This is a genomic window from Microcoleus sp. A2-C3, assembly GCF_036706065.1.
GTDB lineage: Bacteria > Cyanobacteriota > Cyanobacteriia > Cyanobacteriales > Microcoleaceae > Microcoleus.
Genome location: NZ_JAUBVX010000042.1, coordinates 1 through 57,671 on the forward strand (window position 1 = coordinate 1; position 57,671 = coordinate 57,671).

A 57,671-nucleotide genomic window follows, 5' to 3' on the forward strand; every position below is an offset into this window, starting at 1 on the left:
AGTCATTAGTCATTAGTCATTAGTCATTAGTCATTAGTCATTAGTCATTAGTCATTAGTCATTAGTCATTAGTCATTGGTTATTAGTCATTGGTCATTGGTTATTACTAAAAATCACCAACTAATACCATTTAGAAAAAAGCTTGCTACACTAGAATAGTTGAGTTTGTTTAGCCCACCTAATGTGTAAGGTGCGTCGCACGAGATATCTGGCATGAAATCCGAGGAATTGTTCGTAGCGACGCACCCTACAGCTACTGTTGCAGGATTTTGGAAAAATGGTATAACCACTGACAACTGCTTTCCTACCAACTACCAACTGCTTTTCTACCAACTACCAACTACCAACTACCAACTATCAACTATCAACTGTCAACTGTCAACTGTCAACTGTCAACTGTCAACTGACACCTATCCCAATAAATTCGAGCCACCTTATCCCCCGGATTTTCGCGCAAACAATCCGCAAAAAGTCTCCCAGCTTCCCCAAAACTCTTCAAATTGTACAAAGACAAAGCCTCAGCAAACACTTCCAAAGTAGCCATTTTTTTCGCTTTAACCTCCGGCAAATCCGCATCAAAAACCTCATAAACAGTCACCCATTCAGACTTCCCCTTAACCTGAACTTTATCAATTACCCGAATTGCATAATCAGCAGGATTAGTCAAGCCATCGAAAGTCTGCTGAGTAATTAACAGCGACACCCCATAATTCTTCGTCAAACTTTCAATCCGAGCAGCCAAATTAACCGCATCGCCAATCACAGTACCGTCCATCCGGCTGTTTCCGCCAACAGTACCCAGCATCAAAGAACCAGTATTAATTCCCACCCCAATCTGAACCGGCACATCGCCCGCAGAAGTGCGCTGTCGATTGTATTCAGCAAGAGTATGCAGCATCGCAATACCCGCTTTCACCGCATCATCCGCACCCTCGCTAAACAAAGCCATAATTGCATCGCCAATATATTTATCAATAAACCCCTGATTTTCCACAATCAGCGGTTCCATATAACTTAAATATGAATTTATAAATTTAAAATTTTCTTGCGGTGTCATCTGTTCCGAAAGAGTAGTAAAATCGCGGATATCCGAAAATAAAATCGACATTTCCAACTCCACTGCGTCTCCCAATTTAACATCAACAATACTGTCACATCCCAAAAAAGCTAAAAACTGATTTGGTACAAAGCGACTTGTCGCTGCAACGATTTCTAATTCTGCATCCAGTGAAAGTTCCAAACTGCAATTAACCTCAAAGAGTTCCTCAATGAACTTTTTGCGCTCTTTTTCCGCTTTTTTGCGATCCGTAATATCTAAGAGAGTATTAATAGCATAGGTAACTTTTGCGTTGATATCATAAATGGGAGTTGCAGAAATTTCTACGGGAATAATTTGATCGCCGTTATGCACTTCTATATCGTCAGCGGTGGCATTTTCCCCCCTCAATGCCCGCACAATCGGCAAATCATCGGGAGGATATTCTTGATTAGTACCTGCTAAATAGGTTTGATAAACCTCTGAAAATTGCTCGGAATTCGTATCCGGCACAACTCCTTTACCAAATATTTCTTTTGCTTTCTGATTCACATAGTAAACTTTGCCATCAGCGTCCAAAACTCCCACCCCAATCGGCATTGCTTCCAAAAACTGCGTCAAGCGATTTTCATTTTCATGAAGTAGCGTAATCAGCAAGGCTTGCTCGCCGTTGAGATGCGCCAATTCCTCATTCATTTGCTGAAGTTGTACATTTTGTGCTGCCAGTAGTTTATTTTGAAGATAACTGTTTACTGCTTCTTTTACTGTTAAACTCAAGTCTTCTCGTTGCCAGGGTTTTGATATATAACGATATAAATTTGCATTTTTGATAGCATTTCCCACCGCTTCAATATCTGCTTGCCCTGTCAGCATGATTTTGATGGTTTTGGGCGAGATTAGATGGACTTGTTTTAATAGCTCATCTCCCTTCATCTCCGGCATGATATGATCGGAAATAATTAAGGGTACTTCATACCCATCTGACAGTAATTCTTCCAGCAACTCTAATGCTTCCTCCCCACCCTCGGCAATTTCGATCAGATAAGCATTGCCGACAGCTTCTTGGAGTTCTGTTTTGAGACTTTTGAGTACAGTATTGTCATCATCTACACAGATAATTACCTGTTGTTTCATATCTTCGACAAACCAGATTTAATGGTTTCCAGCAAATCGGCCTCTGACCAAGGTTTAGATAAGCAACTATGGAGGTTAGCCTGTTTTTTTGCTCGGTCAATTGCTACTTTATCAGCTTGACCTGTGAGCATAATTTTAATAGCCTGGGGGTAGTTTTGATGAATGCGAATCAGCAACTCATCTCCCTTAATACCGGGCATTAACCAATCAGAAATAATTACTATAACCCTGGCTTCTTCTTCGTCATAGAGTTCGCGGATTACATCTAAGGCTTCTTCACCATCTTCGGCTCCTTCATAGGTGTAGGCATCCCCAAATTCTGCTGCTAGCTGCGTCCTGAGACTGTCTAACACCATTCTTTCATCGTCAACGCACAAAATAACTGGTTTAGACATCTATTTGTTCTCCTTTTTAATTGTCCTTAGTAGCAAAACTCGCCAAAGTAGTAAAAGTGTATTAGTAGACTCGATCGCATTTTAAGATGCTAGTTGGCGATCGCCCGGAGGACAATCATCTTAGTTTTTCACCAAAATATTTGCTTGCAATCCTCTTGGGAGAGTTCAAAAACCCGATTTCTTTGTTCGGGTGCGATCGCCAACTAAATCCCACAAGCTGAGCGATCGCCAAATCCTCTCCCCTTCCCAGTCGCCGAAACCAAGCAATCTAGATGCGTAGCAGCTTAGCTGAGCATAACGCATCGTACTACGGTTTAACATCAATTTCCCGTACAATCCGAGTTATTTGCTTCAAAACGTTTTAACATTTGCCATCCTCCCAATGGGGTAGATTGCAGCTTAGCCCCAAGCCAGTAACACCCGACCTAATTTACTGCGTTATATTGTGCCGGAGATCCTTGACTTGCTCAAACAGCGCTCATTGGCAAGAAAATATGAAATGTAGTTTGGCCCGGAATTGATTCTACCTCTATTTTCCCCTGATGTTTCTCAACAATCTTCTTGACAATATCTAGTCCCAAACCGCTGCCTTCTCCAGCAGGCTTAGTCGTAAAAAACGGGTCAAATATTTTCCCTTTAATCTCTTCTGCTATCCCCTTACCGCTGTCGCTAATGCTAATCTTAGCTTGCCCGGATTGCTCCACCAACTCAATTTTTAGCGTACCTCGATAATCCATTGCTTGCAAAGCATTGTGAATTAAATTCGTCCAAACTTGATTCAGTTCGTCTGGATAGCACATTATTGGTGGGATATCGGCGTAGTTTCTTACTACCTGAACACCTTGTTTAAATTGATTTTGATAAAGGGTTAAAATTGTTTCAATGCCTTCTGTAATAAGGGCTGCTGTTTTTTCTCCAGACTGTTCGTAGTGAGCATAAGTTTTCAAGGCAAACACGACTTTCGATGCTCTGTCTGTGGCCGTGTTGATAGTAGCGATGCCTCTTTTTAACTCAGAAAGTTTGTAGGCGATTTCTAGTACGTGCAAGCTATTTGGTTGTTGCAGCAGCGGCACAAAACTATCGATTTCACTATACACTCCCATCATTACTAGGCGATCGGCTGCGATATCTGAATCTGCTATTCCTAATTCTTGCAGTTGGCTTCTCAAAGCTCTTTTCAATTTGCGTTCTTCTTTCGTTGATAAGTTTGTTTCTTGTTGCAGGGAACGCTGGAGTAAATTCAAAAAATTCTGCGCTTTTTCTGGGGAGAGAGATTGAAACAGTGCGGGAAACTGTTCTAGAGTTTGATTTAAGAACTTAGAAACATTGCCGGCAGAGGAGCGAATTGCACCGAGGGGAGTGTTAACTTCGTGGGCAACTCCGGCAACAAGTTGTCCTAAAGCGGCCATTTTTTCTGCTTGAATCAATCCTTCTTGGGTGGTTTCGAGTTGTTGCAGAGTATCGCTTAGTTCCTGATTTTTCTGGTGCAAGGCTGATTCAGCTTGTTTGCGATCGCCAATTTCTCGCCAAACTGTGTGTAGAATTTCTTTATCGTCTAAAGGAATTACTGTCAGCAATACTTCTACCCAAAAGTTTTCTCCGTCGGTGCGGCGGTACATCCATTCAAAGCGGTGACTTCCTCGCAAGAAAGCTGTGGCTGTCATTTCCTGAGCTTTCTCGAAAGACTCTCTACCGTCAGGTTGAATCTCTGGGGAAAGTTGAGCCGGATGTAGGGAAAGAAGCTGTTGTTTGTCTGTGCAACGCATCATGTTAACCGTTGCGGAGTTGCAATCGATAAAAGCGCCACCATCTAACAGCAGAATCGCATCGCCGGATTGCTCGTAAAGTTGTCGAAAACGAGCTTCTGACTGCTGTAATTCTTGGGTTCTTTCTGCAACTTTGGTTTCTAAGTTGGCATAGAGTTGGGCGTTTTCTATGGAGATGGCGGCTTGAGAGGCTAAAACTTGTAAGACTGCTAATCTGTCGGGAGTAAATGCACCTGTTGTCAGATTGTTTTCTAGGTAAAGAATGCCGATCGCCTTTCCTTGATGTTGAATTGGCAAACACAAAACTGACTTTGGTTGATGCTGGATGATATAAGAGTCAGCCGCAAAGGTAGCCTCAGTAGTCGCATCGTTTATTACCCAGGTTTCTTGGGTGCGCGAGACATAGTTAATAATTGCGATCGGAATTTCGTTAGAGTCAAGAACGTGAGTTGATTTTAGGTTGCACGATTTACCACTAACACATTGAGCAGCGATGAAAAATGAATCTCCTTCTATCAAAATCATAGAGCCTTTTTCGGCTCCCGCATTCTCCATCATCACTTGCATCAAAGTGAAGAGCAACTTATCGAGGTTAATTTCTCCTGACAGTGATTGAGATGCTTTGATTACTGTTGCCAAATCCAGAACTTCGGAAACACTGGAACTGCTAGGTGTAACAGTTTCAGTCATCATTTTGGCAATTGTCTCGCCTGTCTTTAAGCTCGTTTTCTGATTTAAAATAGGCGCAAGTAATTGGGGATAGCACTTTTCTAAATCCTCAATTTTTGCCTTAGATCCCCAGCTTGCATAGGCATAGTAAGCATGAGTTAAGTAGACTTGGGCAATTTTCTCTTTGCCCCAGGTTAGATAGAATTTTGCTGCCAGCTCATTACTCAGTGCTTCTTCTTGGATGTACTCGTTTTCTTTAGCTCCTTTTATGGCGCGATCGTATAAATTCATTGCTGCGACTGTGTTGCCCAAAACTCGTGCTTTCTCAGCTTCTACCAAGTCATATTTGTGCTGAAAATTCATGGGAGCAGATTGCGCCCATTTGCTAAGTTTTACTTGGTTTTTTTCTACTTTCAATAGTCCTAATTCTGGTTCTAAGTTAGCAATCGAAAGTTGCACTAAAGAATCGTAATAATAGAAGATTGGCTCATTCATGAGTCCCAAACAGCTACCTAGAAAAACTTCAGCGTTAGCTGCATTTTCCAAGGCTAGTTGGTGGCTATTAAATAGATAGCAAAGAATAGTTTGGTGAAGATAGATAAACTGCATCCCCGCTCTATCGTTAGCTTTTTCAAGAATAGGCAGTATTTCCGAATTGTTATATACTTCACCTATTAAAAATAGTGGATTTTCTGATTTGCCTAATAAATTTAGCACTGATTGCCACAATATCTTCAGCCAGGTTAACTGAGTTATTTGCCGATTTTTTGCAATTACATAACTGTAGTTTTTTATCTCCTTTTCAAGTCCTGCCAGTTCTTGTCCAGCAAAATAGCCATATTGGCATTTTATTATGGCACAAAAGCTGAGGCACGCTAAATCTCCATTTTCAAAACCGCTCTGATAACCTGCGGCAAAAAGTGGCTGAGTTAAGCGCAGATGCTGTCGCCCATGAACTGAATACATTGCTACTTTCAATAACACAGCAGTCTTGGCTTTTTTAGCATTTAAGTGGGCGATCAAATCAACAGCAAAACAGCCATAGCGATAAGCTGCATCTAAGTCTCCGAGTACAAAATTGACAGCCATAACATAATCTACAAAAGCATAGGGTGAGAAAACTGAATGACCATATTCAAGTAATAAATTCACTTCTTCGCACCCCATGTACGGCTTTAAAGGATGTGCAGTCTGAGACACAGCAGGAGTCAGAGTGCACATAATTTGTAAGGCAGCTAATTTGTAGGGATCTGTCATGGAAGGCAGGTTTAGTAGTTCCTCGTTACTTTTTCCCGCTAAAGCATCTGCTGTTGCTTTTACTGTTTGTTGAATTTCTGCATGAGTTGGTGATGCCGGCAAGTTTACTCCGAGTAGAGGCAACACTTGCAAACCAATTTTAATCGCTTCAAGTTGTTTGGTTGCTGCGATGCAGGCTAAAATTTTAACTTCATATACTTTGACTTTATCCAAAATGGTTTTTGCGTGTTGCAGCACAGTTGCAGCCAATTGCTCCATCTGTTCAAAGTCGGTGCTGAGGTAGGCAGCTTCAGTGGATTCTACATACAAAAAAAGCGTCAAGTCATAACTAATTTGCCAGCTATCTTTTGCCAGGAGTTTCCTACCCGCCGTCAAATATTTTATGGAAGCTGCATAAGCCGTTGAAGATTTCGCTTTACGTCCCGCAATTAAATTCAACTGAGCTAGTTCATCTCTTTCTATTTGATGGGTAATTAACTCCATCCCAATATTCAACTGGTTGACAATATCAAAAATCTTCTCTTCTTTTTCTGCTTCTGTAGGGGCGGTGCCCCCCTGCCCGCCCTTCCTCAACAACAGTTGTCCAATTTCGAGGTGGGTGGACTGTTTTTGGGATTCGGGAATCAGAAGATATGCGGCTTGCTGCACTCGGTCATGTAAAAATTTGTAGGGAACCGATAACTCCGACGCTTGTGCAATTTCAACTGATTCCGAGTCCTGAAAAAACTTGTAAACTTCAGTAATCGGCATAACTAACCCTTCTTGCAAAGCTTTCCACAAATCAGCCGCTGTCTCACTCTGAGATTTTTCGTGAACAATTGCCAGAGTTGCTAAGTCAAACTCGTTGCCAATACAAGCTGCAAGTTTCAGAACATTCTGGGTATTTATCGGCAACTTTTGCAACTGAATAGCCATAAACTCGACTACATCATCGGTAAAAGCTAGCGTCCTAACTTGGGCAATATCGCATTGCCAACCCCCCCTTGCCCCCCCATTACCAAGGGGGGGCAAGGGGGTAAAATCAAATGATATTAATCCATCTGCGTACAGAGATTTGAGAAATTGAGTAGCAAAAAAAGGATTGCCTTTAGTTTTGGTGAAAACCAGTTCTGTCAGAGGAATTGCCCTTTCTAGTGGACAAATCAGGGTATCAGCAATCAGGCGATTTAGGGAATGGTGATTTAGGGGTGCTAACGTAATTTGGTTTAGTGTTGCCGAGTCTTTACGAATCTCATCTAAGGTTAAAATTAATGGATGGGCCTGAAACACTTCATTGTCCCGATACGCTCCCATTAACAACAGATAGCGGGTATCTGTTTCACTCATCAACAACTGCATTAGCTTCAATGAAGCGGAGTCTGCCCACTGCAAATCATCCAAGAAAATCACTAACGGATGTTCTTTTGTGGCGAAGACTCTGATGAATTTTTGAAATAATAGATTGAAGCGATTTTGAGCAGCATTTCCCTCTAGTTCTGGCACTGATGGCTGCTTGCCAATTAGTCGTTCTAATTCGGGAATAACCTCAATAATGACTTGACTATTGTCGCCTAATGCTTCTAATATTTTAACTCGCCATTTCTGCACCTCAGCAGCATTTTCGGTGAGTAATTGCCGCATTAAATTCTGGAATGCTTGCACCCAGGAAGAGAAGGGTATATCACGCTTGAATTGGTCAAATTTTCCTTTAATGAAGTAACCCCGTTGGCGGACAATGGGTTTGTGAACTTCATTAACGACGGCGGTTTTGCCAATCCCGGAAAAGCCAGCAACTAGCATGATTTCGCAAGTGCCTTCGCTGACGCGATCGAATGCCTCTAATAGCGTCTTAACTTCAGTTTCTCTACCGTAGAGTTTTTCGGGAATCACGAAGCGATCGCAAATATCCCGATTCCCCAAGACGAACTCGCTAATAGTCCCATTCTCTTGCCATTGCTGCCAGCAATTTTCCAAGTCGTAGCGCAGTCCGCCAGCACTTTGATAGCGTGACTCTGGAGTTTTTGCCATCAATTTCATGATGATATTATTCACCATCACTGAGATAGCTGGAACCCAATAGATTGGGGGATTGGGAATCCTGGCAATATGACAGTGAACTAACTCCATTGGATCGGTAGAGTTAAAAGGTAATTGCCCTGTAAGTAGTTGGTAAAATGTGACTCCCAGCGAGTAAAAGTCGGTGCGGTAGTCGATACCCCGATTCATTCTTCCCGTCTGTTCGGGGGACATATAAGCTAGGGTTCCTTCTAAGACATTTGGATTTTGGATTTGCTGTTTTTCTCTGGGTAAAAGAGAGGAAATACTGAAGTCAATTAATTTAACTTCTTTAGTTTGAGGGTTAATGATAATATTCTGGGGCTTGATATCTTTGTGAATAATTCGGTTGTGATATAATCCTTCTATGGTTTGGACAATCTGAATCGCGATGGGCATAAATTCATCTAGCGGTAGGGGCGAAGTATGGGGGGAGGAAACCTCAGAATTACTTGATAGGATATTATCTAATTGCTCTGGATTAGCGGTATACTCAGCAAGGGAAACACCACCAACATCCTGCATTATCAGAACAAAAGCATTGCGGTAGTTTAAGAGTGCAATGGGTGTGACAATTCCTGGAAGGTCAAGATTTTTGGTAATTGTGTATTGATTCCGAAACTGCACGAGTTCGCTAAAAGTTGGATACTCGCTCAATAGCAGTTTGAGAATTACTTTTTGGTTTAACTCAGAAAGTCCTCGATAAACCTGTGTTCTAGAGCCATTGTAGATTTGCTCAATGATGCGATAGCCGGGAAGTGTTAACATATTATCAGTCATGGTGAAGAGGTTAAATAAAGATGCTATAGATGCTACCGCAGCGTGAAGCGGTAAGGTGCGGATTGTGCGCCCTATAGAATAGAGTTTATGCGCCCAGGACTATTAATGTGAAATTCTTGGTTTTTCAAATTTTATATATAGCCTTTCTCACTTTAGTGAAGTACAAATTTTGACCTTAAAAACTTGACTATGTAAGGGTTACAGCATACCTCAGCATACCTCATCTTTCTGAGAAAGGCTATAATGGCGCTGGAATTAGCTCGGTTTTCCAACGCTATTTTAAATTTTTTGACAGGGACTAAAGGATGTGCGATGAAAAACAGACACACCGTAACGTTCTAAAGCCAATTTATGTTTTTTTGTACCATATCCTTTGTTATTTGTCAAGTCATATTCGGGATACTTGAGGGCCATTCGCAGGATTAATTCATCGCGCCAAACTTTGGCGACTATGCTAGCAGCGGCAATCTGAATCGATCGCGAATCACCCTTAATCATCGTCTCTTGTGCGATCGCCAAATTAGGTATTCTTTGATTCCCGTCAACCAAACACAAATCCGGCGTGACATTCAACTTCAAAATCGCGCGCTTCATTGCCAACAAAGAAGCCTGCAAAATATTCAGGCGATCGATCTCCCGCACCGAAGCCGCACCAATTTGACAGTCAACCGCCACAGCCCGGATTTTGATAGCTAACCGACTCCGGGCTGTGGCACTCAACTGCTTGCTGTCGCGCACCCCGCAACTTACTAATTCATCGAGAACCTCGTCGGGCAAAATGCAGGCCGCAGCCACCACTGGCCCGAACAAAGCTCCTCTTCCGACTTCATCTACACCTGCAATTATTCGAGGGAGAGGGGAGGAGTGGGAGAGGGGGAGAGTGGGAGAGGGGGAGAGATGGAAAGATGGGAAGAGAGTAAAAATTTCTGCTTCTTCCCTCTTCCCTCTGCCTTCTGCCTTCTGCCTTCTGCCTTCTGCCTTCTGCCTTCCCTCTTCCTTCATATCACTCATCCAAAACGGCTGATGAGCGACGACGGCGGCGGCGGTTGATGGCAGGTTCCTCGGGTTCATTGAACTCGATCGGCTCATTGAACTCGATCGGCTCATCGAACTCGATCGGCTCATTGGACTCGATCGGCTCATCAAACTTGATCGGCTCATCGAACTCGATCGGCTCATCAAACTCGATCGGCTCATCGAACTCGATCGGCTCCTTTGAGAAAGCCATCACCTCGTCGGTTTCCTCCATCTCCTCAAAATCATCGGTTTCGTCGATCGAACTCTCGTCGTAAATATCCGCCTCATCATCCTCAAAAAATTCAGGCTCAACATTCTCAGTTACAGACATCTCTGCATAATAATCCTCTTCCTCAACATCCTCTGCTCCCGCCGACGGTTCAAATTCAAATTCGAGTTGCTCAAAAGGAGGCTGATTCGGGGGATTTCCGGGGAGTGTCACCGAAACGATCACATTCTTAGGATTTTTCGCGCTGCGATCCGTCAGCACCAAAGGAGAAACCCCCATCAGAGCATAAACATCCTGTTCCTCTGGCGTCATTTCCACCGAAATCACCTCAGGAGGCTCCACCATCGGCTTCAGCAGCTCAGACTTAGTTGGGCGCACGCGATCGAAATCCTCGCGCCTGCCAACAGTCGTCATATTCACCACCAACCCGAAGCCCTCCGAAGCTGCCCGGATGCCGGGGGGAGCCTGATACTCAGAGCGCGTATCCACGACGGGCGCACTCGAAGTATTCGGCAGCCGCAACTTGCTGCGCACCGGTTCCTCTTCCACCACCGGCACGGCAAAAGGCTCTTCGCCAATGCGGCGCCGCCGTCGCCGTCTGGTTCCGTTGCCCAAATCCTGATAGCTGGGATGGTTGAGCAAGTCTAAAGCCGAGGCGTTACCGCCAGTTTCAATAAAATCCAAACTTTCGCTCTGAGGTTCCCAAGCAGCCCGCTGTGGCTCTGGAGAACGTTCTTCTCTGACTGGTGCAGCAGTGGCAGCAGCCACAGGCGTTAAGCTGCGACGTTCCACTCCTTCTGGCAAGTTCAACATCACCCGGTTGGAGGTAGCCACAGTGCGATCGGCCGATTCTCGCACCGCTGGAGCCATGTCATCTTCGCCGGGGAGTTGCACCAGATGACCCAACCCGCTGCAAGTAGGGCAAGTGTGGCCGAATAACTCGTAAATATTTTGACCTTGGCGTTTGCGGGTGAGTTCTACCAGTCCCAATTCCGACAGTTGAGCGATTTGTGGCCGAGATTTGTCAGCTTTCAGGGCTTTATTGAAATGTTCCAGCACCTGCAACTGATCGCGGCGGGATTCCATGTCAATAAAGTCAACAATAATCACCCCGGCAATATTGCGTAACCGCAGTTGTCTAGCAATTTCCGTTGCTGCTTCGCAATTTGTCCAGAGTACCGTTTCGCGAGCTGTGGCCGATCGAGTAAACGAACCAGAGTTGACATCAATCACCGTCAAAGCTTCTGTGGGTTCGATAATCACATAACCGCCCGAAGGCAAGTCTACCCTTGGTCTGAGGGCTTCTCGAATCGCAGCGTTGACGCGGAAAAATTCTAAAATCGAGGCGCGCTCTCGGTGGTGGTCGATCAAAACTCCCGCAGGAAGTTTACCGCCATTCCAGCTCATCAACTGCTGCTTGACTCGCTTAATCCCATTTTGCGAGTCCACCACAATCCGATTCACGTCACCGCTGAACATATCCCGCAGCACCCGCTGGATAAAATCGTCATCGCGGTTGAGCAGTGCCGGTGCCCGCGTGGAACCACCTTCGAGTTGAACGGTTTCCCACTGCTTTTGCAGGACTTCCAAATCTTCCATGATGGCTTCTTCGGTCTGGCCTTCGGCTTCGGTGCGTACCAGCAGCCCCATCCCGGCTGGTTTCACCAAAATTGCTAGGGCTCGGAGGCGGTTGCGCTCGACTTCCGACTTGATTCTGCGGGACAGATTGACTCCTCTGCCGTAGGGCATCAGTACCAAATAGCGGCCCGGCAGGGTAATGTTGCCTGTCAGCCGCGGGCCTTTGCTGCCCGTCGGTTCTTTCATCACCTGTACCAGCACTTTTTGCTGCGGGGTGAGGAGTTCTGTAATTGCTCCTGCCGATCGCTTGAGCCGCAGTGGGCCAAGGTCTGTGACGTGCATAAACCCGTTGCGTTCTGGGTCGCCAATATTGACGAAGGCTGCATCTATCCCAGGGAGTACATTTTCAACAATTCCCAAGTAAATATCACTGACTTGGTGGCTGCCTGTGGCTACCACGAGTTCTTGGATTTGATCTTCTGAAAAGACGGCAGCAATGCGATGCTGCTCTGCTATAACTATCTGCTTTGTCATTCATTTTCCTCAAAAAACTGGCAGCAAGTTAGAGACACTAACGCTGAAAAGTGCCTCTGACTTTAACTGTAATTAGTAGTAGTTTGAAGAGTTATTAGCTGTGAGTTGGTGCAGGGTGGAAGGAAATTTAACTGTTAACTGTTCACTGTTAACTTAACTATTAACTGTTACAAATTAAGTACCTAAACCCGCCCTTACAGAGTTATGAGTTATGCTCAGCAGATAAATCTGAGAGATAGAAATAAGGAGGCTTTTATCGAGTTAGCAATATTGAGTTTTAAGTTGAGAATTGCTTTCCTCAATACTCAGAATTCAACACTTGCAACTCTTCCTTTGAACTCAGCGAATAAATTCAGTGACACTCCCACCAATTTCTTAACACACAACTCAACCCAAAAAACTGATAACTCCGCTTGTCTGGTGGTTGAGGGCTGGTTTTGAGCGAAAGTAAGTAGGAGTGAAAGCGCCTAGATTTTTGTTGAATTCTTGCGCGATCGCACTCAACAGACTCTACTCTTGGCATTCGACTGCAACCTCCGCCCCTGCCAACCCTAAAACCTTGTCAAAAACATCTATTGTTGAATACCCGCTCTGCGGCTTGAACCATAAGATTTTTGAATAAGCCGACGATCTACAACCAGTCGATCGATCGAAATTAATCAATCAATTTGGTTCATGCTCCGCTCCTGCGGGTTTAGCGCTAGATTTAGCCCGTGAATGTACAAAAAGGCTTGAAGTCTTGAACAGAAGCAGTTTGCACCCAGCCCGCGTTGCTGGTTGACTCTTAGCGACGAGCGACTAAAGCGCTCAAGCCGCTGCGGCTTCCATAACAAGCAATTATAGCTTGACACGACACATCCCGACGAAAGCCGAAGGTGAAATATTCCACCACGGCTTCCCTATTTTAACCATAACTCAGGATTAGCTGACTGCGCTGAACTTGCACAAGTTGAATTTCTTGCTGGCTGACTTGTTCCAACATGAACACAAGATGTTCTGGCTTCAGCAAATTACCATCGCTGCGACAACTGCCGGTATAGCGCAAGACGGCTATACTTTCAGATTTACCGCCATTCGCGCTAGTTTCTGGTTGCTGCTCTACAAGCTCTAGTTTATGCAGCCGATCGCGCAAATTCACATCCTGAGTCTTACCCGACTTAGTAGTGTGCACCCGCCAAAAAGCCTCTGTTTGGACGATCGTCCGAACCCAAGCTTCCCAATTCGCATCAGCAGCGACGCAGACAGGAGCAGAATTCTCACCTTCTAATTCAGGATTTTCTGCCAACGAGCCTGTTGCTGCGACAGTAATCATGTACTCAGCGGCTTCTAACAACTGACTAGCAGAAGGAGCTTTGAGATCGATCGACTCAACCCTGTAAATCGGGATATTTTCCGGCAGAGTCGCCGCCAATTTTTCCCGAAACACATCAAGATCGATCGACTCAGTGAGTTCAAAATCAGCAATTTCCCCAGTGCTCGTAACACCCAGAGGCAGGGCATTTGCCACAGAAATTCGAGGATTCGGGTGAAAGCCACCGGTAAACGAAATCGGCAAATCGGCCCTGCGGACAACTCGATCGAACAATCGGAGCAAATCCAAATGACCAACCAAAGCCATATCGCCCACCTTTCCAAACCAAACCCGAAAACGCTGTTTCCGTTCCGTATTCGGCACAAACTCCCCAGCAAACTCAGGAATTGGCAGCGCATCCACAACCACATTGTGTCCGAAATCCGTGCCACAAACCCCGCAGCGCGAACACCCTTCAAAGGAACAATCAGGAACCGTCGCGGCTTCTAAAGCCTTTTGCAAGTCAAGTTTGAGCCAGTTTTTATCAATTCCCGTGTCCAAGTGATCCCAAGGCAGAGGCTGATCGAGAGAGAGGGGGAGAGAGGGGGAGGGGGAGAGGGGGAGAGAGGGGGAGGGGGAAGAGGGGGAGAGGGGGAGAGGGAGGGAGGGGGAGAGGGAGGGGGAAGAGGGGGAGAGGGGGAGAGGGAGGGAGGGGGAAGAGGGGGAGAGGGAGGGATAAGAGGAGAGGGGGAGAGGGGGAGATGTGGGAAAATTTTCCTTCTCCCCTCTTCCTTCTTCCTTCTTCCTTCTTCCTTCTTCCTTCTCCTCTTCCTTCTCAAACAGATTCCACTCGCCGCTTTCAACTTGGCGGTATTTCCAAGTAAGGCCAGATTCATCGATCGCCTGAGTCCAAGCCTTGTAAGCTTTATCCAAACTTTCCCACCACGCATCCATACCAGCGCCAAGTTCCCAAGCGCGGTGGATTACAGCGCCCAAACGTCGATCGCCCCTACCGACAAAATCCTCCATCGCCGAAATCCGCACATCAGTATAATTCACCTTAAGATTTCTCATCCCGCGAAATTCACCCTTCAGCAATCTTTGCTTGCGAGAAAACTCAGTAGTAGAAACCGAGTGCCACTGAAAAGGAGTGTGAGGCTTCGGCGTAAAATTAGAAATCGTCAAGTTAAAATTCAGTGTCCGCCGGCCATCCAGCCTGCATTCCCTTTGCAGCCAGCGGACTGTTTCGGCGATTCCCAGCACATCAAAATCTGTTTCCCCAGGCAAGCCGATCATAAAATACAGCTTGATTTTATCCCAGCCGCGATCGACCGCAGTTTTGACACCCCGCAACAATTCCTCGTTTGTCAAACCTTTGTTAACAATGTCGCGCATCCGCTGAGTACCAGCTTCCGGCGCAAAAGTCAAACCGCTTTGCCGCGTACCACCGAGAATGTCAGCAATATTATCGTCAAATCTGTCAACCCGCTGGCTGGGTAGAGACAGAGAGATATTTTTGTCTTTCAGGCGGTTTTTGATTTCCATCCCGACTGCTGGGAGTGCCAGATAGTCGGAACAACTCAGGGAAAGCAGGGAAAACTCGCTGTGCCCGGTGGCTTTCATTCCTTGTTCGATCGCTTCTACGACTTGTTGCGGTTCCACATCGCGCGCGGGGCGAGTCAGCATTCCCGGCTGACAGAAGCGACAACCGCGGGTGCATCCCCGGCGGATTTCGACTGTTAATCTGTCGTGCACTGTCTGAACGTAGGGCACTAAGCCGATCGAATAAGCTGGTATGGGAGTCGCCACTCGACGTAGAATTCGATCGGGAACTTGCGGGCGGTTGGGATGAACAGAACCATCGGCCGCCATATCGTAGAATTGCGGGACATAAACGCCGGGAATTTGCGCTAAATCCAGCAGCAATGCTTCTCGGCTCAAATTATTAGCTTTGCCTTCTGCCAAAATCAAGCCAATTTCCGGCAGCAATTCTTCTCCATCTCCCATTGCGATGAAGTCAAAAAAGTCAGCGTAGGGTTCGGGATTGGAGGTGGCGGTTTGTCCGCCAGCAAAAATTAGCGGCAAATCTGCGCCATTTTGGGCATTTGTCGCTCTTTCTTGCCAAGTTAGGGGAATGCCGGCTAAATCCAGCATTTCCAGAATGTTTGTGGCTCCGAGTTCGTAGCTGAGGCTGAAGCCCAGAATATCAAATTCTGTGAGCGATCGCCTGGATTCTACGGCAAACAGGGGAGTTTTAGTCGATCGTAGTTTTGCTGCTAAGTCTGGTGCGGGCAAATAAGCTCGATCGCACAACTGTCTCGGCCCAGCATTCAAAATATTGTAAAGGATGATGTGTCCCAGATTGGAAGCACCAACTTCATACACTTCTGGATAAGTTAGCACCCAGCGTACAGACGCTGCATCCCAAGGCTTGCGCACAGCCCCTAACTCGTTTCCTAGATAACGAGCAGGCTGATTGATTTCTGCTGTAAGTAATTCTTCGACTTTTACTGCCACGGCTCGACTCGCTAAATACTTGCGACTCTTAAGCAGCCTACCTTAAAATCTGCCAACACGCCAACGGCAGTCTTCTCTCTTTGGGGGCGTTTAACTGAAATTGCTGTATTTTGTAACTTGTTTTCACCGTTGAGTACATTCTAGGAGTGCTTGTTTACACACGAATTGGTGGCTTCAAAGCTTTCGACATTTTCAAATATCTCAAAAACTCGATCGAGTTGGCTGAGTTCCAGAATCATTCTTATCCCGGCGGAAACTGAGCAAATACTAAACCGTCGCCGCATTTTTTTCGCCTGCTTGAGGCCGGAAATCAAGGCCATCAAACCTGCACTGTCAATTAATGTAACTGCGCCCAAATCCACGACTACTGCTACAACTCCGGGGGCTGCAATTGCTGTGGTTAGTTGCTGTCCGAATTTTTCGGCTGTGGCTGCATTCAGGTGGTCTAGGGGTCGAATCACCGTAATTGGTTCCTGGGCAAGAAGTGTCATATATCAAACCTATGGTTGCTACGTATTTTCTACTACCGTACTGGACGGGCATCAGCCTAAACCTACTTAACACTTACGAGCCTAACTTGCTCTGAGGAAAACCGACCAGTAGTTTTGAGTAGTTTACTGAATCTTTATTTATTTACTCTTTTTTATGAAACTTTCTGCAATATTTGGGGAGTAAAGGTAAGCTACTATACTATTTTTTATTTATGCCAGCAAGTTTAGTCTTGGCAATGGTCAAAATTGCGATCGACTTTGCCCTAGCTGTTAGGTTAAACTGAGGAATGTAATTGAAATCACTTGTTAGTTCTGATTTAGATCACGCGCCTGATCGACTGTTTAGATGATAATCAAACTGTACGGAGTTCTCCGAGCTAATATGCAAGCAACCTATGCTATTCGTCATCTTGTAGAAAAAGCCCTCTACATTAAGCAGTTGACGCCTGACATTGAAAACGAAATCAACTACGAGCTCACCCGTTTGGGCTACATCTCGGATATTGATTATGAGGCTTTAGAGTTATTAATGGATGAAATGGATGCTGGCCGGGTGCAATTGGTATCTAGTCGATAGTTGGAACCGGACGGCACAGGAAAAATTCAATAGCAAAACAAAATCCTGATCCTTGCACGGCAGGAAATAGAGGAGTGCCAAAAGCATTGGCTGCGGTACAGTATTTTTCCAAGGTCGCACTAATTTGCTGAACTTGATATTTGAGGAGCTGGTTTTTGCACCTCAGTATCAGAAACTACAAACTTTGACCTAAATTAAATCTATAACTTTAGGGGCTTGACAAATGAGCTGCGATCGTAATTTGTACTAAAAAAAACGTTTGTTGACCGTATTCTCCGATCGCCCAAATCCTATAACATTTAACATTCGTTCGTAGTTAGCGCATCCATCATCGCCGAGTCAATCAAAAATCGATCGCGCGTAGCGCCAAACTTGCCACCACCGCCACCAACTCAGCAGGATTGAGAGGCTTGGGTACGTGAATTTGAAAACCCTGCCGCAGCGCCCGTACCCGTTCCTCTACGCTACCGCTAGCCGTGAACGCCACCGCGGGAATTTCCTTCCCAACTTGCGATCGCACTTGCCACAGCAGAGCATCTCCATCAGGAGCCTGCATCCCAATATCGATCGCCAAAACATCTGGATTCAGCCTTGAAATCGCCTCCAAAGCTTCCTTTCCCGATGCAGCCGTCTCCACCACAGCCCCGCAATCTTCGAGCACTGTACGCACAAATTCCAGGGAATCCCCGTCGCGATCGACCACCAAAACTCGCACTCCCGAAAGGTTACTGCTGACAAAAGACTCATTTACAGGGGTTCGCGCCGGGGTTTCTCGAACCACAAACTCCCCAGTCCCGGCAATAGAAAATTCGCCCTCGCCCTGTCGTTGTTTAATTGGCAATCTCACCAAAAACGTCGATCCTTGTCCCTTCCCGGCCGATGTCGCTTGCACCGTCCCCCCGTGCATTTCCACAAAATGGCGCACTAGGGCCAAACCCAAACCTAATCCGTCGTGCGATCGCGTTGTAGAGCTGTCACCTTGGCTAAATCGCTCGAAAACGTGTGGCAAAAACTCCGCCGCAATCCCTTGTCCCGTGTCGCTAACCTCAATTTCCACACTAGGCAGTGACAAATTTTCAGAATAGGCGAATTGGGGTGTACTCGTCCTCTCCACCTTGCGTAGCGCCACCCTCACCTGTCCTCCGTCAGGAGTAAACTTAATCGCATTCGACAGTAAATTCCACGCCACCTGCTGCAATCGGCCGGAATCACCAAACATCCGCCCCGCAGTTTGGTCGAAATCCGTCACAATTTCAATATTTTTTGCCCCAATCGCGGCGGCGAGAGTTTCGATAGCACCTTCCACCGTCGAAATCAAATCCACCCACCGCAAATTCAGCGACAGTTGGCCAGTCATAATCTGCGACACGTCCAACAAATCTTCAATTAGCGTCCCCAGCGATCGCGTATTGCGATCGATCGTTTCCAGAGCCTTAAAAGTCGTTTTTTGATCAAACTTGCGGTGACGCAGCAGTTGCGCCCATCCCAGCATCGCATTCAACGGCGTCCGTAATTCGTGGGACAAAGTTCCCAAAAACTCGTCTTTAATCCGGTTTGCCCGCGCCAATTCCTCAGCTCGATCTTGCAGTTCTTTTTCCAATTCCTTGCGAACCGTCAAATCGAGAATAAAAGCCACTGATTCTTGTCGTTTTTCACCCAATAAAATATACCCCATCAACACCGGAATCCGGCTGCCATCGGGCCGAATGTATTCCTTTTCATAGGGAGTGCAAACACCCTCGGCTTTTGCCTCTGCGATGCCGATTTCGTCCAAAGGCAGGTACTCCGGCGGTGTAATATCAATCCAGCGGAGTTCCCCGTGCTGCAACTGTTCCCGCGTGTAGTCCACCATCCGCAAAAATTCGTCGTTAGCCTCACTAATACCACCGTCAACATCGCCGAACAGAATCCCGATCAAGTTAGATTCTGCCAACATTTTTAGCTTTTCTTGACTAGCTTTGAGTGCAGATTCTGCTTGCTTGCGATCGGTCACGTCTTGGATATAAGCAGACAAACCAGAATCGCAAGGATAACAACGCACCTTCAACCACTTATTCCATAACGGCACGAATTCTTCATACTCCACCGTTACCTTTTCTGCTAATGCTTGAGAAACCATTTTGTAAGACAGTAAATCGACAGCCCATGGATATATTTCCCAAACATTTTTACCTATCAGTTCGGCTTCTGACTTGCCTAAAATCTCAAGAGCTTTGTTGTTGACATAGGTGTAGTTACAATTTAAATCTACCGCGATAAAAGCGTCGGTAATGCTTTCGAGAATGTTAGTAGTTCGATCCTTCGCCGATTGCAGCGCTTTCGCTGTTTCTTCTGCTTGCTTGCGAGCTGCTTGTTCGTTTTTCAAAGCGGCAGCGCGTTCTTGTTCTGCCAGTTTGCGATCGCTAATGTCGATGCAAGAACCGATGTAACCGGCAAAAGTGCGATCGGGTCTGTACAGGGGTACGCCCGTACTTACAACCCAGCGATATTCCCCGTCATAGCGCCTCAAGCGGTACTCAATCCGGTACTCGCTGCGGGCGTCGAAGGCTCTCCGGTAAACATCCATATATTGTGGTAAGTCATCGGGGTGCAAGCTTTCCATCCAACCGATGCCGATTTCTTGCGCTAAAGTTCGATCGGTAAACTCCAGCCAAACTTTGTTAAAGTAATCACCAAGTCGATCGATATCCGACATCCAAATCATCACCGGCGCGGTATCTGCCATAATCCGAAATCTCGCTTCGCTCTCTAGCCGCTGTGCTTGAGCTGCTTTGCGATCGATCCGTTCTTGAACTTCCCGCAGAGCCCGTTCAATCGACGGCACCAACCGCGTCAAACGGCGTTTGAGAACGTAATCTGTAGCGCCACTTTTCAAAGTCTCAATTGCCACTTCCTCGCCCAAAGTAGCCGACACAAAAATAAACGGCACTTCCGGACAAGTAGCGCGGGCGATTTCCAGCGCTGCTATCCCATTAAAACAAGGCAGCATATAATCTGCCAGAATAATGTCATAACAATTATTTTCCAGCGCGGCGGCAAAATCTTCCCGAGTTTCCACGCACAGCAAAGAAAAGTCTAGAGCGCCATCCATGAGATATGCCTCAATCAGTTCGGCATCTAGGGGACTGTCCTCTACCAAAAGGATATTGAGCGTTTTCACAAAAATTCCTTAATATTTTTTACAGAAATATGTAATCAAAATTCCTTGAATATTTCCATTATTTACTCAATTCCCAGAGTAGATCTAAAGAAAACATAAAAAATTGCTCAGATCCCTGTTTCCAAGTCTGCCCCAGTTTGCCACTGCATCCCCAGCTCTGCTCAAAAAAAATATCTTTGTCAGTCCTGAACTCACAAAAACCCAGTCAAGAGTCAAAATCAGAGGTTGTGATACCAGTTTAAAAAAAGAATGCAACTTTACTTTAGGCAAGCTGCAAACCATACATAATCAATCATGCCCTATTCTCTATTCTCTATTCTCACATGGTATGAGCGATCGACCTTAACGCTGAAACCGGGTTTTTGACCCCATTTGTGACCCTGAATTTGTTTCAAATGTCGGACACACAGGTATCTATCCCAAGATATATCTTTGCGAACTTGCTCTAATTCAGAAACCTGGGTATTAAAAAAATCGGTGAAATGGGATTGGCCGTCACCACTGGTACGGGTGGTCAAACTAAATTTAACAGGACTCGCTTAGGACTGCCCAAAACGCACTGGCTCGATGCTGCGTGTGTAGGTAACGTTGAGACGCTCGAAGTCTTGACTTCAAAGCCGTTGATAATTATGGCAAAAGGACATGGAATGCGACAAATGTGCGGTACAAATAAGTATGGTTTTCCCATTCGGCACAAGTCAAGAGTGCAAATTCACCAAGGATTTGAGACTGGCGATATTGTCAGTGCAACCGTTACCGCCGGCAAAAAAGTGGGCTCTTATGTAGGGCGGGTTCTCTGTCGCGCTTCAGGTAGTTTTGACATCGTAGCTAAGTCTGGGAGAGTAGCAGGCATTAGTCATAAATATTGCAGTCCAATTCACAAGAAAGATGGGTATAGCTATGCGTTTTGAGAAAGAAATTTCAAGGCGACTGAAGTCGCTGCCGACTTCCTCCCCGTGTCTAAAGCCAGGGGCACGCCGGGCTCGTTTTTTGGTGATTTGGTCAAAAAAGTCGATCGCACTACCAGTCGCATCGGCAGCCAAATCGGGTGTTTGAGTTAAGTCGTAGTTGGCATTAAATAAAACATTGGTATCGCCTGCTGCATTTGGGCTCAATCGATTTAGGCGATCGAACTTACTGCCAAATAAGTCTGGCATTTCTGCTAAAACACTCGGCACATTTCCCTGAAGAGGCTTTGCTTCAAACAGTCCGGCTGTATTCAACATAAGCTATTTTTCGGGAGATTTCCACTATCGGATATCAATTTGACTATATTTTACGGTTGTTCAAAGATTAGTTAATCGATTTGAGATTGGAGATTGACTTGCAGGATTGAATTTGGGATTTGGAACTTTGTTCTAATTCTGTTGAATTTCCAATCATGAGTTTACCAGAAAGAATTGGTTTAAAGCCGGAACCCTTGTAGGGAGAAATTAACAAAAGACTATTCATTACTCCAATCCTCTTCCTTTCAGGTAAAGGTCACTGTCAACTGTCAACTGTCAACTGAAGTAGTACGGTATCCATTTTTAAGCGGAGTCAAATAGTTTAAGAAATAGCTTGAATTTGAGAAACATTTAATCTATGATGTCTCACCTTTCTCGATCGCACTTCTGTCAAGTTCTAAAAAAAATGATTGTTCGATGGGAGGGGGCGCGATCGCGGTACAATCACCAAAGGTCTTGCTCTAGCCAGCCCCATCCTCAAAATTCATCAGTTCTCGAAGCAGCCGAAAAGCCCTCAACAGAAAAGGCCCCGACTGTGATCGCCTCAACACTGCGAGCTGATTGGTTGATTCCGAGCCAAAATGTCTTAAAATATACAGTACGGTGAGCTGTCGCACAGCCCGCAAACATTAAAAGCAAGCGCCAAATAGCAATAATTCTTTAAAATATAGGTATAGTACCGCCGATCCCTAACTCTTCCGCGCTCGGAAAGGGCATGGTTTGGCAGCATAAAAGACGATCGTCCATAGTAACTTTCAGTAAAGCCCGTGCAGTTGCTTTATTCTCAAGTTTATTCAGGTTATTGCAGCCAGTTACGAGGAGATTTGACCCGCCGTGCTCCAACGCATCAAACAGGACTTAAAAAACGACCTGATCGCAGGTCTGTTGGTAGTGATCCCCTTAGCTACCACCATCTGGCTGACAATTACCATCGCCAGTTGGGTGATCAATTTTCTCACCAAAATTCCCAAGCAGATCAACCCTTTTGACGGACTCAACCCGATTTTGGTGAATCTGCTAAATCTCTTAGTAGGGCTAGCTGTGCCCCTGCTGAGCATTTTAGTCATCGGTTTAATGGCCCGCAACATCTTCGGTAAGTGGCTGCTAGACTTTGGTGAACAGCTATTGCAGGCAATTCCCCTAGCGGGTTCGGTTTACAAAACCCTGAAACAACTGCTGGGAACTATCCTCAAGTCTAATAACAAATTTCGGCGGGTGGTTTTGGTAGAGTATCCCCGGCGGGGAATCTGGACTTTGGCTTTTGTAACCGGTACGATCGAGAGTAACGACATTCCGTCTCATCTTTCCGGCGAAAGCCCGATCGGCATTTTCATCCCCACTACTCCCAACCCCACCACAGGATGGTACGCTATAGTCCCGGAAGCAGATGTAGTCAATTTGTCAATGTCGATCGAAGATGCCTTTAAAGTCATCATCTCCGGCGGCATCGTCAACCCCAACAACTCAATTGCAGTCACCGCCGACAACCCTCCTGGTAAAACACTCGAACCCTTGGTATCCGAATCAAGATACCAGCCTGTACCAGTCGAAGAAGATTAAACCAAGATCAGACGACGGTTGAAAGCGCGCCTAGACAAACGTAATTTCAACCGCCGAGTCTTCAACCCACGCACCATCTGGGTTTTGTTTGTGTAGATGCGGTTTCAACCGCCGAGTCTTGTTCAAAACCTGCCCACAAACAATCGTGACCGAGGGCAGGTTTTTTGCTAAGATAAGACGGCGGTTGAAACCGCGTCTAGACAAACGATGTCCGCCTCCGCGGACTAAAGAAAGATCAAGTAATGTCAACCTTCTGATCTTCAACCCGCGGAGGCGGGTTTTGTCTGTGTAGACGCGGTTTCAACCGCCCAGTCTTGTCCTTTCAACCAGCGCCTAACAATCTCAACAATTCCTAAATTCCTAAAGTCCCAAATTCTATCTAAAAACTATGAAAAAAGCACGCGAAACATCACGCGAACTCGCACTCCTTGGCATCAGCCAATTGCCGACAAATCCAGAACTCTTAGAAGCCAAGAAACTGCAAGATGTTCTTCTTGCCGCCATTCGCACCCTGACTACAGAAGTTCAAGAATCCCTGGAAGCAGCAGCATCGGAAATACAGCGAGGTAACGACAAACTGCTGGCTAGCGAAATCCGCGCCGCTGATATACAAAGTGCTAGAGCAATGGTGCGGGAAGCAGTCGAACTCACGCAAACCGCTATCAACCGTCTCGGTTCAGCAATGGAGTTTCCAGAACTGATCCAGCTAGCCAACCAGCAAGATGTCCGCACCTATGCTTTGCAAATCTTGACGAAAGTTAGCGCCAACCGCGTTCAAATTGACGAATTGCTCTCGGAAGCCCTCGTGGACTGGCAAATCGATCGCCTGCCTAGGATCGATCGAGATATCATGAGAATTGCGATCGCCGAAATCCTCTATCTTGGCTTACCCGAACAAGTCAGCGTCAACGAAGCCGTCCAACTCGCAAAACGCTACAGCGGCGACGAAGGACATCGGTTTATCAACGGAGTCCTCCGCCGAGTCGTCGATAAAATTAACGCAGAAGTTGTGAGTCAATAGTCGATAGTCTGTAGTCATTAGTCATCAGTCATTGGTCATTAGTGATTGGCAATCCGCAATCCGCTCTACACTAAGGACTTAGGACTAATGACTAATAACTACTCTCTATTCCCCATTTACTTCTATGGTTTTTAATTGGTTTCGTCGCCAGTACAGCGAAAGCGGATCTTCTGAATCAGAAACTCCCTCCGAACAAACCCCAGATGAGGCGGCACAATCCGCACCGGTTGAGCCTCAAACAGATGCAGCAGTAGAGGAAACCTCCCCCGCTGTAGCCGAAGATTATCTCAATTGGGCTAAAGCTGCTTACAAAAATATTCAAAAACAGCAACAAGCTGAAACAGAAGTTGCTCAAACAGCAGAAGCCGAGATTCCAGCAGCCGAAACAGAAGTTGCAGAAGTTGCAGAAATTGCAGAAGCACCCACCGCAGAAACTGTTGCAGACATTGCGGAAGTTGCAGCACCAGCACAGACAGCAGAAGCCGAGATTCCAGCAGCCGAAATAGAAGTAGCAGAATTTGCAGCAGCACCCACCGCAGAAACTGTTGCAGATATTGCGGAAGTTGCAGCACCAGCACAGGCTGAAACTAGCGATGTTGAAGAAGTTAATGCAGTCAGCTTAGTAGAGATTCCCGAACCTTCGCAACTAATAGCCGAGGCGATCGATTCTGTGCCTGCTACTCAACAATTAGAAGTTACAGCCGAAAATATAGAAATTGGCACACCTGCAAATGAGCTTGCAGACACAGAATCGATCGCATCTGAGGACTCCGCAGCCGAATCTTTGCCGTTTTGGGCCAGAGCTCAGGCCGATCGCCTGGAGCGCATCGAACGTCTCAAAGAAACCGCCCTTGAGGAACCAGAAGTCATCGCAGCCGCCGCCGAAAGAGCCGCAATTATCGAAGAAATTCCCGGTTTTGCCTTTGACGAAGGCTTCCTCTGGTCATCGGAAATCCTAGCCAGTCAAGGCCGCCGGCCCGATCAAGTATCCGTCGAAGAAATCAGTTGGCTGCAAAAACTGCGCAAAGGTTTAGAAAGAACTCGCCGCAGCTTAATTAATCGACTAAAGGCGATCGTCGGTCAAGGCCCGCTCAATGAAGACGCGGTAGCCGAAATTGAGACTTTGCTCCTACAAGCCGATGTCGGAGTCGCAGCCACCGACATCATTATCAACCGCCTCCAAGAAAGACTTAAACAAGAAGTTTTGCCGCCAGAACAGGCTTTAGCCTTCCTGAAAACCATCCTGCGCGACATTCTCGACGCTCCGACAGCCGAAACCGCCGCCGGCAATCCCGCCTACAGTCTGACTTTTGCCCCGGAAAAAGACACTTTCAACATTTGGTTGATTGTAGGAGTTAACGGTGCGGGCAAAACTACGACGATCGGCAAACTAGCCCACATAGCCCAAAAATCCGGCTACAAAACCCTAATTGCTGCCGCCGACACTTTCCGCGCCGCCGCCGTCGAACAGGTGAAAGTTTGGGGCTCCCGCAGCGGTGTCGAAATTATTGCTAACGAGGGGAAAAATACCGATCCGGCTGCTGTTGTGTTTGATGCGATCGCCGCTGCGGGCGCCAGAGACACAGAATTGTTGATCGTAGACACCGCCGGCCGCCTCCAAAACAAGAAAAATCTGATGGACGAATTAAGTAAAATCCGTCGCATTATAGACAAAAAAGCCCCCGGTGCTACCGTAGAATCTCTACTGGTTTTGGATGCCACGCTAGGTCAAAATGGTTTGCGACAGGCAGAAGTGTTCGCAGAATCTGCAAAATTAAGCGGAGTAGTATTGACAAAACTCGACGGTTCTGCTAAAGGTGGTGTTGCCCTAGCAGTAGTGCAGCAGCTAGGTCTGCCCATCCGCTTTATTGGAGTCGGAGAAAGCATCGAAGATTTGCGCCCGTTTTCTAGTTATGAATTTGTGGAAGCCCTACTCGATTTTAGATTTTAGATTTTAGATTTTAGATTGATGAGGTATCTGTAGCCGTCCCAATTTTTAGAGGCGGATACAGAGCTTCAAAATATCAAATTCTTAACCTTGAACTAGCATCGCAGGACTTGCGCCGACTGCCACGGGCGATCGAGTGAAAACTAAATATCTAGAAATAATACCTTCGTTCTGTTATTGCTTGCTTCGGATCAAAGCGTGATCCAAAGCGTGTCAAATTGAGCTACGGATGTAATATTAGTCTGCTGTCTGATTGCACAGTCTTCCCGATCCCCCCTAGCCCCCCTTAAGAAGGGGGGGACAAGAGCGCTCAAAGTCCCCCTTCTTAAGGAGGACAGAAAATGGTCAAAGTCCCCCTTCTTAAGGGGGACAGAAAATGGTCAAAGTCCCCCTTCTTAAGGGGGATTTAGGGGGATCGGGCCTCAGCTATAAACGAGATTTCTTAACGATTTCAGACTTAAGTTGATACAACTGTCCTAGTGCCCAACTTCCTTGGCGAGACCCAAACTACTTGCTCGATAAAAAACCGGATTTCTGTTCAGGTGCTGCGTAATTCCTCACTCAATCATCCTCCTTTTAAGATCGAAAATCACAAATTTAAAATGACTGCTGTGCCCTTGCCTCGCCCCTCACCTCAACCTGCTGACCGCCCTCCGGGTCGCAATTCCACCGACGCGACGCCAGTATTTGCCCTCAAAGAACTGGTGGCGCGCTTGTACCGATACCAGCACAACGTTCAAGATATGTTGGGCTCCCTGGGATTTGCCCTGCGCAGTTTTAACAATCTCAACCAATTTTTGGAGTTGGTGCCTTTGGTGGCAACTCGCGTTACCGACGCCGACGGGGGAGCTTTAGTGCTGTTCAAACCCAACGGTCAAGTCAGGTTCCAGCAGTTGCACTGTCAGGAAGGACGGCAGTGCCAAGATATGCGAAAAGCGCTAGAAATAGCCACCAGGCAAGCTACAGCAGGTGCGGGCGTGGCTGGTGCATCTTTTTGGGAAACCTCTGGGCAAACTTCCAGTCTCGACCTGCAAGTAAGTCGTTATTTGGGCCCGGATGTTCATCTGTTTGGGGCGCCAATTTTAGTCAAAAATTTGGAACGCGGACGGCTTTATGTTTTTAGCAGTGATCCGCAATATCTGTGGACTCCCAGCAGACAGAAATTAGTTCGGTTGGTGGCGGATCAAACCGCCGTGGCCATCTACAAAGATGAACTTACTGTTAAGTTAGCTGAAAAAGAACGCTTAGATAGAGAGTTAGAAATCGGGGCGGAAATTCAATTGCGGCTGCAACCCCGCAGTTGTCCTAAAATTCCTGGTCTTGATGTGGCTGCTCGCTGCCAAACTGCTAGCAGAGTCGGCGGTGATTATTATGATTTTATTCCCGCTGACTATGACCCGATCGGCAAGGAATATGAGGGGGAACACCCCCCATCCCTGATTAAAAATCTCAAGTCCAAAATCGACAAGGGCCGCTGGAGCATAGTCATCGGCGACGTGATGGGCAAAGGGGTACCGGCTGGCCTGTTGATGACGATGACGCGGGGTATGCTGCGGGCTGAGGTTTTGAACCGCCACTCGCCTGCGAGAATTTTGCAACATTTAAACCGGGTAATGCACGCGGATTTGGAGAATTCCCACCGTTTTGTGACTCTGTTTTATTCGGAGTATGACCCGAAAACTCGCGTTTTGTCTTACAGTAATGCTGCTCACCATCCGCCTTTGCTGTGGCAAGCTGCAACTAATTCGATTGTTCGGCTCGATACTTTGGAGGGAATGTTGATTGGTTTGGATGCTGATTCACGCTACCAAGAAGCCCACGTGCAATTGCAGCCTGGTGATACTATTATTTATTACACGGACGGATTTACTGATGCTGCTAATCAAACGGGCGAGCGCTTTGATGAGGATAACTTAACCGCGGCTTTTCAGTGGGCTTGTCAAAATTATCAGCAGGCTGAGGAAATTTTGGATTATTTGTTCGATCGCGTTCAGCAGTTTATCGGTATTGGCAATCGCAACGCAGATGACATGACACTGGTTGTACTTAGGGTAACATCTTCGATAGGAGAAAATCACCATGATAGTTAGTTTAATTTCGGAAATTACTGTTGGATTTACCAGCTCGATTAATTGGAGCGATGTGGCTCACCTTTTAGTTCTGAAATCTCATTTGAGTACGGTGATTTTGGGTCAAAGCTACGAAATTTTTACGAATTTTCAGAAAGCTTGGAACAATTTTGTGACGACTGGTCAAATAGGAGCTTTTTTTATCGGTATATTTGTCGGCTGGTTCATTAAGGGAATTTTTCCTTAGATTTGTGCTGGGGATTTGAAGGCATTAGGAAAAGACTGTAAAAGTTCAAAGTCAGGACTTCATTATTTTTTCATACAGCGCAATTTTTACATTTTTGTAGTCAGGACTTCAGTTTTTTAGTGTTAATAAAGGTATAACCGGGAGAAGGATTTGTATTCCTTACTACAAACCGGGAGAAGGACTTGTGTTCCTTACAAAAAATCGGTTTTCAAAGACTTCTACAACAGGCATATAATCTAGTTTTACTTTCCGCAATGACAACACAACCGAAAACTTGGAGTCAAAGATTTGAATCGGCACTGCACCCGGCGATCGCCCGATTCAATGCTAGTATTGGCTTCGATATTGAATTGATTGAGTATGACTTGACTGGTTCTGTCGCTCATGCTAAAATGCTCGCCAAAACTGGAATTATTTCCGCAGCAGAAGGCGAACAGTTAGTCAATGGTTTAGAACAAATCCGCCGCGAATACCGCCAAGGTCTTTTTGTGCCGGGAGTTGATGCAGAAGATGTTCACTTCGCCGTAGAGAAGCGGCTGACTGATATTGTGGGGGATGCGGGCAAAAAGCTGCACACTGCTCGATCGCGCAATGACCAAGCAGGCACTGATACTCGTTTGTATTTGCGCGATCGGATTGCCGAAATTCGTGAGCAATTGCGAGAATTTCAAGGGGTTCTGCTCGAAATTGCGGAACTTAACGTCGAAACTTTAATCCCTGGTTACACGCACTTGCAACGCGCTCAGCCGATTAGTTTGGCTCATTACCTGTTAGCTTATTTTGAAATGTCCGATCGCGATTGGGAACGTCTCGGCGATGTCTTGAAGCGGGTGAATATTTCGCCTTTGGGTTGTGGCGCGCTGGCGGGGACGACTTTCCCGATCGACCGACATTATACGGCAGAACTCTTGCAATTTGACAAGGTTTATGCTAACAGCTTGGATGGAGTGAGCGATCGAGATTTTGCGATCGAATTTCTCGCAGCCGCCAGCATCATCATGGTACACCTGAGCCGTTTGTCAGAAGAAATGATTTTGTGGTCTTCTCACGAATTTGGATTTATTACGCTCAAAGATAGCTGCGCTACGGGTTCTAGCATCATGCCCCAGAAAAAAAATCCCGACGTGCCGGAGTTGGTGCGGGGCAAGGCGGGGCGCGTTTTCGGTCACTTGCAAGCCTTGCTCGTAGTCGTGAAGGGACTGCCTTTGGCCTACAACAAGGATTTGCAAGAAGATAAAGAAGCTTTGTTTGATAGCGTCAAAACTGTACAGGGTTGCTTGGAAGCAATGACGATTTTGCTGCGGGAAGGAATCGCCTTTAATGGCTCACGCCTCGCCGCCGCGGTTGCAGAAGACTTTTCCAACGCTACAGACGTAGCAGACTATTTGGCCGCTAAGGGTGTTCCCTTCCGGGAAGCTTACAACCTCGTCGGCAAAGTCGTTAAAACTTGCCTGTCGGGGGGCAAACTCCTCAAAGATTTGACACTTGAGGAGTGGAAAGACTTGCACCCAGCTTTTGAGACAGACATTTACAGCGCGATCGCACCTCAGCAAGTGGTGGCGGCTCGCAATAGTTACGGTGGTACCGGGTTTGAACAAGTGAGAAAATCACTGATTGCTGCGCGCGATCGGATCGCCTAAACATCATCGTTGAATTCTTGGGCTAATTCAGGCTGGCTATCTCTCCTTAGAACGATCGTGTTTTGCACTATGGTTCTAAGTTGAGCAGATAGCCTGACTATATTACTCTTCAGCAGCAGCCATATCTTTGTCCCGTCCGCCGCCGCCGCTCATGGCGCCCATGCCGCCGCCGTTGCCGCCGTCAAATCGTCTTCTCTTGTTGGAGAACATATCTTGATTTCTCCGCTTGCGAAACTTGCGAGCGTATGCTTGATTTCGTTGTGCCTTCTCTTTCTTGAGATTGCGGCGCTTAGCCATTATGACCTCACTAATAAACATTGACATTCCCCTGGCTTTCGCCGAGGGGATTCTTAAGGATAAACTTTTTTTCGGGATAAATCCGCAAAAAGTTTGATTCTTAAAGGCGCTGTCAGTGCACCAGGGCTCGCGGACTCCGCCATTAAGGCTGAGTTTTTAGCAAATAATTGAAATTAAAACTGTATCTTGTTGCATACTAATTGTTTGATTGGCTCTCTTGAGAGCTGTTTCCCTATCCCTGACAAGACCGGAAGCTCCGGAAGCGGGTATGGGGAAGCTATGGCGCCGATCGCTTGCGGGATTTCCACTTTGGTCAGCGCTGAGAGTGACTTACTTTGTATGCAGTCGTATATCATATCAAATTTTAGACGCTTTTGCTCTGATTTCACAAATACCACCACAAATGACACTCAATCCTGGTGATCTAGCCCCTGTGTTCAGCCTGCCCGACGCTGCCGGCAAACTTGTCAGCCTCGAAAATCTGCAAGGGCGGCGAGTTGTACTCTACTTTTACCCTCGCGATAGTACCCCCGGCTGTACGAAAGAAGCTTGCGCCTTTCGCGACATCTACTCCGACTACGAGTCGCGCAATATTGTAGTGCTCGGCGTTAGCACTGACGACGCAAAATCTCACGCCAAGTTTGCAGCCAAATATCAACTGCCTTTTCCTTTGCTGTGCGATTCAAACGCCGAAGTTGCTACCGCCTACGGTTGTTACGGACTCAAAAAATTTATGGGCAAAGAATTTATGGGCATTACTCGATCGACCTTCGCGATCGACCCTGATGGTAAGATTGAAAATGTTTGGCGCAAAATCAAACCAGAATCTCACGCAGCGGAGATTTTAGGACAGTTGCCGGATATTTCGCCTGCATGAAGAATTAACAATTCTGACCCCAAATCTGGGAGATAGCAGGTCTAAAATTACTTTCCCCTCAACAAGCTTTTAAGTTTATGCGTCGATTGTGGCAATTTGTACAGACTGTGCTGGGTCTGATTTTTCGACATCCCGTCACTGGTACCGCCGTGATTCCTGTATTACCTGACGGGAGAATTGTCTTAATTCGTCGCCGCGACAACGGTCGTTGGGCACTGCCGGGAGGTATGGTGGATTGGGGAGAGGATATTCCGACAACGGTGCGGCGGGAATTGGCGGAGGAAACTGGACTCGATTTAGTCAAAATTCGTCGGTTGGTGGGCGTTTATTCGGCTGCCGATCGAGACCCTCGCTTGCACTCGATTTGTATTGTGGTAGAAGCAGAGGTGCAGGGAAAGATGCAAGTTCAGGATACGCTGGAAATCAGTGAGGTTGAGGCTTTTTTGCCGACGGCGATCCCGAAGGACGAACTCAGCGACGATAACGACGAACACTTGCAGAACTATTTTCAAGGTCTGACAACTTTGGCGTAATCGGCAGGGCATCGAAATTTGAGCAACGTTGGGAATTATCTCGCCGTCAAAAGCTGTTTATTATGAGTATGGAATTAATTTTTAATGTTTCCATGCTTTAATTTATAATCTCTGAACATTAATTTAATCATCTTTTTATTGCTGAATATTAAACCGGATGTACTCACCGCTACGCAATTCTCGGGTCAAACTCTCTTTAGGGCACATCTTCTGGCGCGAAGTCGGCAGAGGCCCAAATTTAGTATTTTTGCACGGTTCTTGGGACGACGGCAGTCAGTGGCTGCGGACGATCGAGCATTTGAGCCCCGACTTCCAATGCTTTGCACCAGATTTGCTGGGCTTTGGTAACTCGGAACGCCCGAATGTTAATTATTCGATCGACCTGGAAGTAGAATGTCTCGCCCAATACCTCGATACTTTGAACCTGCGAGAGGTTTATTTAATTGGTGACTCTTTGGGTGGCTGGGTGGCCGCTAGCTACGCCATCAAATATCCCGATCGAGTGCAGGGTTTGGTGTTGTTGGCCCCAGAAGGTGTCAAGGTTAGCAACCGACGAGGGCGGTGGGAGACGGCTAGCTGGCTGATTGGTAAACCTCCGCTGGCTTACTGGTTTTTGCGATCGATCTATCCAATTGCTAAGTTGCTGAGTAGCCAAAAGAAGATTGACCGGCTGCTAAACTTCAGACAGCAGTTGATGCAGTCCCCAGTTGCCGTGCAGTTGCTGTTCAGGCGGAAGCGGGCTGAAATTACAGCAGAGTTAGTAGATGAGAATTTGCCTTTGCTGAAAGCACCTGTTTTGCTGTTGCACGGTTCTGAAGATACCTCCGCAGCTTTGTCTCTGTGTCAATCCTATGCTGCTCTAGTTCCTAATGCCGAACTGCAATCTGTCAGTCCGGGGGAAAGCAATTTGCCACAGGAAGTCCCGGATATTGTTGCTAACTATATTCGCGATTTTGCTAAGTAAATTGGTCATTGTTGACAGTTGACAGTTGACAGTTGACAGTTGACAGCGAAGTTTTTAGGCAGGGGATTTAAGCCCCAGCCTAAAAACAATCCACCTAAAGGTGGGGGCTTAAATCCCCTGTGCTTTGGTAACAGTACAACTAACCGCAGATGCAAGGCAGATGAACACTGATCAACGCAGATAATTTAAAGATAAAAGAGCTTGGGAGTGCAAGAGGTTTATTCTTGTCAAAAAATAATCAAATTATTGTGGGGTGGGCTTCGCAGCACCGCCAGAAATATGCAATTTAGGTGCACAACAGCTTAATAACTAATGACTAATGACTGATAACTAATTCCCCAAAAAATGGCTTCTGGTGCGTCAATTACCGAGGAAGCTGTATCGGGAAATGCTGCGGTTAGGTATTTTAAAAGCAAAGTGCGATCGCCCCCAGTGACTGCAATTTTGCTATTGGGAAACAAACGTAGCCAATCTTCAATAAAATCCCTAACTCCTGCCACCGCCGCATACACAACTCCGCTTTGAATAGCCCCAGCAGTATCTGTAGCCCAGCGGTGGGGCAGAGTTTCTGGTAATCTGACTGAGGGCAATGCAGCGGTTTTTTTCCCTAACGACGACAACTGCAAACCCAAACCGGGTAAGATTGCACCCCCAACTAAATACCTATTGACATCTGCCCCAGTAAATGTTAAAGCTGTACCAGCATCTACAAGTAACATTGGCCAACCCAATTGGTTGCCAGCACCCAGTAAAGCCAAAGCTCTATCAATTCCCAGGGTAGGATAGAGTCCCCCGATCGCCAACTGGTCTAAAGTAATAATTCGGACTTCAGGATAACTCTGCCAAATTGCTGTTTGCTGCGGAACTACTGATGCCAAAACTAGAGGTAGCGGCACTACAGAAAGTGTGTGAAAATTAGAAACAGCGGGAGTAGCAGGAAGACAAGGGAAATTGTGAGCAGATATTTGCTCGATCGCCCTCATCACTGTTTTCACCAAAAATTCGGCTTTTTCTGCCTCGGAGAGCCGGGAAACAGCATCAGCTTTCAGATGCTCTGTATCCCATGTTTTTTCCAGGGTTTTGCCCGCAAATAATCCCCAGTGCAGCCGTGAATTGCCGATCGCCAAAGCTATTTTCATCTGGCTTTTACCTCTCAATTCAGGTATAAGATTGTCGGTGCAAGCTGGCGGCTGAAAATTATCGGCAATTGAGTTTTCCATGTTGATCGATCGCGCGCAAACATTGAACTAAAGATAGATTCTAGATTGATTTTATTCGCTTAACATGGCGGTTAACTCTAATTGACATCTAACTAACTTTAATGGTGCGCGCCAAATTACTATGGTCTGCCACAGAACTCATAATTTATATTTATAAATATTTGTAAATATAATAATTGCTATCCTCATACTGAATCCTTTATAATATATGAAGATTCCAATAGTCCTGGTAGCGACGATTTGGCTATTGGCGGGGTAAGCTCAGGTATAAAAAACCAGACTAAATCAAGATCCTGTAAAACTACTGAGTAAATATGTCTTTAAAAATACAAGAACACGAAAACCCCTGGCATAAATTAACTTGCCGATTGCCTGAATCAGGAAATTGGAGACAGGAAGAAGGTCTTTTGTTACCAGAAATAGACGCACAAAAAGCCCTGATCGTGCAGATGCAGCAGCAAGTTCAGCTATCAAACTTGCTGAACGACATTAATAACGAAATTCGCAGCACCCTTGATATCGAACAAATTTTAACATCTGCTTGCAGATTGCTGGGGCAAGCGCTAGAGTGCAGCCGCGTCAGCATTTTAGTCAAAGAATCCAATACAGAAAAAATTTTAGTCACGCGGGGAGAGTACAACGCGGGGGACTATCCGATCCAACTGGGAATGAAAGTACCGATTACTGACAACCCGCACTTGACTGCTGTGGTGTGTCAGCAAGAGTCGCTAGCATTGACGAAGTTTCTCGATTTTCCGGGATTGAATGAACAAACCCGACAAATTGCCGAAGCTTTGGAAATTAAGTCAATGCTGGCAGTCGCTACTCGCTATCAAGGTGAAGTGAATGGCATAATTGGCTTGCATCAGTGCGATCGCGAACGGGAATGGACAGATTGGGAAAGGCAACTTTTAGAAGGGGTAGGATCGCAATTGGCGATCGCGATCAATCAAGCCAAACTCTACAGCCAAACCCGTCGCCAAGCCGAACAAGAATCTCTGTTGCGACTGATCGGCAACCAAATTCGCAGTACCTTGGATCTGGGAACTATTCTGCAAACAGCGGTGAGGGAAGTCCGCCAACTGTTGCAGTGCGATCGAGTAATTATCTACCAGTTTGAAGATAACTGGCAGGGAAAAGTTGTCGTTGAAGACATGATAGTTCCTTGGCCTTCAATTTTAGGAGATATGGGGGCCGATAAGTGTTTCAGGGGAGATTACGCCGCTCTTTACCAGCAAGGGCGAGTCAAAGCAATTAATGATATTTTTAATGCTGGTTTGGAGCCTTGTCACGTTGATTTTTTAGATAGTTTGCAGGTAAAAGCTAATCTGATTGTACCGATTGTTACATCCAGAAGCGAAGAAAATTCACTCCCTACAGCCGGAAGTTCTAATTTAAAATTTCCCGGTAGACTGTGGGGTTTGCTGATTGCTCACGAGTGCGGTGATACCCGGAATTGGGAGCAGCAAGAAACGGAGTTACTGTCGCAGCTAGCTGACCAAATGGCGATCGCAATTCAGCAAGCAGAACTCTATAGCCAAGTCCGAGAAGCTGCGGTCAAATCTCAAGCTCAAACCCAGCAATTGCAAGCAGCGCTGCAAGAATTGCGATCGACTCAACAGCAATTGATCCAAACCGAAAAAATGTCTGGTTTGGGGCAAATGGTGGCGGGAATTGCTCACGAAATTAACAATGCTAACAATTTCATCCACGCTAACTTGTTTCACGCTCAAGAATATTTTAAAGTCTTGAACGAAGCTGTGGAACTTGCCGGGAATGCCTGCCCTGAAGCAGCGGAAGCACTTGTCAGAATCAATGAAGAATTAGAACTGGATTACATTCGAGAAGACTTTGGTAAACTGCTCAATTCCATGCGGGAAGGTAGCGGCCGGATTCGATCAATCGTGACAACACTGCGAAGTTTTTCTCGTTTAGATCACGCTGAATTTAAAGCTGTCGATTTGCATGAAGGCTTAGAAAGCAGTTTGTTGATGCTGCAAAATAAGCTAAAAACAAATATCAAAATCGATAAACAATACGGAAGTTTGCCACTAATAAAATGTCATGCGGGTCAAGTCAACCAAGTATTTTATAATTTGATTGACAACGCTTTAGATGCGATCGACTCAGCAGACAAACCGGGGGAATTAACAATCCGCAGTTGGCAAAGCGAGCCGGACTGGGTAACAATTTCTGTCCGGGATACGGGAAGTGGCATTCCGGCGGCAATTCAAGACAAGATTTTTGACCCGTTTTTTACTACTAAACCTGTGGGGAAAGGCACCGGTTTGGGACTTTCTGTGTGCTATCAGGTAATTGTGCAAGCTCACGGCGGCCGGATTCGGTGTGTTAGTGAGGTTGGCGGTGGAACTGAGTTGATTGTCGAGTTACCGTTGACAAATCAGAAGGGATAAGATGGGTTAATTATTAGTTGTTGTAAGTTGTTGTGGCATTTAAATTGCCTATTTTGGGCTAGCAAATCGAGCAACACTCCACTGATGGTTTAATTATTTTTTGAAGTGCAATTTAAATGCTGGGCGAGCTTATTATTTTAAGCAACCGGGTTTCTGCGTCTATAACTGTTGAAATTACGATCGCCGGTCGATCGCACTTACAGTCGATCGCCCTTACAGTCACTACTTACAATCGAGTCGATCGCACTTCCACCCAACCCAGCCTTAGTTGTAGAATACCTATATACCACATCTCGCCACAAAAAGCAACGACCGAAGTCATGATTATTTATTGACAGCGATCGCACTTTTTTTTCAGTCGCCATAGTATATTTATCATCATCATCCTCTGATGGCTATTTACCCCAGAATATATTTGACCAAAAATTAAATACTAATTCCGTCAAGTTATGCAATACATTCATCTTCAAGCAGATACCGTCTCAGATGCTGGATGAACTGTCTTGTATTCAGAAATTACTTAAATGCCACCTGCGGCATTCAAGTCAAATAGCTACAGCCCAACCATAGGCCCAGAGGCAAATTCCGACTACTTGGAAACGTTAAATATACTCCAACTCGATGCCGCGCGAAAATCCATTTTATTTCAGGACTACCGCGTTCAGGCTCCACCCTACTATCTGCCATCCTGCGGCAAAACCCCAGGTTTCACAGCGCCATGACTAGCCCTGTGGGTGGTTTAACAGAGCAAATGCTCGAAGCCATGAGCGAAAATAACGAGTTTTCCGTATTTATTTCCGACGAACAAAAACGGCAGATAATTTTCAGTATTTTTACTTAAAATTACCAGCCGCAAGCCGATTAGCATCGACAATCCCGACCAAAAATCATCAGGACATCTATCTACCATGACTAACCAAATTATTTTCGTTGACTCTGAGCTACAGGATTATCAAACCCTAATCGACGGCATCAATGGCGCTGAAATTTTTATTTAAAATAAAAATTTCAGCGCCATCGAACAAATCACTAAAACCTTGGCTGACCAAAGTGGTATTGAAGCAGTTCATATAGTTTCTCACGGGAGTTCAGGGAGCTTAAACTTTGGCTCTAGTACCCTTGACAATCAAAATATTTCCGAATTTAGCAAGGATATTCAACAATGGGGGAAATCCTTAACTAAAAACGCAGATATTCTCCTCTATGGTTGTAATGTTGCCCAAACTTCTGAAGGAAAAGCCTTCGTCAAACGCCTCAGTCAATTAACTCGTGCCAATGTTGCAGCATCCACTACTCTTACAGGAAATGCCAACTTAGGCGGAGATTGGAACCTAGAATTTATCATCGGTGAAATTAAAACCGCCTTAGCATTTTCTCCGCAAGTTACAGCCGCCTACAGTGGTGTTTTAGGTAATGGCCCTGGGGGGGTAGATATAGTTACTGGTGCCCCCCTCCAAGTATGGCTAAAAGCTAACACTATTGCAGGTGCTAATGGTAGTGCAGTCAATACTTGGACAGATTCATCAGGTGTGGGAAATAACGCCACCGGGACTGGCGCAATCCTGGTTACAAATGAAATTAATGGGCAATCTGTTGTCAAATTTGATGCTACTAATATATACCCAGTGGGGGGGACAATTGTCAATCCTTACACGATCTTAACTGTTTCCAAACAAGATGGAGCCACCAAAAAACGGCTCATTTCTAGTAATAGCACTAATTGGCTCTTAGGATATTGGGCGCAAGGTTCACCTGCGGGAGAAGACCAATTTTTCGCACCAAATGGGTTTGTTAATCTCCCAGGTACACCCTTTTCAGGCAACCCCATTATTTATACTGCAACAGGAACAGGTAGTTTATCAACACTTTACAAGAATGGCCTTTCATTAGCAGCAAATAGTAATGGAACAGGAGCGCCGGGACAACTTTCCCTTGGTGGATGGGGACAGACTGGGACTGAAAAATCTGACGGTAAAGTAGCAGAGGTTATTGCTTTTAATCGTGTTATTAATGATGCCGAGCGTACCCTCGTTGATAACTACCTCAGTGCAAAATACAATATTACCCTAACCACTGGAGATCATTATGCTGGGGACACTCCAGCCAACGGCGACTACGATTTCAATGTAGCAGGCATTGGCAAAGAAGCCAACGGCAACAACATTTCTGGTAACACCACAGGCGGTTTAACCATTGATAATGGCACGTTCCTCCAAGACAACGGCGACTACCTAATTGCCGGACAAATAGAAACAACCAACGCCACAAATGTCACAACAGACCTTCCCAGCGCTACTGCAAATAACCGTTTGTCTCGCATCTGGTATCTCGATAAAACCGATATTGGTACTGCTGGTGGAACAGCCAATCTCACCTTCGACTTTTCCGACTCTGGATTAGGTGGTACTCCTGCTGGGAAATATCATTTATTGTATCGGTCTGCTACAACAGGCAATTTCGCTTACGTTAACAACGCCACTCTCACTACTAACAGCACTTTTAGCATCACTGGCGACCAAGTAACTTTTAATGGCATTAATACCGCATTACTCAACGATGGGTATTACACAATAGCATCAAAAGTGAACGATGTTCCCCTCCTCGACAACATTACAAACCCAGCAGCAATTAATGAAGATGCAGCCCAACAAACCATTACACTCACAGGCATTGGCGACCTAGAAACCGCAACTAACGCCCTGACAATCGCCGCTACTTCCAGTGACACTACCTTAACAGGTACACCAACTATTACGAATAATAATGATGGCACAGCTACCCTTACATACACACCAGTAGCTAATGCGAATGGCACTGCTAACATCAGCGTCGTCGTCACAGATGCGGATAGTGGGACTGTAACTAAATCCTTTGCTGTCACCGTTAACCCAGTCAACGACCAACCCAGTTTCAACAACTTAGGCAACCAAACCCTAACAGCATGGACAAACACAGTTCAAAGCGTCACAGGTTGGGCTAAAACCTTCAACTTCGGCCCTGCCAATGAATCCACTCAAACTGTTAGTAACTTCACGGTTACTAACACCGAAAACACCTTATTTACAACTCAACCCAGTGTAGCAACCGATGGCACGCTGACCTACACTCCTAGCGGTAAACCCGGTACAGCCACCGTTAGTGTGCAACTGCAAGATAACGGTGGTACAGCCAATGGCGGCGTTGACCTTTCCAACACAGCCACCTTTAACATTACCATTCCAGTACCCAAAGTCAACCTTACTGCTAGTACAAATACCGCCAGTGAAGCCGGAAAAACTGATATTACTTTCACCGCCACTGCTGAAGGTAATGTTGTCGGTGCTCAAACAGTTAATTTAGCATTAACTGGTACTGCTAGTGCTGCTGACTTTACGCCTGCTTTTATTCCCACTCCAATAACAATCCCCAGTGGGAGTAACACGGGGACAGTCACTCTCACAGTTAACGATGATAGCCTTCCCGAAAATAGCGAAACAGCCACTTTAACGATTAGTAACCCAAGCACAGGAATTGCATTAGGAACTACCACAAACCAAAGTGTCACAATTGCTGATAACGATTCAATTAGTTATGCAATTGCCACATCAACCGCTAATTTAACTGAAGGAAATAGTGGGAATCAAACAGTCACATATACCGTCACTCGTAGCGGCGGAATTGGAGTAGCAAGTACAGTTAACTATGCCCTTAGTGGCACGGCTGATAGTTCAGATTATAACAGTATTGGCGGCACATCAGGAGCCACAACTGCAACGGGAACCATCAGTTTTGCGGCGACAGAAACCAGTAAAACCATCACATTAGATGTCTTGGGAGATGCTGTAGTTGAACCTGACGAAACAATTATTGCCACTCTCTCCAATCCCAATTTAACCGCAGCACCGGAAAGCTCAACTATAACTACAGCTACGGCAACCACAACGATTAATAACGATGACGCAGCACCAGAAATCCAAGTATTAGACGGCACAACGGATATAGCTGATGGTACAACAAGTGCGATCGACTTTGGCAGTGGATTAATCGGCGGTACTCTCAACAAAACCTTCACAGTCAAAAATCTCGGTACAGCCGCCTTAAATCTCAGCAACCTGACTTTACCCACCGGATTTAGCATTGTCGGAACTTTACCTGCAACTGTCGCCGCCGCCGGTACTGCGACTTTCCAAGTTCAAGTAGATACGACAGCAGTAGGAAATAAAACAGGTACGTTGCAATTTGTCAATGATGACAGCGATGAAAATCCCTTTAATTTCCCGATTTCAGCATCAGTTACAGCCGCGCCAGCACCGGAAATTCAAGTATTAGACAACACAACGGATATTGTTGATGGTACAACAAGTGCGATCGACTTTGGCAGTGGATTAATCGGCGCAACTCTCAACAAAACCTTCACAGTCAAAAATCTCGGTACAGCAGCCTTAAACCTCAGTAACCTGACTTTACCCACAGGATTTAGCTTAGTTGGAACCTTACCTGCAAGTGTCACAGCCAATGGTAGTACGACTTTGCAAGTTCAAGTAGATACAGCCACAGCCGGAAATAAAACAGGTACGTTGCAATTTGTCAATAATGACAGCGATGAAAATCCCTTTAATTTCCCGATTTCAGCATCAGTTACAGCCACACCATTACCAGAAATCCAAGTATTAGACGGAACAACGGATATAGTTGATGGTACAACAAGTGCGATCGACTTTGGCAGTGGATTAATCGGCGCAACTCTCAACAAAACCTTTACCGTCAAAAATCTTGGTACAGCAGCCTTAAACCTCAGCAACCTGACTTTACCCACAGGATTTAGCTTAGTTGGAAACTTACCCGCAAGTGTCACAGCCGGTGCGAGTGCGACTTTCCAAGTTCAAGTAGATACCGCGACAGCCGGAAATAAAACAGGTACGTTGCAATTTGTCAATGATGACAGCGATGAAAATCCCTTTGATTTCCCGATTTCGGCATCAGTCACAGCAACAGCAACGCCTGCACCAACGCCTGCACCAACGCCTGCACCCGCCAACGTCTTAGACTACTCAACCTCCCCTGTCGGCGTCACCGAAAACTTCGGCACCAGCCCCGAACCTGTAAACATTACTGGTAGCCCCTCTAACGATAACTTTACAGGCACTAGCGGTGCAGACATCATCAATGGCGGTGATGGCAATGACATCATCAATGGCGGTGATGGCAATAACACCATCAGCGGCGGTGGTGGTAACGACACCATCAATACTGGTAGTGGCAATAACTTGATTGATGCCGGTGCCGGAAATGACACCATCACAGGTGGTGCCGGAAACGACACCATCACAGGTGGTACCGGAAACGACACCATCACAGGTGGTACCGGTAGCGATATCTTCAGTTTCGCCCCCATCCCCGGTTCCACATTAGGGCAAAACTTAATTACCGATTTCACCACGGGAGAAGACAAGCTGCAACTTGATACTGCCCTTGGTTTCACCTCTGTGGCGCAAGTCTTAGCAGCCCTACAAACGACTCCTGCGGGTTTAGTCTTAAACTTAAGCGATGGCGGGCAAATCTTACTGAATAACGTTTCTGCCTTGTCAGCTAATGACATCATTCTGGTGAATGCACCTATCTCACCCGCACCCGCGCCTGCACCGATACCAAAACCTATACTTTTACCAGTACCAACACCTACGCCTGCACCCGTACCAACTCCAACGCCTGCACCCGTACCAACTCCAACGCCTGCACCCGTACCAACTCCAACGCCTGCACCCGTACCAACTCCAACGCCTGTTAACCAAGAGGATACAAACTGCATTTGCGACAAAATTGAGTATCCCAATCTTAACCAACCAAACCAACAAATTGATAACATTATCAATGGCAGCCCCGGTTTGCTAATTGGTACTCCCGCAAACGAGGCTTATTTTGGCAGCAATAACCCCAATATTTTCGATGCTAAAAAAGGCAACGATAACTTGTTTGGCGGTGAGTTAAAGGATATCTTCAATGGCAATGAAGGCAATGACTTCATTGACGGGGGCAAGGGAGAAGACCTCTTATTTGGTGGCAAAGGCAACGACATCATTCTTGGTGGTTTGGGTGAAGATGTGATTTTCGGGAATCAGGGCAATGATTCAATTAACGGCCAAGATGATGATGATTTAATCTTTGGCAATGAAGGCAATGATTTTATCGACGGCGGTAAAGGAAATGATTTAATTTACGGTGGCAAAGGAGATGATGTAATTCTCGGCAGTCAAGGTAATGATACTCTGTTCGGACAACTGGGAGATGATACTTTGTGCGGCGGTGAGCTAGATAACGTCATTTACGGCGGCCAAGGTAACGATTTAATCGATGGAGGTAAGGGCAACGATTCGATTTATGGAGACTTTGGTAATGATACGCTTCTCGGTTGCGAAGGCGACGATATCTTGTTTGGAGGTTCGGGCAATAACAGCTTAGTTGGCGGTTTGGGAAATGACACTTTTGTGTTAAATTCTAGTCAGGGATTTGACTTAATTGCTGATTTTGTCAAGGGTAAAGATTCGCTCGGATTGTCGGGAGGTTTGAGTTTTAATCAGTTAGAAATAACTCAGAACAATAACAGTGCGCTGATTAAGTTAAAGGGAAGTGGAGAATTAGTTGCTTCTTTAACTGGAGTCACCGCCAGCCTAATTGGTGTTAACGATTTCCGAGTTATTTGAGCATTTCCAGGTGGCGGACACGGCATTGCCGTGTCCCTACAGATGCTCTCGGTAAAGGTGCGTCGCCGCTCGAAAAGTCAAGTGAATTTAGGGATTAAAGAATGGCGACGCACCGTAGGAATACTGTTGCATGAGTTTTAATGATTGGTATTAAATGCTGAGGGAGCTAATCAGCAAAACTTCGGAGAGTTTCAGGGCTGACGGATGGGGCGAAAAACCCGGTTTATACGAGTTTTGGAAACAGGAGCGAGAATATCGCCAGAAACCGGGTTTCTGAGTTTTAGGTGCGTCCAATTTATTTTAAAATTTGATTCGTAAAATTGTAATTTTGTCAATACCTAATTTGTAGATTTTCCCCAAAATGCCCGTGAAGCGAATCTATCCCGTAGGGAATCGCCCACTGCACATATCAATAACTTTGAAGTTACTTAACACCCTCATAAGAAATTTTATGAAGATTTACAAAAGAAACGTGTCAGAATGGAAACAATAAGGTAATGGATAACAGACAAGGAGGCACAGTATGGTAGCCCTGACTGAACGAGTCCAACGCAAATTGACGGTGGAAAAAGTCGAAATTGCCCCTGACACAACGGCAATTCGATGCCTGGACTGGGATAGAGACCGCTTTGACATCGAATTCGGGCTCAAAAACGGTACAACTTACAACTCATTCATCATTCGCGGCGAAAAAACTGCCCTCGTCGATACTTCTCACGAGAAATTTCGCCAACAATATATGGACTGTCTGACGGGCGAAATCGACCCGAAAGACATTGACTATCTCATTATCAGCCACACTGAGCCAGACCACAGCGGTTTAGTTAAAGATGTGCTGGCGCTGGCACCCCAAGCGATTGTCGTGGGGGCGAAAGTAGCAATTCAATTTTTAGAAAACCTGATACACCAGCCATTTGAGCGACTGGTAGTTAAAAACGGCGACAAACTAGATTTAGGAAATGGCCACGTTATCGAATTTGTATCCGCGCCCAACTTGCACTGGCCTGATACTATTTTCAGCTACGACAGCAAAACTCAAGTGCTGTTTACTTGCGATGCTTTCGGGATGCACTATTGTTCCGATAGCACCTACGATGACGATTTAGCTGCGATCGAGGAAGATTACCACTTTTATTATGAGTGCTTGATGGGCCCCAATGCTCGATCGGTCTTGAGTGCAATGAAACGCATGGCAGAATTGGGAGAAATCGGTACGGTGGCGACCGGTCACGGGCCGCTGCTCAGGTACAATGTAGTTGAACTTACCGGACGTTACAAAAAGTGGAGCCAAGCTCAAGCTAAGGCAGAAACCACGGTAGCGGTATTTTACACTTCTGATTACGGATTTAGCGATCGACTCAGCCAGGCGATCGCCCACGGGATCACCAAAACCGGTGTCGCCGTAGAAATGATGGACTTGACAATCGCCGACTTGCAGGAAGTTCGGGAACTTGTCGGTACTGCTGCGGGTATCGTGATTTGTTCGCCGCCTAGTAATGGCGCTGCTGCTGAAAATGCCGAAGCAGCTATCAACACAATTTTAGTTGCAGCTAACAACAAACAATCCTTCGGTTTGTGCGAATCCGGCGGCGGTGATGACGCATCTATTTACCCGCTGCGAAACAAGTTCAAAGAGTTGGGTTTGAAAGAAATATTTCCCAACATTTTGATTAAAGAAGCGCCGACGGAAGCGATTTATCAACTTTGCGACGAAGCCGGTACCGACTTGGGACAATGGCTGTCGCGGGACAAGGCTGTTAAACAGATGAAATCCCTCGATAGCGATGTTGATAAAGCTTTGGGACGCATCAGCGGCGGATTATACATTATTACTGCTCAAAAAGGCGCGGTTAGCAGTGCGATGTTGGCTTCTTGGGTGACGCAGGCAAGTTTTAAACCGCTGGGTTTAACTATAGCAGTTGCTAAGGATCGGGCGATCGAATCCATGATGCACGCGGGCGATAAATTTGTCCTCAACGTGCTCGAAGAAGGCAATTATCAAAGCTTGATGAAGCACTTTTTGAAGCGTTTTGCTCCTGGTGCCGATCGATTTGCCGGAGTCAAAACTCAACCTGCTACCAATGGTTCTCCGATTTTGACAGATGCTCTAGCTTACATGGAATGCGAAGTGGTTAGCCGGATGGAACTTTCGGATCATCATATCGTATATGCGATCGTTGATAGCGGTCGCGTATCCAATCCCGAAGCGCTGCCGGCAGTTCACCACCGCAAAGTCGGCAATCACTATTAGAAGGAAGAAGGAAGAAGGAAGAAGGAAGAAGGAAGAAGGAAGTTTCAACAAGCGTGTTTAACCCCTGATAAAGGTCGTTTACATCCGAGGCTCGATCCCCCCTTAAGAAGGGGGGAACCGGAAACAGATCAAAGTCCCCCTTTTTAAGGGGGATTTAGGGGATCTTGCCTCAGCTACAAATGAGATTTATCCAGGTTTTAGGATTTTGATATCCATGCACTGCGCACCTTGCGTACCCAACAGTTGCTTTTCTTTATTTCTCTCTTCCTTTCTTACTCTGCGTTAGGGTGTGCAACACCTGATCGGGCTATAAAAATATGGTGCGCCACCAGCACCTTTACCGGGCAAACACTTGTCATTCTGAGTGTATTTTAACTAGGAGAATTGCCAATGCCAACGAAGCTTTTAGAAGACCGACATTACACAATTATTATTGCCAGAAGCGATGCCAGCCGAGACCCTCAACACCCTTTGTACGAGGAATGGGTAGAAGCACAGGCATCTCTGATCGACTTAGCAAAAAAATGTCAAGAATTTGACAATGACGGCATAACCGTCTATGAAGCTTCTACTCCTATGTGGAAGTATAAAAATTCAAATGTTGCCCGGTTGGCTGAAATTTTGCAGCGACAAAATACGGAACCGGATGCAGCAAAGCCGACTGCTATTAATTTGGCAGAACCTCTAACAACAGCTTTTAGCGATTATTTTCAGATCAAAACAAAGGGTGCTGGGAAAAAAGGAGCAATAATTGTTGCAGTCCTAGATGAAAAACCAGAAAATAGCGCTGCTATCGCCGAAATTATTGTAAGTGCGGCAAATAAAGTAGATAGAGATGAAGAAATTGGTGTGAGCTTTATCCAAATTGGGGAAGATTTGAAAACCAGGGAATTTCTAATTTACCTGGATACCAATTTACAGGCTCAAGGTGCAAAATTTGATATTGTAGATACCAAATTTTGGCACGAAATTAAAAGAAGTTCTGTTGTTCAGTTTCTCATAGGTGCAATAAATGACTAATGCTCTAATTTCCAGAACCGCATCTGATGCCAAACCCCGCGACGTGCAGTTTGTCCCAATTGCCACAGATACATCAGCAGTGCGATCGCGCACTTGGGATAGACTCAAATTTGAAGTAGAATATTCTCTCCAAAGGGGGACGACAGCAAACAGCTATATTATTCAAGCTGACAAAACTGCTTTGTTCGACCCACCGGGGGAATCTTTCACCCAAAATTATCTGGATTGTTTGCAGAAACGGGTCGATTTGACTAAGCTAGATTATGTGATTTTAGGGCATTTCAATGCTAACAGATCCGTTACAATTAAAGCTCTGTTAGAATTGGCTCCGCAAGTAGCTTTTGTTTGTACGAATCCAGCGGCGATTGGTTTGCGAGGGGCTTTTCCCGAACAAGAATTAAACATTATGATCGTACGGGGAGAAGAAACTCTCGATTTAGGAAAAGGTCACAAATTAAAATTCATCGCGACTCCGACTCCTCGCTGGCCTGATGAACTTTGTACCTACGATCCGCAAACTCGAATTGTGTTCACTGACAAATTTTTTGGAGCTCATGTTTGCGGCGACCAAGTATTTGATGAAGGGTGGAGTGTTTACAACGAAGACCGCCGCTATTATTACGATTCGCTGCACGCATCTCAGGCTAAACAAGTGCTGGCTGCAATGGATAAATTAGCTGATTTATCAACAGCATTTTATGCTCCCGGTCACGGCCCGATCGTCCGTTATGGCCTCCACGAATTGAGCAATTTGTATCGGGAATGGAGTCAACAACAAAATTCAAAAGACTTGACAGTTGCTTTGATTTATGCTTCGGCTTACGGGAATACGGCTACTTTGGCGCAGGCGATCGCCAAAGGAATTACTAAAGCCGGTGTTGGGGTAGAAACAATCAACTGCGAATTTGCCGAACCGGGAGAAATTCAAGAGGCGATCGAGAAATGCGCGGGATTTATCATCGGTACTCCGACTTTAGCAGGACACGCGCCGACGCAAATTCAAACGGCTTTGGGAGTTGTGTTGTCTACGGCCACTAAGAGCAAATTAGCCGGGGTTTTCGGGTCTTTTGGCTGGAGTGGAGAGGCGATCGACTTAGTTGAAGGTAAGCTGAAAGATGCTGGCTATCGCATCGGATTTGAGCCGATTCGAGCGAAGTTTAAGCCGACGGCTGCGACGATTCACGAGTGCAAAGAGGCGGGAACGGATTTTGCTCAGGCTTTGATTAAGTCGCAAAAATTGCGTGCGCCGAAACCGCAGTTGACTGGTGGGAGCGATCGCACGGAACAAGCAGTGGGAAGATTAGTCGGTTCCCTGTGCGTACTCTCGGCGAAGCGCGGGGATGTCACCAGTGCGATGTTGGCTTCCTGGGTGTCGCAAGCCACGTTTAGCCCTCCGGGTTTGACGATTGCGGTGGCTAAAGATCGATCGATCGAAGCTTTGATGTACGCCGGAGATAAATTTGTGCTGAATATCTTAGCTGAAGGGCGACAGTTGCGGAAGTATTTCATGAAAAACTTTGCTCCGGGAGAAGACAGATTTGCCGGAGTTGAAACAACAGAAGCTAGCAACGGCTGTCCGGTTTTGACTGATGCTTTAGCTTATCTGGAATGCGAAGTAATAAGTCGGATGGAATGTGGCGATCACTGGGTAGTTTATGCGGCGGTTGAAAACGGTCATTTGCAGAAAAATGACGGGGTGACAGCGGTGCATTACCGGAAATCTGGGACTCATTATTAAGCTGCGATTAAGACACGGCAATGCCGTGTCCTTACAGGTTTGTAGTGAGGAATTTATTCCTCAAATTGTGATGAGGAATAAATTCCTGATTACCAGAAAGAATTGGTTTAAAGCCGGAACCGTTGTAGGGGAAAATTAAAAGAGGACTATTCATTGCTCCAATCCTCTTCCTTTGTATTACTTCCGGTTAGATCGGAATTATTCAACCACAGAGAACGCAGAGAACGCAGAGGAAGAGTAGAGAATTTTATCATTCCGATGCTACTGGATTTGATATCAACTGTCAACTGTCAACTGTCCTCAGCAGTCTTTTCCGGCCACAGATAAATAGCGCCAGAAATCAAAGTTAAAGCTACAGAAACCCAAAAGGCAACTAATGCCGGAATATTCCACGATTCGGACAGGGGAGCGATTAAAAGTGCGATCGCCACAATCTGACTAACCGTCTTCAACTTCCCCCAAATATTAGCTCCAGAAATCGTAGTTTTATTAACACGCCACCCGGCAATTGTCAACTCCCGCCCCAAAATCAAAAACACTGCCCAAGCCGGGACTTTACCCAACTCAATCAATACTAAAAGTGGCGCGAGCACCAACAGTTTATCCACCAAAGGGTCGAGAAACTTTCCCAAATCGGTAATTTGGTTCAGCTTCCTAGCCAAATAGCCGTCCAGCCAATCAGTAGCCGCAGCTACCACAAAAATCGCGGTGCAAATCCAGCGGCTTTGGGCGCTTGGGTCATACAAACCGTAGAGCAGAAACGGCACTCCCAGCAAGCGAGAAAAAGTAATCAAATTAGGCAAATTCATCATAGAAGGAAGAGGGAAGAAGGAAGAGGGAAGAAGGAAAAAGGAAGAAAATAGAGGGAAGAAGGAAAAAAATAGAGGAAAGAGGGAAGAAGGTAGACGCAAAAATTAAGGGCAAGCTTTTTACAAGCTTGCCCTTAATTTAACATTTTTTGGTAGCTGTTTAACTTTTAGAAAAACAGCTTTTAGCTTAATATTCATCTAATCGCAGCTCACAAAAAATAAACAGACAACTCAAAACAGCAGCTTGATTAACACGCACCGTTTCTACTAAAAACAACCCCAATTGTTTTGCAAATCAGACTGATATCGTAGGCAACAGACCACTTGTCCTGATACTCAAGATCCATGCGCATAATCTCATCAAAGTCTTTAACTCCAGAACGTCCGTTGACTTGCCACTCCCCAGTCAGGCCGGGTTTGACATTTAAACGCTGCCAGTGAAAATCCTCATAGTCAACAACCTCATAGTGAATTGGCGGTCGAGTTCCCACCAAACTCATCTCGCCGATCAACACGTTCCAAAATTGAGGCAACTCGTCCAAACTCGTGATCCGCAAAAAGCGGCCGACGCGGGTAATTCGCGGGTCATTGTCATTCTTAAAAGTTTGACCCTTGGCTTCGTTGGTAACTAGGTGTTTGAGCTTTTCTGCATCGACAACCATCGATCGAAATTTCCACATCCTGAAATGCCGCCCTTTGAACCCACAGCGGACTTGACTGTACAGCAGCGGGCCTGGACTGTCCCAAAGCATCGCCACCCATATCGGCACCGCCACCGCAGCAGTGATTGCCAGTCCCAGCAGCGAACCCAAAATGTCGATCGACCGCTTGACCTTGCTAGTTACGGATCGGTGAAGAGGCTGTTTGGATACACAAACCCTGTAAGTAAATTTCGGAACAAATAAGGAAAGCATTTCGGATAATACTGATAATTTAGAGGCACTCATCACAAATTTTATTGGATTTATCTCAATTTTAACGAGATCTCACATCCATCTTATGAGACTCAACAAACTTGAACCACCTCAAATCCTGGGCTTTGCACAATCTTTAAAAAGCTGCCACACTTTTATAAAGTTTCTGTGTATTTCTTCTCAAAAGGTATAAAAATTATGTAAAATTAAGTACATTTACTGAAAAAATTAATTTTTGTGACCAAAAACCTGGTTTCTACGAGGAATATTCGGGAAGACAGGGAGAATTCCACTGAGAAACCAGGTTTTTGGCAGTTTACCAAAGCACAGGGGATTTAAGCCCCCACCTTTAGGTGGATTGTTTTTAGGCAGGGGCTTAAATCCCCGGCCTAAAAACTTCGCACTCAACTGTCAACTGTCAACTGTCAACTGTCAACTGTCAACTGTTAACGATCGCTATCCATGCGAACATCCCAAGCAATTGTTAGCGGCTCTAATAATTTTTGCTGGCTGCTAGAGGCGAGCAGGCCTAAATATTCGCGAACAACAGAGGCGTGTTCCACATTCAAACGATAACCCCGCGAGACATCTTCAAAGAAAAGCGGCTCGGCCAAAATTGCTTCCCAATCGGGATTTTGCCTCGACTCCTCGGCTAGCAGCATGAAATCTTCCTCCTCCGGCAAAAGTCCCGCCGGCAATTGTCCTGACAAAATCCGCAGAATCCGGGGCTCGCAGGTGCGCGTGTTCACGCCCTGGCGTTCCAATAACTGCAAAATTTCCTCAAAGCTCAGAGTTTCCCTGCCCAAAACCTGCATTAATTCCCACAGCAGAAAAAAGTCGCTGTACTGTTGTGGCACATCCAAAATTTGAGGATAGAGAGCCAAACTCGCCAACCCGCAGGCAACTTGACCACTTTTTTTGGAATTTTTGATGTTTTGCGGTAAATAACTTAATGGAGAATTGTGAGTTTCCGAAATATCTCGATCGCCCTCCCATTCCCGATCTTGAACCACGATCGCATTCGGCAACTTCTGCCGCAACCAACGGGCGATCGCAGCCCAACCACCCATGCCCCCAGTACAAATCGCCTGATTAATCCCCGCCGGCGACATTCCCGCGCGGCTAAGCAAAGCATTTAATTCACGATTCAACTGCTGCACAAAAGGCACTAAAACTAGACTTTCCAAATCTTTGCGCTTCACATCCCAATGCTGCTGGCCAATATCCAAAACAAAACTTTCTTGATGTTGCAAAATAACTTTTATTTGCCTTGCAGCCTCTAACAATTGCAGGCCAAAAACAGAACCTTGCAACCGCTGCTGCAATTGATAGCGACTCGGTAAATCTGGATGTCCCGGACGTGGCAAATCGATCGACATTCCCCAAGTTTCATTTTTCGCCAACAACTGACAAATAATATCCTGATCGAAAGCATTGCCAGCCGCATCAAAACTTTGGCAAGTAAAATCAGCACGAGTTAAATCTTGAAGATTTTCCGGCAACTCAACTAAAGCTAATTCCACTGTCACCGCCCCCGCATTCAGAATCAAAGTTCCCCCGCTAAAAGACGAAGCATTTACAGTTAGCGGTGCAGCTTCTGCGAGTTCGCTATTAATAGAATTAATCGCCGAAGATGGCACTTCTGTGGGATTTTTGATGGGAATTACAGCAGCAACCAAAGTGGCGATCGCATCTTCTACTACAAAAATTTGCGAACCAGAAGCCACCAGATCCGCGCCCAAAACAGCCTCCCGCAGGTTAAACCGATAAGCATCCGACCAGCTCGCCGGAGTTCCCAAAATCACACCCTGCAAGTCTTTCAGGGCTGCATCGAGAGTTTCTGCTGTCAGTCCCGAAGCTTTACAGATTAAATTAGAAACTGGCAAGAGAGCAAAATTTGCCGCCATTGCAGAATCCAAAACTTCCCCCACTTTGCCAAATTTTTGCCCCTGGTTGCTCGGATTCAAAGTAGCCAGCAGCGCCCGCACAGCGTGCAGTGGTAGGGCGATCGACATAGCCCGATTTGACGACCACTGCAACAGCGGTTCGTACATCCCAGCAGTTGCGCGCTGATAAGGAATGCCCACCTTTAAAGGCAATTTAAAATTTTGCAGTAAAAATTCTCCCGCAGGTACATCCAACTGCCGGCATCCCACCGACTTGACTGTCACCTGCTGGCCACTTGTGCTGTTTGGGGCTGTTTCCTCGATCGCCACGACTGAGGGAATGCGAAAGCTCGCGCTCGCTACGGCAAACTCAGCCTGCGGTGTTTCCCAGTAAATCGGGTGCAACTGGCCGTTGGCGCGATCGAGTAAAGCCGCCGACAGCCCACAGGAACCGAAATCAATGCCCAAATACCAACGAGAATTCTGGCGTTTTGGGGATTGAGAGGATGAAGGGGCGATCGCACCTGGAACAGAATGCAGCGCCGACTCTTGCTGCTGTGGAACAGCAAATTCGCGAGACTCGGACTCGGTTATTTTCTCAACAACTCCGGTTTTACTCTCTGTAGAAATTAGGTTTTTTTTTTACTTTCTGGAGGTTCGGCAGTTTGGGACTGTTCTCCATTGGTATCGTTCAAACTCGCCAAAATCTCGTCTAGCGTCAAATTCGATTCATCTTCCTCAGCAAACAAATCATCCTCAAGTTCGTCTTCTAAAACAAAGGGTTCATCCTCAGATGAAAGTTCCAACACGTCGGAGAACAAATCCTCCAGCGATCCGAGTTCTTCCTCTGCCGCTTCGCCCGATGGATCACTCGCCGATAAATCTAAGCTGTTAACCGCACTGGAATTCGATCGCCGTTCCGCAGTATTGTCCAATCCCTCCAGATTGTAGAGGTCTGTCTCCAACAGTTCCAGAGTATTAACGTCCAACTTTAGGGCTCGATCGAGGTCATCTTCTAATGCCTCAACCGGTAGCAAATCCTCGTCCGGCGAAGCTTGGATGTAAACATCATCGAGTCCCTGGGACGAGGTTCCAAACTCGTCAGTTTGAACATCACGGGCACTCGGCACGTGGTTGGGTTGGTTGGGGCTAATTTCTGCTGGCGATGGAGGCGTAGCAGCAGTGTCGAAATACTCACTTAGGTTTTGAGCCGTTTCTAGATTTTCTCGATCGTCCAAGTCAACTTTTGGCTCGATCGAACTTAAGGCTGACGGTTCTGAAACCTGAGATACTGTTGCCGCGATCGAACTTAAGGCTGGCGGTTCTGAAACTTGAGGTATTGTTGTAACTTGTGGTTCAAATAAATCTTCAGTATCTAAAGTTAGAGCCTCTACAGAATTACCAATTACGAATTCTGACTCTTCATCTGTCATATAATCTGACAGCGATTCGCCTTCATCCAGCAGATTGGCAAACAAATCTTCAACAGTATTTAGGGGTTCTGCCCTTTCACTTTCTGCCACAATTTGAGATTGTGCCGCTGCACTTTCGGCAGCAATTTCACTATTTTCGATCGTAAAATCTTCTGGTTCTAATTCTAGTTCTGCGACGGCTTCTCCTGCAAACAAACTCGCGTACAAATCCTCAACATTTTCGCCCTTTTTTGCTAACAGATCTTCCGACTCACTGCCAGAAAACTGAGTTTCCAGTCGAGGTCTTTCGGGTGAATAACCAAACAAATTGTCTGCCCAATCTGGGAGCGATAGAGGGGCTTCAAGGCGATCGCTATCGCGCCTCAATTTTCCGAATTGCGAAGAAATTTCTGTCCCGGCGTAGGGCAATCTGTCTTGATCAGGGAGTTCGCCGCTGCGCTCTTCACTGTCGGCGGTGGCTGAGGGTTCGATCGCAGTATTTGAGAGAGCGGGAGTGGCCCAGGAGCGATCGGCTGCGGTTGGGGTGGTCGTTTCGAGATTTGCCTGGGCGATCGGCTGCTGCACGTAAGAAGACCCTTCTCGTCTCAACTGTGTGGCCAAGTGGTCAACAAAAGCCGCCAACATTGCCTCGCTCTGCTGGCTCAAACCATACATATTATCGATTCCTTGTCCCAAGGAAGCTTGATAGCTTTGGAGATTTGCTTCCAAAGCCTCGAACACGATCCCCATCGTAGAATCGAGCCTCATCAGCAGACTGTCAGCACTAGCTTGGAAGCGTTGCATTTGCTCCAATCTTTGAGCTGGTGTCAACAACGGGTGTTCTTCTAAGGTTTGTGGGTTTAAAGCCGATGGCTGCGATTGTGCAGCACTGCTTGGTAACAACTGATTTTCTAGGCTACGGAAAATTTGCGATAAATCGCGATCCAAGCTTTCTTCCAAGCGCCCCGTCAGTACCTGCAAGAATTCAGAAATGATTTGCTGTTGGTTTGCTTGTTGCTGAGCTAGGGATTGTTGCTGCTGTCGTTTTGCTTCTAGCTGTTGGATTTCTTGAATTAAAGCTTGCTGCTGTTGTCGCAGAGCTTCTATGTCTTCTTGGAGCGGCCCCGTCAGGCTTGAGCGCAGGTTACTGATTTCCCCGGTGACGGCAAGCATAATTTGCTCTGCTGCTGAGGGGCGATCGACCCTCGGCGGCATTTTGGGCACTGGAACTGGTTCCGGGCGGACATTTGGGCTGGCTGGCCCTTTGCGGGCAGCTACCTTTGAGTCTGAGGAAACCAGATAAGCGCGAACTCGCTCTAAAAGTTGGCGCTGGTGGACAGTATCGATCGAACCCGTCCAAGGCAAGCGGGGTGCGGGCTTGCTGAGTACCTCATCAATCTCAGCAATAAGTGCTTGAATTTTGTACTTCTGAGAATTCAAGGGCGGAACCTCTGGGAATGCGGCTAGGGAGAAACTCGATCGGCAAAAGATTGAAGTCAGGCGGCAGCTATGCCAATAGATAGAATAATCTGAATGCGAGTTCGTCAATAATTTACTAATATTTTCCGACAACTGTGAATCAACCTTTTGCCTTCGGATGACTTCTCTTGCATATAATATGTTAGCCGGTACTTCCGCATCAAATGCCCGGTAATTCAGTTGACAGTTGACTGTTGACAGTTGAGGGCGACCTCTCCCGGTCAGGAAGAGGATTGGAGTAATAAATCGTCTGCTTTTAATTTCTCCCGATCAGGGTTCCGGCTTTAAACCAATTCTTTCTGGTAATTTCGACTGCCTGCAAGTGATCTCAAATTCTGTGGCTGCTGTCATTGTTTCCGGGCACAGACAGGCGATTCAGCCAAGAGGGATAGCAGCGATCGCACGAACTGCCACTGTCTCACCCATAACCCCGCGTTTGCGACGGTGGCCCCGCGCCCAGTCTCTCATCAGGTAATGCGGTAAATTTTTGTTTCCATCTTTCACAGACTTGGAAAAAACCTCAAACAATCTGCGATTTGGGATTCCCGGATTCCGGCTTGTCCCCGTACACTCAATTTGACAAATCTTTCATCATAGCTTTTGATCTGTGTTCATGGCTAGAGATTAATGGTACTATAATCTCAGGGGAGCATAAAAAAATGCTGGAAATTGAGTTGGTTTCGGTTGCCAAGAGCGCCAACATTTGGGCTGGGAATTGCTGTATATTTTTCTGGTAGTGCTGACATTTGACTGGTTGCAGAGAGTTGCAGTCGGATGTGGTCGCCGTCTGTCCGGTGTGCGGACTTATGCTGCCACTAGCCGATCGACTGCCGAGCCTGTTGACCACAAATCTCTGAGCAGTGTTAAGCTTGTGTTCGCGAAGTGCTTGTCTTCGGTAAGTCGATCGCTCAGTCGGTTGCCGCGCTGCTAAAATTTTGTTAATAAAATTTGCTCCGCGGTATGTATCTAAACAATTATGGTATGGTGTTTGGTTTCTAGCTCACAATCAGAGCTTGAGGCTATTAATCCCCATATTCGACCTTTGACGGCAAAACTTTAGAGGAAAAATTGCTGATTTTAGATCCTTGTTTCTCAAATGCTTGAATCTCAAATCGAATGACTCGGCTGCAAGCTATTTCTAACTGCCCAGCGCAGATCAAGCACATAAATTAAAATGATGGCCTCATGGAAGACCGCTTTAACGCCCGAGATCCAAATTCCGATATAAATCAATTGATAGTTTCTACTCCTTTTTTTGCAGGATTACCCGATCCTGTAATCGAGAAAGCAACTGTCCACATCGTTACCCGCAGTCATCCGTCAAATCAAGTGATTTTACTCGAAAATGACTGGGGAACATCCGTGTATTTTATATTGGATGGTTGGGTGAAAATTCGCACCTACAACCTAGACGGAAAAGAAGTAACGCTGAATATTTTAGGGAAAGGAGAACTATTCGGGGAAATGGCAGCGATCGAAGAAACACCGCGATCGACAGATGTGATCACCCTAGCCCCGACACTGATCGGAAATATGCCAGCTCAGGATTTTGTGCAGCTTATTCATACCGAGCCCCTCGCAGGCATTCGGCTAGCTCAATTGATGGCACGCCGCCTGCGGCAAGTCAACCGCCGTCTGCGTTTGCGAGAATCGGACAGTACCTCGCGAGTAGCAGATATTTTGTTATTTTTGGCAGAGGGGCAAGGAAAAATCATGTCAAGTGGAGGCACAGAAATTCCCAACCTGCCGCACAGAGAATTAAGTAGCCTCAGCGGGCTGGCTCGCGAAACGGTAACGCGAGTGCTCAGCAAGCTGGAAAAAAAAGGAACGATTCTGCGCGAACGTGACGTTTTGTGCATTCCAGACCTACACGCCTTAGAGCGTCTGTTAATGTAGAAGTATCAGAGACTGCTAATTAGAATCTAATTCAAAAGCACTCTCTGTTAACTAACTGATATTGATGATTTCTCGCCGGAGGTAAAGCTGTGAGTTTTAAGAAAATTTTCGCCGCCGTTGATGATTCCGATCTAGGCCACCGCGTCTTTAGTCAAGCTTTAGAATTAGCTGTGGGCGATCGGGCAAAGATGATGTTATTTCACTGCGTTACTGTCAACACGCTGGGCGAGACGGCAGTGCCAATTCCGGTCGATTTGGGCATGAATGTCGAGTTAATGGATCAAGCTTATCAAGCTCAACGTTTGCGCATGGAAAGGGAGGTAAAACAGGCTGAGGGTTTGCTGAAAAATTATAGCGACGCCGCCGCCAAGCAAGGATTGGAGGTGGAATTTGACTGCCAAATGGACGGCGATGCGGGGCATTCTGTCTGTGAACACGCCCAAACTTGGGGGGCAGATTTAATAGTAGTAGGAAGACGCGGCCGCACGGGGTTCACAGAAGCTTTCCTCGGCAGTGTCAGCAATTATGTTGTTCACCACGCATCTTGTTCGGTTTTTGTAATTCAGGAAGTCAAAGCGGAAAAATAATGCTGCTGAAAATTTTTGCTGAGAAATCCATCTAAAATAAGACTTGCGTTCGTACTTAAACCCGGTTTCTATGATCAAGATTAAATTTGGCGGCGACGCATCCAAACAGTGAAACCGGGAAGCAGTCTTATAGCGCGCAAGTCCTGTAAAAGCTATCATCTAAAATCTAAAATCGGAAAACTGGGAATCAGCCGTATAGCGGGCAAGTTCCGTAAAATCTAAAATCTAAAATCTAAAATCGGATGAGTGATTTTTTGTCAGCAGATGCCACGTCTAATTCGGGCAGTTCACCCAGTAAAAATAATGAGCCGGAAACCGCCGCTATTTCAGATTTGGCGGGCGATCGCAAAAATCCAGCTCCGGGACCCACCACTAGGGAAGCGCCTTTGAGGCTCGTAGAAACGGCATTTTTAGCAAGTACCGCTAGCTTGATTTGGCTGATCAATTATTACTTTCCGCTAGGGCCTTTGCTGCGGGTTTTTTTCCCGGTACCCATTGCCCTAGTTTACCTGCGCTGG

37 protein-coding genes and 1 pseudogene (1 of these 38 running past the window's edge) are annotated in these 57,671 nt (G+C 46.2%); 22 read left to right on the top strand and 16 right to left on the bottom strand.

Going from position 1 to position 57,671, the window contains the following annotated elements; translation table 11 throughout:
- Positions 1-385: 385 nt before the first annotated feature.
- The 8 genes from QUB66_RS21130 to QUB66_RS21165 form a co-directional block, all read right to left on the bottom strand.
- Entirely contained in the window at positions 386-2,170 is a 1,785-nt protein-coding gene (locus QUB66_RS21130) for an adenylate/guanylate cyclase domain-containing protein (RefSeq protein WP_332969626.1), read from the bottom strand.
- Positions 2,167-2,565, bottom strand: coding sequence for a response regulator (locus QUB66_RS21135; protein WP_332969627.1), 399 nt, complete (start codon positions 2,563-2,565; stop codon positions 2,167-2,169). Before QUB66_RS21135 ends, QUB66_RS21130 begins: the two co-directional genes overlap by 4 nt.
- A 165-nt stretch (positions 2,566-2,730) precedes the next feature.
- On the bottom strand, positions 2,731-2,886 hold the full coding sequence (locus tag QUB66_RS21140; RefSeq protein WP_332969628.1) for a hypothetical protein: 156 nt from the start codon (positions 2,884-2,886) through the stop codon (positions 2,731-2,733).
- Between the two features lie 146 nt (positions 2,887-3,032).
- Positions 3,033-9,059 (bottom strand): ATP-binding sensor histidine kinase, encoded by a 6,027-nt coding sequence (locus tag QUB66_RS21145; RefSeq protein ID WP_332969629.1) that lies wholly within the window; start codon positions 9,057-9,059, stop codon positions 3,033-3,035.
- 291 nt (positions 9,060-9,350) lie between these two features.
- A complete protein-coding gene (locus QUB66_RS21150) occupies positions 9,351-10,073 on the bottom strand; it encodes a ribonuclease HII (protein ID WP_332969648.1) in 723 nt (240 codons plus the stop codon).
- Between the two features lies 1 nt (position 10,074).
- Positions 10,075-12,429 carry an Rne/Rng family ribonuclease gene (locus tag QUB66_RS21155; RefSeq protein ID WP_332969630.1) on the bottom strand — a complete coding sequence of 785 codons (2,355 nt, stop codon included), beginning with the start codon at positions 12,427-12,429 and terminating at the stop codon, positions 10,075-10,077.
- Positions 12,430-13,333: 904 nt separating this feature from the next.
- Positions 13,334-16,237: a TIGR03960 family B12-binding radical SAM protein gene (locus QUB66_RS21160; protein ID WP_332969631.1), complete on the bottom strand. Its 2,904-nt coding sequence runs from the start codon at positions 16,235-16,237 to the stop codon at positions 13,334-13,336.
- A gap of 140 nt (positions 16,238-16,377) precedes the next feature.
- Positions 16,378-16,728: an STAS domain-containing protein gene (locus QUB66_RS21165; protein WP_265235433.1), complete on the bottom strand. Its 351-nt coding sequence runs from the start codon at positions 16,726-16,728 to the stop codon at positions 16,378-16,380.
- Between the two features lie 382 nt (positions 16,729-17,110).
- Between QUB66_RS21165 and QUB66_RS21170 the strand changes: the two genes are divergently transcribed.
- The gene (locus QUB66_RS21170; RefSeq protein ID WP_193975465.1) at positions 17,111-17,305 is read left to right on the top strand and encodes a hypothetical protein; all 195 of its coding nucleotides are present in this window, start codon (positions 17,111-17,113) and stop codon (positions 17,303-17,305) included.
- Between the two features lie 343 nt (positions 17,306-17,648).
- On the opposite strand, the gene QUB66_RS21175 is transcribed toward QUB66_RS21170, so the two are convergent.
- Complete coding sequence (locus QUB66_RS21175) at positions 17,649-20,465, bottom strand: PAS domain S-box protein (RefSeq protein ID WP_332969633.1); 2,817 nt, start codon at positions 20,463-20,465, stop codon at positions 17,649-17,651.
- 485 nt (positions 20,466-20,950) lie between these two features.
- Here QUB66_RS21175 and QUB66_RS21180 point away from each other — a divergent pair.
- Positions 20,951-21,376: pseudogene (locus tag QUB66_RS21180) on the top strand (RNA-guided endonuclease IscB); the annotation flags it as partial.
- Here the strand turns inward: QUB66_RS21180 and QUB66_RS21185 are convergent.
- Positions 21,272-21,691, bottom strand: a complete 420-nt coding sequence (locus tag QUB66_RS21185) for a hypothetical protein (protein WP_332969634.1) — start codon at positions 21,689-21,691, stop codon at positions 21,272-21,274. The pseudogene QUB66_RS21180 and the gene QUB66_RS21185 overlap by 105 nt on opposite strands.
- Positions 21,692-22,097: 406 nt before the next feature.
- On the opposite strand from QUB66_RS21185, the gene QUB66_RS21190 reads away from it, so the two are divergent.
- The 7 genes from QUB66_RS21190 to argH all read left to right on the top strand — a co-directional run bounded on the left by QUB66_RS21190 (position 22,098) and on the right by argH (position 30,176).
- Positions 22,098-22,298, top strand: coding sequence for a hypothetical protein (locus QUB66_RS21190; protein WP_265235431.1), 201 nt, complete (start codon positions 22,098-22,100; stop codon positions 22,296-22,298).
- A 227-nt stretch (positions 22,299-22,525) separates the two neighbouring features.
- Positions 22,526-23,251: a DUF502 domain-containing protein gene (locus tag QUB66_RS21195; protein WP_332969635.1), complete on the top strand. Its 726-nt coding sequence runs from the start codon at positions 22,526-22,528 to the stop codon at positions 23,249-23,251.
- Positions 23,252-23,639: 388 nt separating this feature from the next.
- Positions 23,640-24,272, top strand: coding sequence for a transcription antitermination factor NusB (gene nusB, locus QUB66_RS21200; protein WP_265235429.1), 633 nt, complete (start codon positions 23,640-23,642; stop codon positions 24,270-24,272).
- A gap of 124 nt (positions 24,273-24,396) precedes the next feature.
- On the top strand, positions 24,397-26,223 hold the full coding sequence (gene ftsY, locus QUB66_RS21205; RefSeq protein ID WP_332969636.1) for a signal recognition particle-docking protein FtsY: 1,827 nt from the start codon (positions 24,397-24,399) through the stop codon (positions 26,221-26,223).
- Between the two features lie 599 nt (positions 26,224-26,822).
- Complete coding sequence (locus QUB66_RS21210; protein ID WP_265235427.1) at positions 26,823-28,310, top strand: PP2C family protein-serine/threonine phosphatase; 1,488 nt, start codon at positions 26,823-26,825, stop codon at positions 28,308-28,310.
- Positions 28,300-28,536 carry a hypothetical protein gene (locus QUB66_RS21215; protein ID WP_265235426.1) on the top strand — a complete coding sequence of 79 codons (237 nt, stop codon included), beginning with the start codon at positions 28,300-28,302 and terminating at the stop codon, positions 28,534-28,536. The genes QUB66_RS21210 and QUB66_RS21215 overlap by 11 nt, the downstream gene beginning before the upstream one ends.
- 254 nt (positions 28,537-28,790) lie before the next feature.
- On the top strand, positions 28,791-30,176 hold the full coding sequence (argH, locus tag QUB66_RS21220) for an argininosuccinate lyase (RefSeq protein ID WP_265235425.1): 1,386 nt from the start codon (positions 28,791-28,793) through the stop codon (positions 30,174-30,176).
- A gap of 102 nt (positions 30,177-30,278) precedes the next feature.
- Here argH and QUB66_RS21225 read toward each other — a convergent pair whose 3' ends face one another.
- Positions 30,279-30,473, bottom strand: a complete 195-nt coding sequence (locus tag QUB66_RS21225) for a hypothetical protein (protein ID WP_194010773.1) — start codon at positions 30,471-30,473, stop codon at positions 30,279-30,281.
- A 403-nt stretch (positions 30,474-30,876) separates the two neighbouring features.
- Here QUB66_RS21225 and bcp point away from each other — a divergent pair, with 403 nt between their 5' ends.
- The 3 genes from bcp (at position 30,877) to QUB66_RS21240 (ending at position 32,847) form a co-directional block, all read left to right on the top strand.
- Positions 30,877-31,350 (top strand): thioredoxin-dependent thiol peroxidase, encoded by a 474-nt coding sequence (gene bcp / locus QUB66_RS21230; protein ID WP_332969638.1) that lies wholly within the window; start codon positions 30,877-30,879, stop codon positions 31,348-31,350.
- A 77-nt stretch (positions 31,351-31,427) separates the two neighbouring features.
- On the top strand, positions 31,428-31,883 hold the full coding sequence (locus QUB66_RS21235; RefSeq protein WP_265235423.1) for an NUDIX hydrolase: 456 nt from the start codon (positions 31,428-31,430) through the stop codon (positions 31,881-31,883).
- A gap of 157 nt (positions 31,884-32,040) precedes the next feature.
- The gene (locus QUB66_RS21240) at positions 32,041-32,847 is read left to right on the top strand and encodes an alpha/beta fold hydrolase (protein ID WP_332969639.1); all 807 of its coding nucleotides are present in this window, start codon (positions 32,041-32,043) and stop codon (positions 32,845-32,847) included.
- A gap of 302 nt (positions 32,848-33,149) precedes the next feature.
- Here QUB66_RS21240 and QUB66_RS21245 read toward each other — a convergent pair whose 3' ends face one another.
- Positions 33,150-34,067, bottom strand: coding sequence for a pantothenate kinase (locus QUB66_RS21245; protein ID WP_332969640.1), 918 nt, complete (start codon positions 34,065-34,067; stop codon positions 33,150-33,152).
- Between the two features lie 314 nt (positions 34,068-34,381).
- Here QUB66_RS21245 and QUB66_RS21250 point away from each other — a divergent pair, with 314 nt between their 5' ends.
- The 7 genes from QUB66_RS21250 (at position 34,382) to QUB66_RS21280 (ending at position 48,170) form a co-directional block, all read left to right on the top strand.
- Complete coding sequence (locus QUB66_RS21250; RefSeq protein WP_332969641.1) at positions 34,382-36,481, top strand: GAF domain-containing sensor histidine kinase; 2,100 nt, start codon at positions 34,382-34,384, stop codon at positions 36,479-36,481.
- Between the two features lie 116 nt (positions 36,482-36,597).
- Positions 36,598-36,816, top strand: coding sequence for a hypothetical protein (locus tag QUB66_RS21255; protein ID WP_265235419.1), 219 nt, complete (start codon positions 36,598-36,600; stop codon positions 36,814-36,816).
- Between the two features lie 308 nt (positions 36,817-37,124).
- Positions 37,125-37,322, top strand: a complete 198-nt coding sequence (locus tag QUB66_RS21260) for a hypothetical protein (RefSeq protein ID WP_332969649.1) — start codon at positions 37,125-37,127, stop codon at positions 37,320-37,322.
- Positions 37,323-37,497: 175 nt separating this feature from the next.
- A complete protein-coding gene (locus QUB66_RS21265) occupies positions 37,498-43,161 on the top strand; it encodes a choice-of-anchor D domain-containing protein (RefSeq protein ID WP_332969650.1) in 5,664 nt (1,887 codons plus the stop codon).
- A 523-nt stretch (positions 43,162-43,684) separates the two neighbouring features.
- Positions 43,685-45,412, top strand: coding sequence for a diflavin flavoprotein (locus tag QUB66_RS21270; protein WP_332969642.1), 1,728 nt, complete (start codon positions 43,685-43,687; stop codon positions 45,410-45,412).
- Positions 45,413-45,802: 390 nt separating this feature from the next.
- Positions 45,803-46,432 carry a hypothetical protein gene (locus QUB66_RS21275; protein WP_265235415.1) on the top strand — a complete coding sequence of 210 codons (630 nt, stop codon included), beginning with the start codon at positions 45,803-45,805 and terminating at the stop codon, positions 46,430-46,432.
- Positions 46,425-48,170 (top strand): diflavin flavoprotein, encoded by a 1,746-nt coding sequence (locus QUB66_RS21280; protein ID WP_265235414.1) that lies wholly within the window; start codon positions 46,425-46,427, stop codon positions 48,168-48,170. Before QUB66_RS21275 ends, QUB66_RS21280 begins: the two co-directional genes overlap by 8 nt.
- 290 nt (positions 48,171-48,460) lie before the next feature.
- Here the strand turns inward: QUB66_RS21280 and pgsA are convergent, their stop codons facing one another.
- The 4 genes from pgsA to QUB66_RS21300 form a co-directional block, all read right to left on the bottom strand.
- Entirely contained in the window at positions 48,461-48,979 is a 519-nt protein-coding gene (gene pgsA / locus QUB66_RS21285; protein WP_332969651.1) for a CDP-diacylglycerol--glycerol-3-phosphate 3-phosphatidyltransferase, read from the bottom strand.
- A 248-nt stretch (positions 48,980-49,227) separates the two neighbouring features.
- Complete coding sequence (locus QUB66_RS21290) at positions 49,228-49,938, bottom strand: sugar transferase (RefSeq protein WP_442923315.1); 711 nt, start codon at positions 49,936-49,938, stop codon at positions 49,228-49,230.
- 401 nt (positions 49,939-50,339) lie between these two features.
- Entirely contained in the window at positions 50,340-52,247 is a 1,908-nt protein-coding gene (locus tag QUB66_RS21295) for a hypothetical protein (RefSeq protein WP_332969643.1), read from the bottom strand.
- 161 nt (positions 52,248-52,408) lie between these two features.
- Positions 52,409-54,631 carry a hypothetical protein gene (locus tag QUB66_RS21300; protein WP_332969644.1) on the bottom strand — a complete coding sequence of 741 codons (2,223 nt, stop codon included), beginning with the start codon at positions 54,629-54,631 and terminating at the stop codon, positions 52,409-52,411.
- Positions 54,632-55,855: 1,224 nt separating this feature from the next.
- Between QUB66_RS21300 and QUB66_RS21305 the strand changes: the two genes are divergently transcribed.
- From QUB66_RS21305 to QUB66_RS21315, 3 genes are all read left to right on the top strand, one after another.
- Entirely contained in the window at positions 55,856-56,566 is a 711-nt protein-coding gene (locus QUB66_RS21305) for a Crp/Fnr family transcriptional regulator (protein WP_265235411.1), read from the top strand.
- A gap of 89 nt (positions 56,567-56,655) precedes the next feature.
- On the top strand, positions 56,656-57,153 hold the full coding sequence (locus QUB66_RS21310; RefSeq protein ID WP_265235410.1) for a universal stress protein: 498 nt from the start codon (positions 56,656-56,658) through the stop codon (positions 57,151-57,153).
- Positions 57,154-57,395: 242 nt separating this feature from the next.
- Positions 57,396-57,671, top strand: partial view of a DUF2232 domain-containing protein gene (locus tag QUB66_RS21315; RefSeq protein ID WP_332969645.1) — the start only. 477 nt of this gene lie beyond the right edge of the window; 276 of the gene's 753 nt are visible here — the first part of the coding sequence; its start codon is at positions 57,396-57,398; the stop codon falls past the right edge of the window.

Coding starts and splice junctions, on each gene's coding strand:
- QUB66_RS21245 (WP_332969640.1), bottom strand. CDS start 34,067: ATGGAAAACTCAATTGCCGATAATTTTCAGCCGCCAGCTTGCACCGAC.
- argH (WP_265235425.1), top strand. CDS start 28,791: ATGACAACACAACCGAAAACTTGGAGTCAAAGATTTGAATCGGCACTG.
- QUB66_RS21135 (WP_332969627.1), bottom strand. CDS start 2,565: ATGTCTAAACCAGTTATTTTGTGCGTTGACGATGAAAGAATGGTGTTA.
- QUB66_RS21140 (WP_332969628.1), bottom strand. CDS start 2,886: ATGTTAAACCGTAGTACGATGCGTTATGCTCAGCTAAGCTGCTACGCA.
- QUB66_RS21170 (WP_193975465.1), top strand. CDS start 17,111: ATGCAAGCAACCTATGCTATTCGTCATCTTGTAGAAAAAGCCCTCTAC.
- QUB66_RS21150 (WP_332969648.1), bottom strand. CDS start 10,073: ATGAAGGAAGAGGGAAGGCAGAAGGCAGAAGGCAGAAGGCAGAAGGCA.
- pgsA (WP_332969651.1), bottom strand. CDS start 48,979: ATGAATTTGCCTAATTTGATTACTTTTTCTCGCTTGCTGGGAGTGCCG.
- bcp (WP_332969638.1), top strand. CDS start 30,877: ATGACACTCAATCCTGGTGATCTAGCCCCTGTGTTCAGCCTGCCCGAC.
- QUB66_RS21165 (WP_265235433.1), bottom strand. CDS start 16,728: ATGACACTTCTTGCCCAGGAACCAATTACGGTGATTCGACCCCTAGAC.
- nusB (WP_265235429.1), top strand. CDS start 23,640: ATGAAAAAAGCACGCGAAACATCACGCGAACTCGCACTCCTTGGCATC.
- QUB66_RS21235 (WP_265235423.1), top strand. CDS start 31,428: ATGCGTCGATTGTGGCAATTTGTACAGACTGTGCTGGGTCTGATTTTT.
- QUB66_RS21270 (WP_332969642.1), top strand. CDS start 43,685: ATGGTAGCCCTGACTGAACGAGTCCAACGCAAATTGACGGTGGAAAAA.
- QUB66_RS21155 (WP_332969630.1), bottom strand. CDS start 12,429: ATGACAAAGCAGATAGTTATAGCAGAGCAGCATCGCATTGCTGCCGTC.
- QUB66_RS21185 (WP_332969634.1), bottom strand. CDS start 21,691: ATGTTGAATACAGCCGGACTGTTTGAAGCAAAGCCTCTTCAGGGAAAT.
- QUB66_RS21255 (WP_265235419.1), top strand. CDS start 36,598: ATGCTGGGCGAGCTTATTATTTTAAGCAACCGGGTTTCTGCGTCTATA.
- QUB66_RS21305 (WP_265235411.1), top strand. CDS start 55,856: ATGGAAGACCGCTTTAACGCCCGAGATCCAAATTCCGATATAAATCAA.
- QUB66_RS21130 (WP_332969626.1), bottom strand. CDS start 2,170: ATGAAACAACAGGTAATTATCTGTGTAGATGATGACAATACTGTACTC.
- QUB66_RS21145 (WP_332969629.1), bottom strand. CDS start 9,059: ATGTTAACACTTCCCGGCTATCGCATCATTGAGCAAATCTACAATGGC.
- QUB66_RS21280 (WP_265235414.1), top strand. CDS start 46,425: ATGACTAATGCTCTAATTTCCAGAACCGCATCTGATGCCAAACCCCGC.
- QUB66_RS21225 (WP_194010773.1), bottom strand. CDS start 30,473: ATGGCTAAGCGCCGCAATCTCAAGAAAGAGAAGGCACAACGAAATCAA.
- QUB66_RS21250 (WP_332969641.1), top strand. CDS start 34,382: ATGTCTTTAAAAATACAAGAACACGAAAACCCCTGGCATAAATTAACT.
- QUB66_RS21190 (WP_265235431.1), top strand. CDS start 22,098: ATGATTGTTCGATGGGAGGGGGCGCGATCGCGGTACAATCACCAAAGG.
- QUB66_RS21210 (WP_265235427.1), top strand. CDS start 26,823: ATGACTGCTGTGCCCTTGCCTCGCCCCTCACCTCAACCTGCTGACCGC.
- ftsY (WP_332969636.1), top strand. CDS start 24,397: ATGGTTTTTAATTGGTTTCGTCGCCAGTACAGCGAAAGCGGATCTTCT.
- QUB66_RS21275 (WP_265235415.1), top strand. CDS start 45,803: ATGCCAACGAAGCTTTTAGAAGACCGACATTACACAATTATTATTGCC.
- QUB66_RS21240 (WP_332969639.1), top strand. CDS start 32,041: ATGTACTCACCGCTACGCAATTCTCGGGTCAAACTCTCTTTAGGGCAC.
- QUB66_RS21215 (WP_265235426.1), top strand. CDS start 28,300: ATGATAGTTAGTTTAATTTCGGAAATTACTGTTGGATTTACCAGCTCG.